This window comes from Vibrio diabolicus, from assembly GCF_011801455.1.
Taxonomy (GTDB): domain Bacteria; phylum Pseudomonadota; class Gammaproteobacteria; order Enterobacterales; family Vibrionaceae; genus Vibrio; species Vibrio diabolicus.
The window spans coordinates 1,038,081-1,095,751 of sequence record NZ_CP042451.1 but is presented as its reverse complement, the minus strand read 5'-3'; the positions used below and the strand labels follow the sequence as shown (position 1 = coordinate 1,095,751).

General features: G+C 44.5%; 51 protein-coding genes, 2 tRNA genes and 1 riboswitch (2 of these 54 cut by a window edge). Of the genes, 35 read left to right on the top strand and 18 right to left on the bottom strand.

The features are described from left to right. Positions 1-837: the 5' portion of a GTP 3',8-cyclase MoaA gene (gene moaA / locus FR741_RS05180; protein WP_085342816.1), read on the bottom strand. 153 nt of this gene lie to the left of the window's left edge; the window shows 837 of its 990 coding nt (coding positions 1-837); its start codon is at positions 835-837; its stop codon lies off the left edge, out of view. Continuing rightward, a riboswitch (molybdenum cofactor riboswitch) is annotated at positions 826-960 on the bottom strand. It overlaps the preceding gene by 12 nt. 175 nt (positions 961-1,135) lie before the next feature. Here moaA and FR741_RS05175 point away from each other — a divergent pair. Further along, entirely contained in the window at positions 1,136-2,032 is an 897-nt protein-coding gene (locus tag FR741_RS05175; protein WP_006742807.1) for a YvcK family protein, read from the top strand. Between the two features lie 111 nt (positions 2,033-2,143). On the opposite strand, the gene luxU is transcribed toward FR741_RS05175, so the two are convergent. The 3 genes from luxU to uvrB all read right to left on the bottom strand — a co-directional run bounded on the left by luxU (position 2,144) and on the right by uvrB (position 6,218). Next, the gene (luxU, locus tag FR741_RS05170; RefSeq protein WP_012841577.1) at positions 2,144-2,488 is read right to left on the bottom strand and encodes a quorum-sensing phosphorelay protein LuxU; all 345 of its coding nucleotides are present in this window, start codon (positions 2,486-2,488) and stop codon (positions 2,144-2,146) included. Next, positions 2,485-3,891 carry a quorum-sensing sigma-54 dependent transcriptional regulator LuxO gene (gene luxO, locus FR741_RS05165; RefSeq protein ID WP_167426368.1) on the bottom strand — a complete coding sequence of 469 codons (1,407 nt, stop codon included), beginning with the start codon at positions 3,889-3,891 and terminating at the stop codon, positions 2,485-2,487. The genes luxU and luxO overlap by 4 nt, the downstream gene beginning before the upstream one ends. Before the next feature lie 296 nt (positions 3,892-4,187). After that, entirely contained in the window at positions 4,188-6,218 is a 2,031-nt protein-coding gene (uvrB, locus tag FR741_RS05160; RefSeq protein ID WP_167426367.1) for an excinuclease ABC subunit UvrB, read from the bottom strand. Between the two features lie 559 nt (positions 6,219-6,777). On the opposite strand from uvrB, the gene FR741_RS05155 reads away from it, so the two are divergent. The 10 genes from FR741_RS05155 (at position 6,778) to FR741_RS05110 (ending at position 15,123) form a co-directional block, all read left to right on the top strand. Further along, a tRNA-Asn gene (locus tag FR741_RS05155) sits at positions 6,778-6,853 on the top strand. A 328-nt stretch (positions 6,854-7,181) separates the two neighbouring features. Then, complete coding sequence (gene rsxA / locus FR741_RS05150; protein ID WP_005380762.1) at positions 7,182-7,760, top strand: electron transport complex subunit RsxA; 579 nt, start codon at positions 7,182-7,184, stop codon at positions 7,758-7,760. 3 nt (positions 7,761-7,763) lie between these two features. Continuing rightward, complete coding sequence (rsxB, locus tag FR741_RS05145; RefSeq protein ID WP_005396655.1) at positions 7,764-8,360, top strand: electron transport complex subunit RsxB; 597 nt, start codon at positions 7,764-7,766, stop codon at positions 8,358-8,360. A gap of 8 nt (positions 8,361-8,368) precedes the next feature. Beyond that, positions 8,369-11,005: an electron transport complex subunit RsxC gene (rsxC, locus tag FR741_RS05140; RefSeq protein WP_167426366.1), complete on the top strand. Its 2,637-nt coding sequence runs from the start codon at positions 8,369-8,371 to the stop codon at positions 11,003-11,005. Continuing rightward, positions 11,005-12,051, top strand: a complete 1,047-nt coding sequence (rsxD, locus tag FR741_RS05135) for an electron transport complex subunit RsxD (RefSeq protein WP_012841573.1) — start codon at positions 11,005-11,007, stop codon at positions 12,049-12,051. Before rsxC ends, rsxD begins: the two co-directional genes overlap by 1 nt. Before the next feature lie 7 nt (positions 12,052-12,058). Then, the gene (gene rsxG / locus FR741_RS05130) at positions 12,059-12,691 is read left to right on the top strand and encodes an electron transport complex subunit RsxG (protein ID WP_006743364.1); all 633 of its coding nucleotides are present in this window, start codon (positions 12,059-12,061) and stop codon (positions 12,689-12,691) included. Then, entirely contained in the window at positions 12,691-13,383 is a 693-nt protein-coding gene (locus FR741_RS05125) for an electron transport complex subunit E (RefSeq protein ID WP_054867993.1), read from the top strand. Before rsxG ends, FR741_RS05125 begins: the two co-directional genes overlap by 1 nt. 64 nt (positions 13,384-13,447) lie before the next feature. Then, complete coding sequence (gene nth, locus FR741_RS05120; RefSeq protein WP_167426365.1) at positions 13,448-14,089, top strand: endonuclease III; 642 nt, start codon at positions 13,448-13,450, stop codon at positions 14,087-14,089. Positions 14,090-14,121: 32 nt separating this feature from the next. Continuing rightward, complete coding sequence (gene gloA / locus FR741_RS05115; RefSeq protein WP_005380739.1) at positions 14,122-14,538, top strand: lactoylglutathione lyase; 417 nt, start codon at positions 14,122-14,124, stop codon at positions 14,536-14,538. A gap of 150 nt (positions 14,539-14,688) precedes the next feature. After that, a complete protein-coding gene (locus FR741_RS05110; RefSeq protein WP_005384886.1) occupies positions 14,689-15,123 on the top strand; it encodes a DUF2753 domain-containing protein in 435 nt (144 codons plus the stop codon). Positions 15,124-15,243: 120 nt separating this feature from the next. Here the strand turns inward: FR741_RS05110 and motY are convergent, their stop codons facing one another. Next, entirely contained in the window at positions 15,244-16,125 is an 882-nt protein-coding gene (gene motY, locus FR741_RS05105) for a flagellar protein MotY (protein ID WP_053808838.1), read from the bottom strand. Between the two features lie 263 nt (positions 16,126-16,388). Here motY and rnt point away from each other — a divergent pair, with 263 nt between their 5' ends. Continuing rightward, the gene (rnt, locus tag FR741_RS05100) at positions 16,389-17,033 is read left to right on the top strand and encodes a ribonuclease T (RefSeq protein ID WP_005396536.1); all 645 of its coding nucleotides are present in this window, start codon (positions 16,389-16,391) and stop codon (positions 17,031-17,033) included. Between the two features lie 28 nt (positions 17,034-17,061). After that, entirely contained in the window at positions 17,062-18,387 is a 1,326-nt protein-coding gene (locus tag FR741_RS05095; protein WP_005396535.1) for a Na+/H+ antiporter family protein, read from the top strand. Positions 18,388-18,462: 75 nt separating this feature from the next. On the opposite strand, the gene FR741_RS05090 is transcribed toward FR741_RS05095, so the two are convergent. Both FR741_RS05090 and FR741_RS05085 read right to left on the bottom strand, forming a co-directional pair. Then, positions 18,463-19,092 carry a DsbA family protein gene (locus tag FR741_RS05090; RefSeq protein ID WP_167426364.1) on the bottom strand — a complete coding sequence of 210 codons (630 nt, stop codon included), beginning with the start codon at positions 19,090-19,092 and terminating at the stop codon, positions 18,463-18,465. A 74-nt stretch (positions 19,093-19,166) separates the two neighbouring features. Next, a complete protein-coding gene (locus tag FR741_RS05085; RefSeq protein WP_017635833.1) occupies positions 19,167-19,502 on the bottom strand; it encodes a Grx4 family monothiol glutaredoxin in 336 nt (111 codons plus the stop codon). A 284-nt stretch (positions 19,503-19,786) separates the two neighbouring features. On the opposite strand from FR741_RS05085, the gene sodB reads away from it, so the two are divergent. The 3 genes from sodB to FR741_RS05070 all read left to right on the top strand — a co-directional run bounded on the left by sodB (position 19,787) and on the right by FR741_RS05070 (position 21,905). Beyond that, positions 19,787-20,371, top strand: coding sequence for a superoxide dismutase [Fe] (gene sodB, locus FR741_RS05080; protein ID WP_167426363.1), 585 nt, complete (start codon positions 19,787-19,789; stop codon positions 20,369-20,371). A 155-nt stretch (positions 20,372-20,526) separates the two neighbouring features. Then, positions 20,527-21,030, top strand: coding sequence for a VC2046/SO_2500 family protein (locus FR741_RS05075; protein ID WP_167426362.1), 504 nt, complete (start codon positions 20,527-20,529; stop codon positions 21,028-21,030). A 191-nt stretch (positions 21,031-21,221) separates the two neighbouring features. Beyond that, positions 21,222-21,905, top strand: a complete 684-nt coding sequence (locus tag FR741_RS05070; RefSeq protein ID WP_012841565.1) for an SDR family oxidoreductase — start codon at positions 21,222-21,224, stop codon at positions 21,903-21,905. Between the two features lie 141 nt (positions 21,906-22,046). Here the strand turns inward: FR741_RS05070 and adhE are convergent, their stop codons facing one another. Further along, positions 22,047-24,749 (bottom strand): bifunctional acetaldehyde-CoA/alcohol dehydrogenase, encoded by a 2,703-nt coding sequence (gene adhE, locus FR741_RS05065; protein WP_012841564.1) that lies wholly within the window; start codon positions 24,747-24,749, stop codon positions 22,047-22,049. A gap of 650 nt (positions 24,750-25,399) precedes the next feature. On the opposite strand from adhE, the gene FR741_RS05060 reads away from it, so the two are divergent. Both FR741_RS05060 and FR741_RS05055 read left to right on the top strand, forming a co-directional pair. After that, positions 25,400-26,038, top strand: a complete 639-nt coding sequence (locus FR741_RS05060) for a YchE family NAAT transporter (protein ID WP_005396528.1) — start codon at positions 25,400-25,402, stop codon at positions 26,036-26,038. A 35-nt stretch (positions 26,039-26,073) separates the two neighbouring features. After that, positions 26,074-26,937, top strand: coding sequence for an ion transporter (locus tag FR741_RS05055; protein ID WP_005396527.1), 864 nt, complete (start codon positions 26,074-26,076; stop codon positions 26,935-26,937). 55 nt (positions 26,938-26,992) lie between these two features. Here FR741_RS05055 and asd read toward each other — a convergent pair whose 3' ends face one another. After that, complete coding sequence (gene asd, locus FR741_RS05050) at positions 26,993-28,108, bottom strand: aspartate-semialdehyde dehydrogenase (RefSeq protein ID WP_005396526.1); 1,116 nt, start codon at positions 28,106-28,108, stop codon at positions 26,993-26,995. A 430-nt stretch (positions 28,109-28,538) separates the two neighbouring features. Between asd and nhaC the strand changes: the two genes are divergently transcribed. Continuing rightward, entirely contained in the window at positions 28,539-29,972 is a 1,434-nt protein-coding gene (nhaC, locus tag FR741_RS05045) for a Na+/H+ antiporter NhaC (RefSeq protein WP_005396525.1), read from the top strand. 88 nt (positions 29,973-30,060) lie between these two features. On the opposite strand, the gene FR741_RS05040 is transcribed toward nhaC, so the two are convergent. The 3 genes from FR741_RS05040 to yejK all read right to left on the bottom strand — a co-directional run bounded on the left by FR741_RS05040 (position 30,061) and on the right by yejK (position 33,726). Next, positions 30,061-31,224, bottom strand: a complete 1,164-nt coding sequence (locus tag FR741_RS05040; protein WP_167426361.1) for a chemotaxis protein — start codon at positions 31,222-31,224, stop codon at positions 30,061-30,063. Between the two features lie 104 nt (positions 31,225-31,328). After that, complete coding sequence (locus FR741_RS05035) at positions 31,329-32,645, bottom strand: Hpt domain-containing protein (RefSeq protein ID WP_167426360.1); 1,317 nt, start codon at positions 32,643-32,645, stop codon at positions 31,329-31,331. An 82-nt stretch (positions 32,646-32,727) separates the two neighbouring features. Beyond that, positions 32,728-33,726 (bottom strand): nucleoid-associated protein YejK, encoded by a 999-nt coding sequence (gene yejK / locus FR741_RS05030; RefSeq protein ID WP_005396521.1) that lies wholly within the window; start codon positions 33,724-33,726, stop codon positions 32,728-32,730. A gap of 85 nt (positions 33,727-33,811) precedes the next feature. Here yejK and FR741_RS05025 point away from each other — a divergent pair, with 85 nt between their 5' ends. From FR741_RS05025 to FR741_RS05015, 3 genes are all read left to right on the top strand, one after another. Beyond that, complete coding sequence (locus FR741_RS05025; protein ID WP_005380722.1) at positions 33,812-34,039, top strand: YejL family protein; 228 nt, start codon at positions 33,812-33,814, stop codon at positions 34,037-34,039. A gap of 22 nt (positions 34,040-34,061) precedes the next feature. Then, positions 34,062-35,870 (top strand): DUF3413 domain-containing protein, encoded by a 1,809-nt coding sequence (locus FR741_RS05020; RefSeq protein WP_150919166.1) that lies wholly within the window; start codon positions 34,062-34,064, stop codon positions 35,868-35,870. 154 nt (positions 35,871-36,024) lie between these two features. Next, positions 36,025-36,115: transfer RNA gene (locus FR741_RS05015), tRNA-Ser, on the top strand. Positions 36,116-36,306: 191 nt separating this feature from the next. Here FR741_RS05015 and FR741_RS05010 read toward each other — a convergent pair. Next, on the bottom strand, positions 36,307-37,230 hold the full coding sequence (locus FR741_RS05010; protein WP_150919168.1) for a histone deacetylase family protein: 924 nt from the start codon (positions 37,228-37,230) through the stop codon (positions 36,307-36,309). Positions 37,231-37,500: 270 nt separating this feature from the next. On the opposite strand from FR741_RS05010, the gene FR741_RS05005 reads away from it, so the two are divergent. Beyond that, the gene (locus FR741_RS05005) at positions 37,501-38,190 is read left to right on the top strand and encodes an SDR family oxidoreductase (protein ID WP_046874517.1); all 690 of its coding nucleotides are present in this window, start codon (positions 37,501-37,503) and stop codon (positions 38,188-38,190) included. A gap of 184 nt (positions 38,191-38,374) precedes the next feature. Beyond that, the gene (locus FR741_RS05000; RefSeq protein WP_114323304.1) at positions 38,375-38,581 is read left to right on the top strand and encodes a hypothetical protein; all 207 of its coding nucleotides are present in this window, start codon (positions 38,375-38,377) and stop codon (positions 38,579-38,581) included. Positions 38,582-38,625: 44 nt separating this feature from the next. Here FR741_RS05000 and FR741_RS04995 read toward each other — a convergent pair whose 3' ends face one another. Together FR741_RS04995 and FR741_RS04990 are read right to left on the bottom strand one after the other, a co-directional pair. Beyond that, positions 38,626-40,593 (bottom strand): DNA topoisomerase III, encoded by a 1,968-nt coding sequence (locus FR741_RS04995; protein ID WP_167426359.1) that lies wholly within the window; start codon positions 40,591-40,593, stop codon positions 38,626-38,628. A 103-nt stretch (positions 40,594-40,696) separates the two neighbouring features. After that, on the bottom strand, positions 40,697-41,245 hold the full coding sequence (locus FR741_RS04990) for an NAD(P)H nitroreductase (protein ID WP_167426358.1): 549 nt from the start codon (positions 41,243-41,245) through the stop codon (positions 40,697-40,699). Between the two features lie 173 nt (positions 41,246-41,418). On the opposite strand from FR741_RS04990, the gene FR741_RS04985 reads away from it, so the two are divergent. After that, positions 41,419-42,735: an MFS transporter gene (locus tag FR741_RS04985; protein WP_167426357.1), complete on the top strand. Its 1,317-nt coding sequence runs from the start codon at positions 41,419-41,421 to the stop codon at positions 42,733-42,735. Positions 42,736-42,794: 59 nt separating this feature from the next. On the opposite strand, the gene FR741_RS04980 is transcribed toward FR741_RS04985, so the two are convergent. Next, positions 42,795-44,807: an NADPH-dependent 2,4-dienoyl-CoA reductase gene (locus tag FR741_RS04980; RefSeq protein WP_065645046.1), complete on the bottom strand. Its 2,013-nt coding sequence runs from the start codon at positions 44,805-44,807 to the stop codon at positions 42,795-42,797. 224 nt (positions 44,808-45,031) lie between these two features. Here FR741_RS04980 and sppA point away from each other — a divergent pair, with 224 nt between their 5' ends. Beyond that, on the top strand, positions 45,032-46,882 hold the full coding sequence (sppA, locus tag FR741_RS04975; RefSeq protein WP_012841560.1) for a signal peptide peptidase SppA: 1,851 nt from the start codon (positions 45,032-45,034) through the stop codon (positions 46,880-46,882). Positions 46,883-47,047: 165 nt separating this feature from the next. Then, on the top strand, positions 47,048-48,061 hold the full coding sequence (gene ansA, locus FR741_RS04970; protein WP_046874512.1) for an asparaginase: 1,014 nt from the start codon (positions 47,048-47,050) through the stop codon (positions 48,059-48,061). A gap of 99 nt (positions 48,062-48,160) precedes the next feature. Here the strand turns inward: ansA and FR741_RS04965 are convergent, their stop codons facing one another. Continuing rightward, positions 48,161-48,445, bottom strand: a complete 285-nt coding sequence (locus tag FR741_RS04965) for a YeaC family protein (protein ID WP_005380700.1) — start codon at positions 48,443-48,445, stop codon at positions 48,161-48,163. Between the two features lie 101 nt (positions 48,446-48,546). Between FR741_RS04965 and FR741_RS04960 the strand changes: the two genes are divergently transcribed. Continuing rightward, positions 48,547-49,368, top strand: coding sequence for a DUF2989 domain-containing protein (locus FR741_RS04960; protein ID WP_005396509.1), 822 nt, complete (start codon positions 48,547-48,549; stop codon positions 49,366-49,368). A gap of 115 nt (positions 49,369-49,483) precedes the next feature. Here the strand turns inward: FR741_RS04960 and msrB are convergent, their stop codons facing one another. Then, positions 49,484-49,894 carry a peptide-methionine (R)-S-oxide reductase MsrB gene (gene msrB, locus FR741_RS04955; protein ID WP_047010128.1) on the bottom strand — a complete coding sequence of 137 codons (411 nt, stop codon included), beginning with the start codon at positions 49,892-49,894 and terminating at the stop codon, positions 49,484-49,486. 337 nt (positions 49,895-50,231) lie between these two features. Between msrB and gap the strand changes: the two genes are divergently transcribed. From gap to FR741_RS04920, 7 genes are all read left to right on the top strand, one after another. Then, positions 50,232-51,227 (top strand): type I glyceraldehyde-3-phosphate dehydrogenase, encoded by a 996-nt coding sequence (gene gap, locus FR741_RS04950; protein ID WP_012841556.1) that lies wholly within the window; start codon positions 50,232-50,234, stop codon positions 51,225-51,227. Positions 51,228-51,385: 158 nt separating this feature from the next. Then, positions 51,386-52,270, top strand: coding sequence for a D-hexose-6-phosphate mutarotase (locus FR741_RS04945; RefSeq protein ID WP_167426356.1), 885 nt, complete (start codon positions 51,386-51,388; stop codon positions 52,268-52,270). Positions 52,271-52,469: 199 nt separating this feature from the next. Next, positions 52,470-54,506 carry a methyl-accepting chemotaxis protein gene (locus FR741_RS04940; RefSeq protein ID WP_167426355.1) on the top strand — a complete coding sequence of 679 codons (2,037 nt, stop codon included), beginning with the start codon at positions 52,470-52,472 and terminating at the stop codon, positions 54,504-54,506. A 96-nt stretch (positions 54,507-54,602) separates the two neighbouring features. Then, on the top strand, positions 54,603-55,430 hold the full coding sequence (rlmA, locus tag FR741_RS04935; protein WP_167426354.1) for a 23S rRNA (guanine(745)-N(1))-methyltransferase: 828 nt from the start codon (positions 54,603-54,605) through the stop codon (positions 55,428-55,430). Between the two features lie 97 nt (positions 55,431-55,527). After that, positions 55,528-56,475: a ChaN family lipoprotein gene (locus tag FR741_RS04930; protein WP_167426353.1), complete on the top strand. Its 948-nt coding sequence runs from the start codon at positions 55,528-55,530 to the stop codon at positions 56,473-56,475. Positions 56,476-56,725: 250 nt separating this feature from the next. Continuing rightward, entirely contained in the window at positions 56,726-57,085 is a 360-nt protein-coding gene (locus tag FR741_RS04925; protein ID WP_005397250.1) for a hypothetical protein, read from the top strand. Positions 57,086-57,482: 397 nt separating this feature from the next. Then, positions 57,483-57,671, top strand: the 5' end (the start) of a protein-coding gene (locus FR741_RS04920; protein ID WP_167426352.1) for an alkaline phosphatase. 1,389 nt of this gene lie beyond the right edge of the window; the window shows 189 of its 1,578 coding nt (coding positions 1-189); the start codon lies at positions 57,483-57,485; its stop codon lies beyond the right edge, outside the window.

Genomic DNA, 57,671 nt, shown 5'->3' with positions numbered 1-57,671 from the left:
GTGATCTCCAAACAAACACAGATGCAGCTTACCCATCGCAGAGACGCGTAGTCGGTTGCAGCTCTCACAAAAGTCTTTTTCATAAGGCATGATCAGGCCAATTTCACCCTTGTAATCTGGATGAACAAACACTTGCGCGGGGCCGTCATTATGAGAGCGCACTTTAAGCAGCCAACCGTTTGCAATCAACTGATTACGAATTGCTACGCCTGACACATGATGCTTATTGAATAAATCATCCATCTCACCCGTTTGCATCAATTCGATGAAGCGCAGTTGGATTGGACGATCTTTTATCCAGTTGAGAAACGCTGGCAGTTCTTGATGGTTAAGATCTTTCATCAACACCACATTAACTTTGACTTGCTCATAACCAACTTCAAACGCACGCTCGATACCATTCATCACCTCAGTGAACTTATTTTCACCCGTGATTTGATGGAACATACGCGGATCAAGGCTGTCCACGCTAACGTTGATGTGAGTTAAGCCCGCTTCACGCCAGTCTGCGACTTGCTTCGCCATGCGGTAACCATTGGTCGTCGTTGCAACTTTTTGGATACCAGGCGTCGTCGCCACTGAGTGGATAATGTCGGTAAAATCTTTGCGTAAACTTGGTTCACCGCCAGTAATGCGCACTTTTGACGTGCCACAATCAGCAAACGCTTTTACGACCCGTTTGATTTCAGGAAGAGATAAAAAAGACGAGTTTTTATTGCCCGAAGGCTTATAGCCATCAGGAAGGCAATAGGTACATTTGAAATTACATACGTCGGTCACAGACAGACGCAAGTAATAGAACTTACGATGAAATTTGTCTTCGAATTGTTGCGCCACGGAACACCTTTCCAAACACGGGAGGCATGGCCATTTCCAATCATGCCCTTGTGACAGTACGCCACTGGCTCAAAACGCTTATCCTCGGACTTAGCAATAGTGAGCTCGGAGTTATGGCAACCAGAGATATGAAACCTCTGATAGCTTTGCGGTGTAAAATACTTAATATTTGTACTGGAATCCAGACTTGAGTGATAAAAAACTCTCTAGAGACACAATTTACCGCTAAGTGAGTACCTTTCAAGCACTCCTTAAGATAAATTGTAGCCGTTTTTTACAAGATTATTAGAAGAACGTAATGAATATCTACACGGATAAAAAAGTGGTCGCTGTTGGCGGTGGTCATGGCTTAGGTCGAATGTTGGCCGCACTACGAGATTTTGGCGGCAATGCAACTGGCATTGTCGCCACAACAGACAATGGTGGCTCAACAGGAAGAATTCGTCACTGCCAAGGTGGAATCGCTTGGGGTGACACACGGAACTGCATTAATCAGCTGATCACAGAACCGTCGATCAGTTCAATGATGTTTGAATATCGCTTCAAAGGTACAGGTGAGCTTGATGGTCATAACCTCGGTAACTTGATGCTTACGGCGCTCGATAACTTATCGGTCAGACCGTTAGATGCCATCAATCTGATTCGAAACATGTTAAAAGTCGACGTTAACATTCTTCCTATGTCTGAACACCCTTCCGATCTTTCCGCGTTATCCGTGGATGGAAAGTGGGTCACGGGAGAAACAAATGTAGACGAGATGGACACCGATTTACGCCGTCTCGATCTATCACCAGAAGTTCCTGCAACTAAAGAAGCAGTAACTGCACTGGCAGAGGCAGACGCTATTATTCTTGGTCCTGGCAGCTTTTTAACCAGCATCATGCCTCCTTTGCTGTTGCCTGAGCTCGGCAAAGCCATTGCCGCCAATGAGAAAGCAAAAGTCATTTTCGTTGCCAACTTGAGTCCAGAGTACGGCCCAGCCGGACGAATGACCATGGCACAAAAATTAGAATGGTGTGAGCGTGCCTGCCAAGGTAGGAAGATAGACGTGGTTCTAGCAGAGGAAACCGAGCAAGAAGTCTTGAGCCAGTGGAATGTAGTGACCGAGTCGTTAGCTTCGTCGAACCGAGATTGGCGTCACGACCGAGATAAACTCAAGCTCGCTATTGAAAGCCAGCTAAGGCTTTCGATTTAAAAAACGCCCTCTAAAGCTAGGGGATAGCTTCAAGTTTACTCGCTGTCAACAATGAAAAAACCCTTCACGTACGTGAAGGGTTTTGTGTAAGAGCCTCATCAGAACAATGCATTACTGCTGCCAATCACGATAAGCGTCGCGTGTTTCGTGCAAAAGATCGAACATCGTTTTTAACTCGTCTGACTCTTCAGCTAACTCACCTGCTTTGGCTTTTTTATCTATCGACATCGCCAATTGACAAAGACGGTCTGCTCCAAAGCTCGCTGCACTGCTTTTTAACGCGTGACTGATTTCTTTTAGGTAACGCAATCGCTCTGTCCCTTGAAACTGAGATAAATTCTCGATGTAGGTATCCATCTCCCCTAAGAAAATATCGAGTAAAACAGGAACATTATCACTGCCAATCTCCATCGACAGTTCATCAATTTTTTGCTGATTTAATACATTCACACTCATACTTTTTGCCGCTCTTCCTTGCCATTCCAAGCCTGTAACTTGCGGTAAATCGTCGACGGACTGACATCAAGGTATCCCGCCGCTCGGGGGATATTGCCATCACACGCTTCAATCGCTTGCTCTATCGCCATTTTTTCTGTCATCCACAACGGCATAATCTCAGACGCAGTCATCACTTTCGGCTCAATGAATTTCGCCACAGAAGACGGACGGTCAAGCGGTTGATTCAGCGGTGGCGGTAACATATCCAACGTGATTTCTTTACCGTTGTTTAGAACAACGATATTGCGCAGCACGTTTTGTAACTGACGAACGTTGCCTGGCCACTCATAGCTATTAAATCGGTCGATTACATCAGGCGCAAAACGCACGAAGTTTTTTCCTTCCTCGTGCGACATACAGCCTAACAGTGAGTATGCAATTTCAATGACATCTTCACCTCGTTCACGTAAAGGCGGCAAATGCAAAGGAATGACATACAAACGATAGTACAAATCTTCACGGAATCGACCTTCTTGTACCTCTTTCCATGGGTCACGGTTAGTTGCACAAACAAAGCGAACATCCACGCTCTTCATTTTTGATGAGCCCACTTTTTGGAACGTGCCGGTTTGAATAAATCGTAGCAATTTGGTTTGCAAATCTAAATCCATCTCACACAATTCATCAAGGAAAAGTGTGCCACCATCCGCTAATTCCGCTGCACCCTGACGATCATTTGCTGCACCGGTAAAAGCACCTTTCACGTGACCAAACAGTTCACTCTCAATCAAATCTTTTGGAATTGCAGCACAGTTAATCGCAATAAAAGGCTTGTCACCACGCTTGCTTGCCGCATGGATTGCCTCGGCACATACCTCTTTACCCGTACCACTTTCACCAGTGATGAAGATACTCGCTTTACTGCTCGCTGCTGAATCAATCGTGCGGTAAACCTGTTGCATTGTTTGACTACTGCCAATAAAGCCTTGATAACTTTGATTTCCCGGGTTATCAGCCTCGTTTTTTAGCTTAGTCGCTTTACGAATCGCATTGTTAACCGTGACACGTAAGCGGTCAGCTTCACACGGTTTGATCAAAAAGTCTTGAGAACCATGACGCATTGCTTCTACCGCGGTATCGATAGAACCGTGAGCAGTCATAAAAATAATAGGTACGTCTGGATGACTCTTTTTTACAGAGTGTAAAACGTCCATCCCCGTCATATCTGGCAAACGAAGATCGAGCAGAATAAGATCTGGAATTCTATGGTTGAGACTTTCAATGGCATCCCTACCTGTACCGACAATATTGATATCTATACCAAGCGGTGTCAGGTATGAGCGGTACAGTGCCGCAACAGATGCGGTATCCTCAACCATTAAAAGGTAACGAGATTTAGGACCTTCAGATTTTTGTTGCATAACCTAGCTAATATTTTGTTGTGTTTTAAACAATAATCGCATTACGCTTTGCATTTTGCAAATAACATTAGCTAAATTATGGGTAAGAGAAAGGATTCAAAAATAATATCAATTATTTAAAAAATGGCATAAACCATGCTGATAGTTTAGTGACCCCTCGGGTCACCTAGCCAACTGACGTTGTTAGTGAACGAGATGTTCACAAAACAAGCCAATAGACCCGACTGCCTATTGGCTTCTTTTTTTTCTGCAAGCAATCTAAAACACTTGGCTAAGCTAGATCATTAAGCTTATTTTTAACTATTTGCGATGAACTGCGCTCTTAGTTTTTCAATCTCGTCACGCTTTTGCGCCGCCAATTCAAACTCTAAATCTTGCGCGTGCTGATACATTGCCGCCTCAAGTCGACTGATTTCTTTTTCCAACTGCTGAGGAGACATGACCTCGTATGTTTGCGAAGGCTCCGCCACTTTCGACAACGGTACCTGTTTAGTATTACGCTGACGTTTAGACTTGGTAATATCGCCCAATTCCATAATATCTTTGATATTTCGTTTGAGCGCTTGCGGCGAAATGCCCATTTCTTCGTTGTACGCTTTCTGCTTCTCGCGGCGGCGGTTGGTTTCATCCATCGCCTTTTTCATGGAGTTGGTGATTCGGTCAGCATACAAGATCGCCTTACCTTCAAGATTTCGCGCAGCACGACCAATGGTCTGAATCAGTGAACGCTCGGAGCGCAAGAAGCCCTCTTTATCTGCATCCAATATTGCAACCAGCGAAACTTCAGGCATGTCCAAGCCTTCTCGTAGCAAGTTAATTCCCACCAGCACGTCAAACTCGCCAAGACGAAGATCACGGATGATCTCCACACGTTCTACGGTATCAATATCTGAGTGTAAGTAACGTACCCTAACATCATGTTCGTGCAAGTACTCGGTGAGATCTTCGGCCATTCGTTTGGTCAATGTTGTCACTAGAACTCGCTCATCTTTAGCAGAACGGAGGCGAATTTCAGACAACAAGTCGTCTACTTGGGTCGCTACTGGGCGAACTTCCAATTCTGGGTCAAGCAAGCCTGTTGGACGAACAACTTGATCCGCTACATCGCCTGAAGATTTTTCTAGTTCATAACTTCCTGGCGTCGCAGAGACAAAAATCGTCTGCGGTGCTAACGCTTCAAACTCTTCAAACTTGAGGGGACGATTATCTAACGCAGAAGGTAAGCGAAAACCAAACTCTACCAGCGTTTCTTTACGAGAGCGGTCACCTTTATACATGGCACCAATCTGCGGCACCGTCACGTGGGATTCATCGATGATCAACAAACCGTCATGAGGCAAATAATCAAACAATGTCGGTGGCGGCTCGCCTTCCGATCGTCCGCTGAGATAGCGAGAATAGTTTTCGATACCTGAGCAAAAACCTAACTCATTCATCATCTCGATATCGAATTGAGTCCGCTGGCTAATACGCTGTTCTTCCAGTAGCTTGTTGTTGTCTAGAAGCTGTTTTTTGCGTACTTCTAATTCAACCTTAATATTTTCAATCGCTTCAAGAATACGATCTCTTGGTGTCACGTAGTGCGTCTTAGGATAAATGGTGTAGCGTGGTAAATCTCGCTGTTTCACCACACCAGTCAATGGATCAAAAACACTGATGCAGTCAATTTCATCATCAAACATTTCGACACGAACTGCGTCTTGGTCAGATTCCGCTGGAAAGATATCAATCACTTCGCCACGAACCCGGAACTGTCCTCGCTCAAATGCCACGTCATTTCTTGAATATTGTAGCTCTGCCAAACGTCGTAGCATGTTCCGTTGATCAATCACGTCACCACGACGTAAATGCAACATCATTTGCAAGTAAGATTCTGGGTCTCCCAAACCATAGATAGCAGAAACAGACGCAACGATAATCGCGTCTTTACGTTCCAATAGTGCTTTCGTTGCGGAAAGGCGCATTTGCTCTATGTGAGCGTTAACCGATGCGTCTTTTTCAATGAAAGTATCCGTCGTCGGGACATAAGCTTCAGGCTGGTAGTAATCGTAGTAGGAAACAAAGTACTCCACCGCATTATTAGGAAAGAATGATTTCATCTCGCCATATAATTGCGCTGCGAGAGTTTTGTTTGGAGCAAGTAATATTGCAGGTCGCTGGGCTTGAGCGATAACATTCGCTAGTGTGAACGTTTTACCCGATCCCGTTACCCCCAATAGTGTTTGATGTGCCAGTCCAGCATCGAGCCCCTCAAGCAGCTGCTTGATCGCTCCCGGCTGGTCACCCGATGGCTGATAATCGGAGACCAATTCATAGACTTTACTCATACCCTTCCTCAAATTTACTGCGCTTTGGCTGTATATATATACACCTTAGCCAATGAAATCTACGTCTATTGAAAATTTACCCACCATTGTTAATAAATTTTCTTGTTTGTCTAGAATGCTATAGCCATACAAAACCTACTCTGATATAGTACTTCGCCCTAGCTGAAGAGCCACACCCATTCTTCACATTGCAGTTTCCACAACTTTTCCCCAAAAATTAGCCTAAACACTCTTTATCCCCAAAAGCTAGATTTTTATCCACCTTGAATACATTTTGCTTAACATCAATAAATCTATGTTTTAATTGCATATTCTCTGTATAGCTCTGATTAAAAATTCACTAAATAAAAACCAGGTTGCATATAAAAGATCTTTACTCAGATCTCATCAACATAGTTATCCACAAAATTAGTGGATAACTAACCTCACCCCTTTACTGACAAGCAGTACAGAAAAGTAAAGCCCTTCCCCCAATATTTTTTGCTAAAAATGTATTTTTTTACTGTTGACAGTAGTTTGGCTGCTCGGTAAGATTCGTTCCGCTTTCAAGCAAAGCAATTCCTCCTTAGCTCAGTTGGTAGAGCGACGGACTGTTAATCCGCAGGTCGCTGGTTCGAGCCCAGCAGGAGGAGCCAAATTCCAGAAAAGTCGTGTCGCAAGACACGGCTTTTTTCGTTTTGAAATCAAAAACTTCTTTCACCATCAATATCTCAAGTGACGACTTAAAATTACTCGCTAAGTGTAATTCCCACCTTCTGAGCAAAAGATTCTTTGAGGAAAGACAGCACCAGCGTCTTTGTAAAATCCATTCAGCAAGCTGTTCAATTTCTTATTGATTCATCAAAATACCTCACATAGACGACTATTTTTCCATCGTGTATGTAAAACCACATCGTTCACTGGTTGTTATTGGTGTCACAAAACACGATAATATCAAGATCGGATTTTAAGAACGTAATAACTATGACCGAATATGTTTTGTTGTTGGTCGGCACTGTGCTGGTGAACAACTTTGTACTGGTGAAGTTTTTGGGCCTATGTCCTTTCATGGGTGTGTCCAAAAAACTGGAAACAGCAATAGGTATGGGCTTAGCGACAACTTTTGTGCTAACGCTCGCGTCAGTGTGTGCGTATTTAGTGGAAAGCTACATTCTTCGTCCACTGGGTATTGAGTACCTTCGAACCATGAGTTTTATTTTGGTGATAGCCGTTGTGGTGCAGTTCACCGAAATGGTTGTGCACAAAACAAGTCCAACACTTTATCGCTTGCTTGGTATTTTCTTACCGCTGATCACTACAAACTGCGCGGTATTAGGCGTCGCGCTTCTTAATATTAATGAGAACCATAACTTTATCGAATCGATTATCTACGGCTTCGGCGCCGCTGTTGGTTTCTCATTGGTGTTGATACTTTTTGCATCCATGCGTGAGCGCATAGCTGCCGCCGACGTACCAGTGCCTTTTAAAGGTGCATCGATTGCAATGATTACAGCGGGTTTAATGTCACTAGCCTTTATGGGCTTTACAGGTTTGGTGAAGTAAACAATGAGTACGATTTTAATTGCGATCATCGCGTTAGCGGTTCTTGCTGCGATTTTCGGCGCGATACTTGGTTTTGCTTCTATTCGCTTCAAAGTCGAGGCAGACCCAATTGTGGATCAAATCGACGCAATCTTACCTCAAACTCAATGCGGTCAATGTGGCTATCCTGGTTGCCGCCCTTATGCTGAAGCGATTGCAAATGGCGACCACATCAACAAATGTCCACCTGGCGGTCAGGCAACAATCGAAAAGCTCGCCGACTTAATGGGTGTTGAGCCAGAAGAATCTGCGCACGATCTCGACAGCAAAATTCCAACCGTTGCGTTTATCCATGAAGATATGTGCATTGGCTGTACTAAGTGTATTCAAGCGTGTCCAGTGGATGCAATTGTAGGCGGTACAAAAGCGGTCCATACCGTAATTAAAGACGAATGTACGGGGTGTGACTTATGTGTTGCACCATGTCCAACTGATTGTATTGAAATGATTCCTGTGGCAACCACCACGGAAAGCTGGAAGTGGCAACTTAACTCCATTCCAGTACTCAACATTACGGATGCTGCCGACGATGCAGCGAACGTGAAAGATTCAATTAAGTAAGGTTTCGCATGTTGTCTTTGATTGAACAAATTCGTACAGGCTCGCTTTGGGATTTCCCTGGTGGTGTGCATCCGGCAGAAAACAAAAAGCAGTCCAACAAAACTGAGCTCGTTCACGCGGCTATCCCATCAGAAATTGTATTACCGCTAAAACAACACATTGGTAAGGCTGGTAACTTATTGGTTGCCGAAGGTGACCACGTATTAAAAGGTCAGCCATTAACGCAATCCGAAACTGGTTTTACCGTTCCAGTGCATGCTCCTACATCGGGTACGATCACCGCAATTGAGCCTAGAACCGTTGCTCACCCTTCAGGTCTGAGTGAACTCTGTGCGGTCATTACACCTGATGGTAACGATACATGGTGTGACAGAAAACCCGTCGCGGATTACAAACAAGAAACACCTGACGCACTGATCGATATTATTCGTCTCGCAGGCATTTCAGGTATGGGTGGCGCAGGTTTCCCTACCGCAAAAAAAATCCAATCAGGTTTTGCTCGCACAGAGATTCTTATCGTCAACGCAGCTGAGTGTGAGCCATACATCACATCAGATGACAAGCTCATGCAAGAGCATGCCGAAGAGCTCATCCAAGGTATCGAGATTGTCGAACATATCCTGACACCAAAGCTCACGATTATTGGTATTGAAGATAACAAACCAGAGGCAATTAAAGCGTTAGAAGCTGCGGCTCTAAACAAAGATATCGTCATTCGCGTTATCCCGACTAAATACCCTTCTGGTGGTGAAAAACAGCTGATCAAAATTTTGACCAATAAAGAAGTACCAAGCGGCGCAATTCCAGCCGATATTGGTATTTTGGTTCAAAATGTCGGTTCTCTTTACTCAATCAAACGCGCAATCATCGATGGTGAACCGATGATAAAACGCGTGGTGACTCTCACCGGTAAAACATTCAAACAACCACGCAATGTTTGGGCATTATTAGGTACACCAGTACAGGCGTTATTGGATGAGTTTGGCTATAAAGCCGATAAGAAGTTACAACGTTTAATCATGGGTGGACCAATGATGGGCTTCACCCTTCCCCACTCTCAAGTGCCGATTACCAAGACAGCAAACTGTATCCTTGCCCCGACTCGTCGTGAGATCTCTCCACACCAACATGAGATGGAATGTATTCGCTGTAGCCAATGTGCTGAAGCTTGCCCTGCTTCACTGCTACCTCAGCAACTGCAATGGCATGCAAAAGCTGAAGAGTATGACAAACTCGAAGAACTAAACTTAAAGGATTGTATCGAGTGCGGTGCTTGTGCGTTTGTGTGTCCAAGTGAAATTCCTCTCGTACAGTACTACCGCCAAGCAAAAGCGGAAATTCGCACCAGAACACAAGAAGCGGAAGCTGCTGAGCGAGCGAAGCTGCGTTTTGAAGAGAAGAAAGCGCGCATGGAGCGCGAAAAAGCAGAACGTGAAAGTCGCTTTAAGAAAGCAGCCGATCAGCGCCGTAAAGACATGAAATCTTCTGGTGGTGATGATGCGATTGCAGCAGCGATCGCACGAGTGAAAGCTCAGAAGACAGAAACAACAGAAAAAGCAGAGCCAGCCGTGAAACCTGCCGTCGCAGCAGCCATTGCCAAAGCGAAGGCAAAACAGGCCGCAGCCGCTAAAGCAGGCTCTAGTGAACCTGATAACTCAGAAATGGCAAAACTGCGCGAAGAACGCAAACGTCTAGCCCGCGAACGTAAAGCACAAAAAGAGCAAGGCGAAACACCAGACAACAACGCTGATGATAAGAAATCGGCAGTTGCAGCAGCCATCGCCCGAGCTAAAGCGAAAAAAGCTCAACAAGAAGAACCAACCGAAACGTTAGAAGCTCAAGCACCTGCTGAGCAAACCGACGATCCGAAGAAAGCCGCGGTTGCTGCTGCCATTGCACGTGCCAAAGCACGTAAAGCGAAACAAGCAGACTCAACTGAAACTGAAGAAGCTGAAACGCCTACTGAGAAAACCGAAGATCCGAAGAAAGCCGCGGTTGCTGCTGCTATTGCTCGCGCTAAGGCTCGTAAAGCGAAACAAGCAGACTCAGCTGAAACGGTAGAAGCAGAAGCGCCTACTGAGCCAACCGACGATCCGAAAAAAGCCGCGGTTGCTGCTGCCATTGCGCGTGCCAAAGCGCGTAAAGCGAAACAAGCAGACTCAACTGAAACGGAAGAAACTGAAGCGCCTGCTGAGAAAGCTGAGGATCCGAAGAAAGCCGCGGTTGCTGCTGCCATTGCACGCGCCAAAGCGCGTAAAGCTAGGCAAGAAGAACCAGCCAAAACGGTAGAAGCTGAAACGCCTGCTGAACAAGCTGAAGATCCGAAAAAAGCGGCTGTCGCTGCGGCTATTGCGCGTGCCAAAGCGCGTAAAGCTAAGCAAGAAGAACCAGCCGAAACGGTAGAAGCTGAAACGCCTGCTGAACAAACTGAAGATCCGAAAAAAGCGGCTGTCGCTGCGGCCATTGCGCGTGCCAAAGCGCGTAAAGCTAAGCAAGAAGAACCAGCCGAAACGGTAGAAGCTGAAACGCCTGCTGAACAAACTGAAGATCCGAAAAAAGCGGCTGTCGCTGCTGCTATTGCGCGCGCGAAGGCTCGCAAAGCGCAGCAAAAAGCTAATAAAAATAATACTGAGGAGAACGAGTAGTGTCGTTTTTTATTGCCAGTTCACCGCATACCCACAGCCGTCGTAGCACACCTGACTTAATGAAATGGGTGGCACTTTGTGCTCTCCCAGGTTTAGCGGCTCAGACCTACTTCTTTGGGTGGGGAACGCTTATTCAACTGATTTTTGCCATCGCAGTCGCTGTATCACTTGAAGCCTTAGTTATGGTATTCCGTAAACGTTCGCCGATGCGAGCACTACGTGATAACAGTGCGATCGTTACCGCTTGGTTATTAGCCGTTGCTATCCCACCATGGTCTCCGTGGTGGATTATGGTGATCGGACTTATTTTCGCGATTGTAATCGCTAAACACCTATATGGTGGCCTTGGTCAAAACTTATTCAATCCTGCCATGGTCGCTTATGTGGTCTTGTTGATCTCATTCCCAGTGCAAATGACGAGTTGGAGTGCCCCGACGTCACTCATACCTGATCACGTAAATTTTGCAGATACACTCTCTTTAATTTTTACGGGCTATGATTACGACGGCTTATCGCTTCAGCAAGTTCGAACGGGGGTTGACGGTGTGACAATGGCGACGCCACTTGATGCATTTAAGACCGGCATTCATACAGGTGCAACCCCAAGCGAAGTACTGTCGCAGCCAATATTCGATGGATTAGCTGGCATTGGTTGGCAATGGGTAAATCTTGCCTACTTACTTGGTGGTTTAGTGATGATCAAAAAACGCATCATCCAATGGTATATCCCCGTAGGCTTCCTAGCGAGCCTGACGCTATTTAGCCTCGTGTTCAGCTTGCTGACCCCAGGGGAAACTGCGTCGCCAATCTTCCACTTGTTATCAGGTGCAACCATGCTTGGCGCATTCTTTATTGCAACCGATCCCGTGTCGGCGTCTACCACCGTTAAAGGACGTTTGATCTTTGGCGCGCTTATTGGTGCTTTGGTCTTTATCATTCGCAGTTGGGGCGGCTTCCCTGATGGTGTTGCATTCGCAGTGTTACTTGCAAATATGTGTGTGCCACTGATCGATTACTACACCAAACCTAGAACTTACGGTCACTGAGGTAAACATGTTAACCGCTATTAGAAAAAATGGTCTGACACTTGCGATCTTTGCCTGTGCAACAACCGGATTAGTCGCCTTTACTCAGTACCTAACAAAAGACCAAATCAAGATACAAGAACAACAACAATTGCTTTCTGTTTTGAATCAAGTCATTCCAGAAAATATGCATGACAACGCACTCACGCAAGCCTGCACTATGGTCACGTCACCAGAACTGGGGACATTGCGTGCGATGCCAGCCTACCTCGCCACAAAGAATGGTGAACCGACAGCAATCGCAATAGAATCCATCGCGCCAGATGGCTACAATGGTGAGATAAAAGTTATTACTGGGATTGACAATCAGGGCAATATTTTGGGGACACGCGTCTTAAGCCATCAAGAAACCCCTGGCCTGGGCGACAAAATTGATCTTCGTGTCACCGACTGGATCCTGAGCTTTACGGGCAAACAAGTCACGGAAAGTAACTGGAACTCATGGAAAGTTCGTAAAGATGGTGGTGATTTCGATCAATTTACTGGTGCAACGATCACGCCTAGAGCCGTCGTAAAAGTGGTGCGAAATACCGTTAACTACGTAAACCAATCTCGTGAAGACATTCTTAGCCAGCCTTTGGGCTGTGAAGGAGAGCAGTAATGAATGAGAATAAATTGCTGATGAAAAACGGTATGTGGAGTAATAACCCTGCTCTCGTACAGCTGCTGGGTCTGTGTCCACTACTAGCGGTTTCTTCCACAATAACCAATGCCTTAGGTCTTGGTATTGCAACCTTATTAGTGCTGGTCGGCTCCAACGTCACGGTTTCTCTTATTCGTAATTACGTACCAAAAGAGATCCGCATTCCTGTATTCGTGATGATTATTGCCTCACTTGTTACCTGCGTTCAGTTATTGATGAATGCCTATGCGTATGGTTTATACCTGTCTCTTGGTATCTTTATTCCTCTGATTGTAACGAACTGCATCATTATTGGTCGAGCTGAAGCATACGCTTCAAAAAATGATGTTGCGCCTGCAGCATTAGACGGTTTATGGATGGGTCTTGGTATGACAAGCGTTTTGGTCGTGCTAGGTGCCATGCGTGAGTTAATTGGTAATGGCACGCTATTCGACGGGGCAGATCTGCTATTAGGAGACTGGGCATCCGCTCTCCGCATTCAAGTTTTCCAATTTGACAACAGCTTTCTGCTAGCGCTTCTTCCACCCGGTGCATTTATCGGTGTTGGTCTGTTGATAGCGCTTAAAAATGTCATCGATAATTCAGTCCAGGCACGTCAACCAAAAGAAGAAAAACCAACCATAGAACGTGCTCGCGTCACCAACGCATAACAAAATAAGGCTCTGTCATAGGAGCCTTTTTCATAAACCGCAGAGACGGTATTGGAAGTCAGCAATGAACAAAATAAAAAGAATCGAAATTCTTGAGCGATTACGAGAAAACAATCCGAATCCTCAAACTGAGCTTAACTGGAGCTCCCCTTTTGAACTGCTAATCGCGGTATTACTATCAGCGCAAGCAACCGATGTAAGTGTCAATAAAGCCACCGACAAGCTTTTCCCTGTCGCTAATACACCGAAAAGTATTCTCGATTTGGGAGTTGATGGCTTAAAAGAATACATAAAGACCATCGGTTTATTTAACTCAAAAGCAGAAAACACTATCAAGACTTGTAAGATCTTGTTGGAAAAACACAATGGTGAAGTTCCTGAAGATCGTGCAGCGTTAGAAGCGCTACCAGGCGTAGGTCGCAAGACCGCAAACGTCGTGCTCAACACCGCTTTTGGTTGGCCAACCATTGCCGTCGATACGCACATTTATCGCGTGTCGAATCGTACTAAGTTTGCAATCGGCAAAACGGTTGATGATGTCGAGCAAAAGCTATTAAAAGTTGTGCCAAAAGAGTTCAAACTCGATGTGCACCACTGGCTCATTCTTCATGGCCGCTACACGTGCTTGGCGAGAAAGCCTCGCTGCGGTAGCTGCATTATTGAAGATTTGTGCGAATATAAAGAGAAAGTATATCCAGATAGCTAACGCTATTTGAAAATCAAAGCTAGGAGCAAAAAATGTCAAATGGTCGAATTCTCCACACTATGCTTCGCGTAGGTGATCTAGACAAATCCATCAAGTTTTACACTGAAGTTATGGGCATGCAGTTGCTTCGTACGAACGAGAATAAAGAGTACGAATACACACTGGCGTTTCTTGGCTACGGTGACGAATCCCAAGGTGCTGTGATCGAGCTAACTTACAACTGGGGTAAAACTGAATATGACCTAGGTACTGCTTTTGGTCATATCGCCATTGGTGTTGATGATATCTACACAACTTGCGACGCTATCAAAGCGGCGGGCGGTAATGTGACGCGTGAACCAGGTCCAGTAAAAGGCGGAAGCACGCACATTGCATTCGTAAAAGACCCAGATGGTTATATGATTGAGCTTATCCAAAACAAGCAAGCTTCAGCAGGTCTTGAAGGCTAAGCGGCACTTCTAATAATCACTTGTACTGCAAGTTGAACATCGATTACAGGCAGGTCTGCGATCTGCCTGTTCTTTTATAAACAAAACACTTTACTTGATAATAATTATCGTTTAGATTTATTCGCAACTTCGATATGCGGGATTACGATAATGATCAGTGAATGGGAAAAACACACACTTCTAGCCGATACGGCACTTCAACTAGATGACCCTGTTCGCAGCATTCTTCATTACCAGCAAGCCCTAAGCCTGAGTGAAGATATTAGCGAATGTGTGGAAATTGAAGCAGACGAGCGATTATTAATTTCTGTGATTTCTTGTCATAACTTAGCTCAGTTCTGGCGTTGGGCCGGAGACACTGACTATGAACTCAAATACCTTCAGCTGGCTTCAGAGAAAGTCTTAACACTCATCCCACAATGCCCAAATAAAGAATGTGCAAGCTTTATCGACTCAATAGGATGTTGCACTAAAGCATTAATAGACTTCATGAAACGTCACCCTAATCCGGCTATTGCCAAACAGGTTGAAAAAATCGATACCGCAACAAATTGCGAAGTCATTGCCAAATTCCGCTTAAACTAACATTCAAATTATACAGCCGGAATCACCGAAAGGTACTTAGCAAAATCCTATTAAAATATTATTAACAACGTCAGTAAATTAAAAACGCCGAAGCTTTCAGCTTCGGCGTTTTTATATTCGTTACACTTGGGTTCGCCCGAGTGATATTACGACTCGGCGGTTTTTGTCTTTTCCTATTGGCGAGCCATTATCTGCAATAGGACGACGCTTGCCGTACCCTTGCACTTGAATTCGATCTTCCGGTAGCCCTAGAGACTGAAAATAATCACGAAGTGACTCTGCACGTCGCTCAGATAAACTTTGGCTCGCACTTTTGCCATCGGTTGAATCGGTGTACGTCGCCACCAGCACGAGATCGATATCTTGATTATGTCGGATATAATCTGCAATTTGTGATAAACGCTTTTTGGAAGCCTTGGTTAACTGATCGCCTTGTCTTTCGTAGTGCAAAATCGTAAAGGCAATGTCTTCAAAACTGTATTTCAATAAATTGGAAATACAGTCGCTAAACGCGTTGTACTTATTTTGAAACAGCACGGATGACAATGCGACTTCAATTCTCTGATCTCGGCTCTGCCAATCCTGATAACTAAAGGTCGGATAACGCCCTTTTTCCAGCTCAGACAAAATGCCCCATGCTGTTTGCCCTCCGACATAACCATCAAACTGTTTAAAAAACTTTAGGTTTGTAATTCGATCGGCGTGTTCACCTGGCCGCCAAGGTGGCGGCATAGAGATGAGACTGACGTTACGTGTTTCTCCCATCGGACGACGCATTTTTAACTCAAAGTCTAAATTGATTTTTTTATTCGCACGAGATGAAAATACCGCATCTCCAAAACTTGGAATAGGGTGAACAAGTTGGCATTCTAACGGTGTGTTGACCACCATTTCCCATTGAGATTGCTGTGGAGTGGCAACATAACGTTTACCCATCACAGCAAAACTGCTTGTGCTAAACAACGAAAATATAACGCCACTAGTAATCAGCCATTTCTTCATCTAAGTACTGTCTCTTAAACGGCAGTCTGTTGCCGTCAATTTGAATCAATAAAACCACTTCACCCGGCATGCAAGAACCTCGCCAACGTGCGAAATATCGTAACATTACGATTAACGTTAATCATGGTAACTCAATCACACGAAATGCGATCGAGCGTATTGATGAGATGCAAAATAGAATTCCGTTTTTCTCCTAAATTGCGGTTTTTCTCGTCGGTATAATCTGCAATAATGCAGCCTTCGTCACACAAAAATAAGCCGACATGACAATAGAAAATGAAGCTCTGACCTTGAAAAAACGCTTTCGTGGTTATTTCCCTGTGGTAGTAGACGTTGAGACCGCAGGTTTCAATGCTCAAACTGATGCACTTTTAGAAATTTGCGCCGTTACGTTAAAAATGGACGAAGATGGCGTGTTGCATCCGGCCTCCACCATTCATTTTCATGTTGAGCCATTTGAGGGCGCTAACTTAGAAAAAGAAGCGCTAGAATTCAATGGTATTCGTGACCCATATAGCCCTCTTCGTGGTGCAGTTTCTGAGCAAGAAGCGTTAAAAGAGATTTATAAACTTATTCGCAAAGAACAAAAAGCCGCAGATTGCTCGCGCGCAATTATGGTTGCCCATAACGCAGCATTCGACTTAGGTTTTGTAAATGCAGCCAATGAGCGCTGTAAACTAAAAAGAGTCCCTTTTCATCCCTTTGCTACTTTTGACACGGCAACATTGAGTGGCCTTGCTTATGGTCAAACGGTTCTCGCGAAAGCATGCAAAACGGCCGGGATGGAATTCGATAATCGTGAAGCACACTCAGCGCTTTACGATACACAAAAAACAGCAGAATTATTCTGCGGTATTGTCAACAAATGGAAGGCCCTCGGCGGTTGGCCGCTTGCTGACGAAGAATAATAAGTAAACACAACATATTAGGAAAAGTATGAATCCTGTCGTTATATCAGTGTGCGTCATGCTCGTGTTAGCATTGATGCGCGTAAACGTGGTGGTTGCCCTCACGTTTAGTGCCATCGTTGGTGGCCTTGTCGCAGGCATGAGCCTTGGAGACACAGTTGCCGCGTTCGAAAGTGGTTTAGGTGGCGGTGCGACTATCGCTCTGAGCTACGCAATGTTAGGTACTTTCGCCGTTGCCATCTCTAAATCTGGCATCACGGACCTACTGGCAAAAAGTGTTATCAAGCGCTTAAACGGTAAAGAAAACTCGGCGTCAACTACCGGGTTAAAGTACGCGGTGTTAGTCGCGCTCGTTCTTGTCACTATGTCATCTCAGAACGTAATTCCGGTCCATATCGCCTTTATTCCAATTTTGATTCCACCTCTTTTGGGCGTATTTGCGAAACTTAAGCTCGATCGACGTTTGGTCGCGTGTGTTCTTACCTTTGGTTTGATCACACCTTACATGATCTTACCTGTTGGTTTCGGCGGCATTTTCTTAAACAACATTCTATTAAAGAACCTACATGACAACGGTTTGGAGAACGTGGTTGCAAGCCAAGTTCCAACTGCAATGTTACTGCCAGGTGCTGGTATGTTGTTTGGTCTATTGCTGGCGATCTTTGTTAGCTACCGTAAACCGCGCATCTACGAAGAAACGGAGTTGACTGTCGTTCACGAGACAGATCATGCTATCAATAAAAAGCACATTTTGGTGGCTGCTCTTGGTATTGTCGCCGCATTGGGTGTTCAGCTTTACACTGGCTCAATGATTATTGGTGCTCTAGCTGGCTTTATGGTGTTTACTTTTGGCGGTGTGATAGCTTGGAAAGAAACGCACGATGTCTTCACAAAAGGCGTGCATATGATGGCTATGATTGGTTTCATCATGATCGCTGCCGCAGGTTTTGCTGCGGTAATGAAGCAAACAGGTGGCGTTGAGACATTAGTACAGTCTCTCTCTACGAGCATTGGTGATAATAAGCCGCTTGCAGCACTACTGATGCTGATCGTTGGCCTGCTAGTAACAATGGGCATTGGTTCATCGTTTTCAACCATTCCAATCTTGGCGACAATCTACGTTCCACTCGCGTTGGCATTTGGTTTTTCGCCAATGGCAACCATCGCACTTGTTGGTACTGCTGCCGCTTTGGGTGATGCTGGTTCTCCAGCGTCCGACTCGACATTAGGCCCTACATCTGGTCTAAATGCCGACGGTCAGCATGAGCACATTTGGGAAACGGTTGTTCCAACCTTTATCCACTACAACATTCCACTGATCATCTTTGGTTGGATTGCTGCAATGGTGCTTTAGTACCTTTGTTTGATGGATATACTTAGTTACGAAAAAGCCGCTCATTGAGCGGCTTTTTGTTATTTGAAATCGCGATTATTGCGCTGACATATTGTCAATAATACGCTCACGTATCAGTTTCAAGGTAGGCTCTGTTGACAGATAATCCACGGCAATCGGGAAATAAGCGTCGTTAATTTGAAGAACCAAGCTAGGGTAAGAATCCACGCCTAGGCTCTTTGCAAGACTCAGTTGATCTTGGAACACACCTTCTAAGAAAGAGCCGTCCATATCGTTCTTGAACTGCTGAACATTCAAACCAATTTCTTTAGCTAGCTGCAAGTGAGTCGCTTCTTCATGAGGAGGCATCGCACGTAAGTAATACGCATGTTGAATCGCTTCTAGCATCTGCTCATAAGAATCTTGAAAGCCCGCTGCGATAACTGCGCGACAAGATTGGTAAGTGCTTCTTACTGGCGTACAAAGCTTCCAAAAATCGTAGTTAAACTTGGTGCCCAACTGACGCTCAATCTGCTTCCAAATACCTTCGAGTTTTTGTTGCATCTCTGGTGGCATCGGCAAACTAGTATCTGGCGCAAGACCACCCACCACATACTCAAACTGAATAACGCCTGGCAGTTGCTGTTTCAATTTATCAAGCGTCGGTTTGTAACCCCAACACCAACTGCACATTGGGTCATGCACGTAGTAAAGCTTTATGTTCATTCCACTAACCTAAAAAGAAAAAGGAGCCAGTACGGCTCCTTCGTATTCTATCGCTAAATGTGAGTATTTACGAATTACTCAGCTTGATCTTCAGCGCGCGCTGCAGCTTCTTTGATTAGAGGCTGAAGTTCACCTTTTTGGAACATTTCTAGAATGATATCGCAACCGCCGATAAGCTCGCCTTCAACCCATAGTTGAGGGAATGTTGGCCATTGTGCGTACTTTGGTAGCTCAGCACGGATATCTGGGTTTTGCAGAATGTCTACGTAAGCGAACTTCTCACCACATGCCATTAGAGCCTGTGACGCTTGAGAAGAGAAACCACAGCTTGGCAGTTTCGGTGATCCTTTCATGTACAGCAGGATTGAGTTTTCAGAGATCTGCTGTTTGATTTTGTCGATAGTTTCCATCGCTTCCTCATTCATGGGTTTGAACTTTGTTTATTTGCCACATTCTACTCAATAACGACAGAATAAAAACCATATAATTAATAAGGCTTAAATTCAGGTTGCTTGATGGCGAGCAATTCAGCACTTCACAGCCGCTAACCCCTTAAAATATTTTCATATCGGGGTTTTAATAAAGTAAAAACTTGCTAAAATACTTAGCAAGTCAGCCTTAAAGGCTACATAGCTATAAAAAACACTGGAAGCAATCGAAAGGTCATCCTTTCAAATCAATGGAGAATCGAGTAATGGCATTTGAACTACCAGCTCTTCCTTACGCGAAAGACGCACTAGAACCACACATCTCAGCAGAGACTCTAGACTACCACCACGGTAAGCACCACAACACTTACGTTGTTAAGCTAAATGGTCTTATCCCTGGCACTGAGTTCGAAAGCAAAACTCTAGAAGAGATCATCAAGACTTCTACTGGTGGCGTATTCAACAACGCAGCGCAAATCTGGAACCACACGTTCTACTGGCACTGTCTTGCTCCAAACGCGGGCGGCGAACCAACTGGCGCAGTTGCTGACGCAATCAACGCAGCATTCGGTTCTTTCGAAGAATTCAAAGCGAAGTTTACTGATTCAGCAATCAACAACTTCGGTTCTTCATGGACTTGGCTTGTTAAGAAAGCTGACGGCTCTCTAGAGATCGTTAACACTTCTAACGCTGCTACTCCTCTAACAGAAGAAGGTACAACACCACTTCTAACTGTTGACCTGTGGGAACACGCATACTACATCGATTACCGCAACGTACGTCCTGATTACATGAACGGCTTCTGGGCACTTGTAAACTGGGACTTCGTAGCTGAGAACCTAGCGAAGTAATTTTACTTCCCCCTAAGTTCAATTTAGTCTTATTTTAAAAGCTCGCTGAACCAGCGAGCTTTTTATTTTTCGCTTAAAAACTCCAATTTAATCTCTTCTTTTTCCTAAAGTTCTTCTCAGACACGCCGTTAAAATGGCATCGAGCGAGGAACATCATGCAAATTTATACTTTAGACAAAGCGGCAATTATTAACGAACTTCAGTTCGGCAATGGTATCAACCATGCTGTCCACGAAGGACGTCGTGCCGATTTTGCACTGATTTTGTCGATGTTTTCTAACGATGTACGCGACGTTGTACCTGTAGAGGAAATCAAAGAAGTAGCCACCAGCGAAGATATACTCCGTCAACAACTTGAATTGTCAACGCCTCAAGCTCTTCGTTCTGATAGCAGCAGCTATGAGCTAGCAGCACAGCAAGCAAAACAATTCCACGGTGCAGGTCTACCCTCAGCGAAACTGAGTCACTACTTGAAACCAGACGCCCTGACCTACTTGCCGGAAGATACGTTTAATCTTCCTGAAGACGTTTATCACAACCTATCCGGTCATGAGCGACGCAAATTGGGCGAGCGCAACAAAAACCTCATCCCAGATGCAGGGCTATACAATCAACTAGTGACGGCTCAACGTCAGTATCAAATTCAACTGCAAGTATAGAGATCATTGTTCAACCAACAGCTTGCAGTATCCACAGTCAGAAATGTGACGCCTTACAAATTACCGCACAATAGTCCTCATCCAAAAGCGTTAGTTTGAAGTCTTTCACACTGAGCCTTTCTAATTTCAACCATGCTAATAGCACAAACCACTGGTGTATTTTTTTCACACAGGGATACAGTGAAGGTGTTATGGATATTAAAGAATCAATTATTCTCGTCACGTCTGCAGGTTCTGTTATAGGAAGGACTTGTGCTAGTCACTTTGCTCACCTTGGAGCGACGTTGATTCTTTGTGATCAAAACTCTAGCGCTCTAAAATCGAGCTATGAGCAGATTAGTGCCTTCACAGATAAAGTCTATGCGATGAATGTGTGCAGTGATAACACAACGTCCATTAACTTACTGTTTGATCAGATAGAATCGCAGCTGCGTGCGACACCAGACGTGATAGTCAATTGCTGGACGAGCTCTCCCATGCCAGGGTTGATGGCTCCCGAACCTATGAGTACTTACATTGATCACTTGTCTTCTGCAGCACGTTTCCTCTACACCTATGGCCAGGTGGGAGCCGAACGATTTCGCGCTAGAAATAAGAAAGGGGTAATTGTTAACGTCATTTCCCATGACAGCCATGAAGATTTAACGGGAGTCGAAAGCATGGCTGCTTTGGTGTCAGGTTTTACTCACAGTTGGGCAAAAGAGCTCACTCCATTTAATATTCGGGTGGGTGGCGTCATTCCTTCGGTAAACCATACAAGAGAAGAACTTAACGAAAGACACTGGGCCGAGATCCAAGATGAATTGGTTCGCAATACCGCGTATATCGTATCAAATGAGTATTTTAGTGGCAGAGTGGTTGCTACAGAAGTATGAATGGACAACGTGTTTGTTCCGTAAACGGATCGCTATTACTCAACTCTTTCAACAAAAAAAGCCCCAGTCAAATGACTGGGGCTTTACTTTTTCCCGGTTAAGGTTTCGTGCTAGCGAAAACCTTACTCACACGACTCTTAATTACGCGTCAGCTTTTTCTTTCTTTGCTTTAGGCGCCGCTTTCGCTGCTTCTTGGTCTGCTTTCTTCTTGATAACTGTTGTACCTTCGAAAGTTTCACCTTCAACGAATGCTTTACCGTAGTAAGAAGCCATTAACACATCTTTAAGTTCGCTAATTAGTGGGTAGCGAGGGTTCGCACCAGTACATTGGTCATCGAACGCTTCAACTGCTAGCTCATCAAGTTTCGCGATAAAGTCTGCTTCAGCTACGCCTGCCGCTTGGATAGACATTGGGATGTCTAGGTTCACTTTTAGCTCATCCAACCATGCTAGTAGACGTTCAATTTTCTGAGCAGTACGGTCACCAGCTTGGCTTAGACCTAAGTGGTCAGCAACTTCAGCGTAACGACGACGTGCTTGTGGGCGGTCGTATTGAGAGAACGCTGTTTGTTTAGTTGGGTTATCGTTCGCGTTGTAACGTACAACGTTAGAGATAAGTAGTGCGTTTGCTAGGCCATGTGGAATGTGGAACTCAGCACCTAGTTTGTGCGCCATTGAGTGACAAACACCTAGGAATGCGTTAGCAAATGCCACACCAGCGATAGTTGCGGCGTTGTGTACTTTCTCACGAGCGATTGGGTCGTTAGCGCCGTTCGCGTAGCTTGAAGGTAAGTATTCTTTTAGCATCTTAAGTGCTTGTAGAGCCTGACCATCTGAGTATTCGTTCGCAAGAACAGATACGTAAGCTTCTAGAGCGTGAGTTACTGCATCGTAACCACCAAATGCTGTTAGAGACTTAGGCATGTTCATCACTAGGTTAGCATCAACGATAGCCATGTTTGGCGTGATTTCGTAGTCAGCTAGTGGGTATTTAGCACCAGTCTTGTCGTCAGTAACAACCGCAAATGGTGTAACTTCTGAACCAGTACCTGAAGTTGTAGTGATACATACAAGCTCAGCTTTTTGACCCATTTTAGGGAACTTGTAAATACGTTTACGGATGTCCATAAAGCGCATTGCTAGTTCTTCGAAGTGAGTTTCTGGGTGCTCGTACATTACCCACATGATCTTCGCAGCATCCATTGGTGAACCACCACCTAGCGCTAGGATAACGTCTGGTTGGTAGCTAGCCATTTGAGCCGCACCTTTCTCTACTACAGAAAGCGTTGGGTCAGCTTCAACATCGAAGAATGTTTGAACTTCCATGCCTTGAGCTTTAAGTAGGCTTACTACGTCATCTGCGTAACCATTGTTGAATAGGAAACGGTCAGTTACTAAGAATGCGCGCTTCTTACCTTCTAGGTCGCCTAGAGCAATTGGAAGGCTACCACGACGGAAGTAGATTGACTTAGGTAGTTTATGCCACAACATGTTTTCAGCTCGCTTCGCTACAGTTTTCTTGTTGATTAGGTGTTTAGGACCTACGTTCTCAGAGATAGAGTTACCACCCCATGAACCACAACCTAGAGTTAGAGAAGGCGCAACGTTGAAGTTGTACAAGTCGCCGATACCACCGTGAGTAGTCGGGATGTTGATTAGGATACGAGCTGTCTTCATCTTGTCACCGAAGTAACGGATACGGTCAGCGTTAGTATCTTGGTTAGTGTAAAGACCAGATGTGTGGCCGATACCACCAATCTCAACCATAGTTACCGCTTGAGCAACCGCGTCTTCGAAGTTGTCAGCACGGAATAGACCTAGAGTTGGAGATAGTTTCTCGTGAGCGAATGCGTCATCGTGAGACACTTTACCTAGACCTTCACCAACAAGGACTTTCGTGTCTGCTGGAACTTTAACGCCTGCCATTTCAGCGATTGCCGCTGCTGGCTGACCTACGATTTTCGCGTTTAGCGCGCCATCGATAAGAAGAACTTTACGAACTTTTTCTGCTTCTGCTTTGCTTAGTACGTAAGCTTTGTGAGAAGCAAAACGCTCTTTTACTTCGTCGTACACTTCATCAACGACGATTGCAGCCTGCTCAGAAGCACATACTACGCCGTTGTCGAAAGTCTTAGACATCAGGATAGAAGCCACTGCACGTTTGATGTCAGCAGTTTCGTCGATAACAACAGGAACGTTACCTGCACCTACACCGATTGCTGGTTTACCAGAAGAGTAAGCTGCTTTAACCATGCCTGGGCCACCAGTTGCAAGGATAAGAGCAATGTCATCGTGTTTCATAAGAGCGTTAGAAAGCTCAACAGAAGGTTGGTCGATCCAACCGATGATGTCTTTTGGTGCACCCGCTGCTACTGCTGCGTCTAGAACCAGTTTCGCTGCGTCGTTAGTCGAGTTTTTCGCACGTGGGTGTGGTGAGAAGATGATACCGTTACGAGTCTTCAGAGAGATTAGAGATTTGAAGATCGCTGTAGATGTAGGGTTAGTCGTTGGTACGATACCGCAGATGATACCTACAGGTTCAGCGATAGTCATAGTACCTAGGTTGTCATCCTCTTCTAGGATGCCACACGTTTGTTCGTCTTTGTATTTGTTGTAGATAAACTCAGAAGCGAAGTGGTTCTTGATTACTTTATCTTCAACAATACCCATACCAGATTCTTCAACCGCTTGTTGAGCTAGCGGGATACGGGCTTGGTTAGCTGCAAGCGATGCTGCACGGAAGATTTTGTCTACTTGCTCTTGAGAGTAAGTAGCGAACTCTTCTTGCGCTTTCTTAACGCGAGCAATCATTGCATCTAGTTCAGCCATATTAGTTACAGGCATAGGGAATCTCCTAAAATTAACAAATATTAAAAACTTTTTACTAAGGCTATTACTTATCGTTTTTACTGTTTATCAGTCACTTAGAAAACAAACGTCTTAGTAAATTGCTTTCAGGACTGAGTATAATATTTCAGAGTGTGAAAAAAATTGACTTGGATCAGTTCTCACGACCTAAATACCACCAAAGTGGTGCCTCATCACACTAAAACGACATAACTCACTGATAAACAAATAAATTAATCTTCACTTTTTATTGAACAAAAAAGAAGCAAATAGACAAATAAATAAAAGAAACTACAACAACCTGTAAAAAAGTTTCATTTTTAGCCAACAAAATTACATGTAGGCCCAATTCCTTGTGCTACTGAGAGTATATCGAACCGAATACATCTCTCTACAAACCACCTTAGTTTTTATCAAAAGTGTGCGAATGTTAACGTTTATGTAAAACAGCACGCTTTGACAGCAACTTTATACGCAACAATTCTTTTCCAGATTAGATACAGTTTATTAAAGAATTAGTTTTTCTCACTAAAACAGTAGGAAATGCGTTAGTTTTTTTCATTTCTTCCAACACAACTTTTGCCTTACATTACGCCCAAATTGCCCCTTCGCCTTTTCACTAATGTGAACTTTAATGAGTACGCAACATGCAAACTTTTGAACTTGCTATCTTCTTGCAGTTTTTTCTTGGTTTGGTCGCCGCAGTAAACCCTGTTGGTATCATGCCTGTGTTTGTGTCACTAACCGGACATATGACACCAGACGAAAAGCGCAATACGGCAACCACAGCGAACGTGGCTGTTGCGATCATCCTGATCATTTCGCTCTTTGCTGGTCAGTTACTATTAGATATGTTCAGCATTTCTCTGGATTCGTTTCGTGTTGCAGGTGGGCTACTGCTGCTTAGCATCGCGTTCTCGATGATGAGCGGTAAACTGGGGGAAGATAAACAAAACAAACAGGAAAAATCAGAATACGTGAGTCGCGAGCAGATCGGTGTTGTTCCTCTTGCGATGCCGCTAATGGCAGGACCAGGCGCAATCAGTTCGACTATTGTTTACGGAGCACGCTACCCAAGCATGTTTGATACGGTAGGCATCAGCATTACAATTGGCTTGTTCTGTCTATGCTCGTGGCTGTTGTTCCGCTCTGCCCCACTGATCGTGCGATTTTTGGGTCAAACTGGTATCAACGTGATTACCCGTATCATGGGTTTGATATTAGGCGCATTGGGTATTGAATTTATCGCCAATGGTTTACGCAACTTATTTCCAGGATTAGCCTGAGTTTCTATAAAATTGTATGATAGAGCGATTCAACAATGGATCGCTTTGTCATGACGACTGACTCTCTCAAACATACTCTTTATGTCACCATTTTTGGTACTCATACCAAAGCTGGTCGAACCTTCGATATTGCACTCATTATCGCGATTATCAGTTCTCTAATCGTACTGGTCTTAGACTCAATACCATCCGTGCGCGCCGAGTGGGCAAAAGAGCTGAAATACTTGGAGTACACTTTTACCGGTTTATTCACTATTGAGTATTTTCTCCGGCTTTATTGCTCTCCAAAACCAGCCGCCTATGCGAAGAGCTTTTATGGCGTCGTTGATTTACTCGCGATTTTACCTACTTACTTAGCACTGTTTTTCCCTTCTGCCTCCTTTATGGGCGTAATAAGAGCACTGCGAGTCATGCGAATATTCCGCATACTCAAGTTGGTCCGCTATCTTCAAGAGTCCAACATCCTCTTACGCTCTCTACTGATGGCGCGCAGAAAGATTTTTATCTTCTTTAGCTCTGTCGCCATTATGGTCACGATCTTTGGGTCACTGATTTTTGTCATTGAGGGGCCTGAAAACGGATTTACTAGCATTCCGAAAAGTATTTATTGGGCTATTGTGACCATCACAACGGTTGGATATGGTGACTTGGTACCTCAAACAGATCTCGGAAAAGGGCTTGCCTCACTCACTATGTTGTTGGGTTATTCAATTTTGGCGGTCCCTACTGGTATTTTCACAGCAGAGCTTCACCAAGAAATGCAATCGCACAAAGTATTAGTGAAGTGTCCGAACTGTTCTCACGCCGGGCACGACTCTGATGCGACTTACTGTAAACACTGTGGTAGTGAACTGGCCGATCCTGATAAACGCGTTGTTCGTGGAGAAGACGAAGCATAAAAAAGAGCTCCCTAGGGAGCTCTTTTATTTTGTCATCAAACAAAGATTGATGTGGTTATGCTTTCTCAGAAAGAATAATGCGTAACGTACGACGCAATGGTTCTGCTGCGCCCCATAGTAGTTGGTCACCAACAGTGAAAGCATTTAGGAAGTCATCACCCATTGCCATCTTACGTAGACGACCTACTGGTACGGACATAGTGCCTGTTACTTTTGCAGGTGTAAGTTCTTGCGCAGTAATGTCACGATCGTTAGGAATCACTTTAACCCAGTCGTTATGAGTGGCGATGATTTCTTCGATTTCATCCATTGGGACATTTTGCTTAAGCTTGATAGTGAGTGCTTGAGAGTGACAGCGCATCGCACCAATACGGACGCAAGTACCATCGATTGGCACAGGCGAGCTTTGTGAGCCCAAAATTTTGTTTGCCTCTGCGCCCGCTTTCCACTCTTCTTTACTCTGACCGTTATCACGTTTAACATCGATCCACGGAATAAGCGAGCCAGCTAGTGGTACACCGAATTTATCGGTAGGGAAAGAACCGCTGCGCATTGTGTCTGCAACTTTTTTATCAATATCTAGAATAGAGCTTGATGGGTTTGCAAGTTCGGAACTTACAGAGTCATTGATAACGCCCATTTGCGAGATCAGTTCACGCATGTTTTGCGCGCCAGCACCAGAAGCGGCTTGGTATGTCATTGCGCTTGTCCACTCAACAAGGCCTTTTTCGAATAAGCCACCTAGACCCATTAGCATTAAACTAACCGTACAGTTACCACCAACAAATGTGTTCGTGCCACCGTGGATGCCTTGTTGGATTTGCTTTAAGTTCACAGGATCAAGCGTGATGATGGAATCTTCCGCCATACGTAACGTAGATGCTGCGTCAATCCAGTAGCCTTTCCAACCGGCTTGTCGAAGTGCTGGGTAAACTTTTTCTGTGTAGCTACCACCTTGACATGTAATTACCGCATCAAGCTGTTTTAAGCTTTCAATATCATACGCGTCTTGCAGTAAGCCTGCGTCTTTTCCTAAGTTAGGAGCAGGAATACCAACTTGAGAAGTACTGTAGAATACTGGTTCGATTAGGTCGAAGTCTTTCTCTTCAACCATACGCTGCATAAGGACTGAACCAACCATACCGCGCCAACCAACTAAACCAACTCTCATCGTATTAACTCTCCATGTATTAAAAAACCTACCCCATAGTTAATTTTTCGCATCAAAATCTCAACCCCTATTTTGTAAATAAGCCTATTTTTTAACCTTTTCCTATGAAAATTCGTGTTAAACGAGATTTTTTAGTGTTTGGTTTGCGATTTCGGCCATTTTTCAAGTAGGGAAAGCCCTGTTACTCCAAATTGGTCTTACCACTCAGTGATAAAATAACACATGAAGCACAATAATTTCACATTACACAACATTTAAAACCAAAAAAGTTAAAACAAACTAACAGTTAATTTCACAAGCAAACGTTTTTGCCGACGAACATCAAGATAAAACACCAAATATTCGAAATATAATTTTTGTTAATGTATGTTATGCGCGATTACAACAAGGAGCGCCTTCCTCTATTGCTCCAAGATTGACAGAGGCACATATGAAGCAAGTTACACCACGCCTACCAAGCTTGATACAGGTATTTATCTCGCTCGGTTTATTTCTACTGCTGGCATTTTCGTTCACTGCCAAGCTAGACCTACCGATCCAGCTAGCGCTGTACATCGGTTGGTTCATTATCATGATATTAGGCATTAAGCTTGGTCATCAGTACAAAGATCTGGAAAAAGCTGCACTAAATGGCATTTCCAATGGACTTGGAGCCGTCTTAATTCTTCTTGCCGTTGGCGCGCTTGTTGGTACGTGGATCTCTGGTGGTATTGTTCCAACCATCATTTACTACGGCCTTAAAGCAATTCACCCTTCTATCTTTTTGCTCGCAACCATGATCATCTGTTCATTGACTGCGCTAGCGACTGGCACCTCTTGGGGCGCTGCTGGTACTGCTGGTATTGCGATGATGGGTATTGGCCAAGGCCTTGGCGTTCCTGCACCAATTACAGCTGGTGCGGTGCTTTCAGGTTGTTACTTTGGTGACAAAATGTCGCCTCTATCGGACTCCGTCATCCTTGCTTCATCTATGTCTAACGTTGAAGTAATGGAACATATTAAAGGCATGCTGCCGATCGCACTCATTAGCTACATTATTACAGGCATTATGTTTACTGCATTTGGTTTCCACTACGCAGGTCAAGTTGACATGAGCCAGGTAGACTCTGTAATTAAAGCGATGGAGCAGCAATTCTACATCACCCCTTACTCATTTGTTCCTGTGATCATCGTATTGTCACTTCTAGCAATGCGTATGCCTTCATTCCCAGTGATCAGTTTTGGTTCTCTGCTTGGTATTATTTGGGCAGTAATGATTCAAGATGTGGACTTCCTAACCGCGTTCAACACCGCTTGGGCTCCGTTTGCGATTTCTTCAGGCGTAGATTTCATTGACTCCATTCTTAACCGTGGCGGCATGTCTTCAATGCTTGGCTCGGTTGCTGTCATCGTATTCGGCCTTGGTTTTGGTGGTCTACTAGATAAAGTGGGTGTGTTAGAAACTATCGCTAAGCTGTTTGAAAAACGCGTTCAAAGTGCAGGTTCACTGGCAACAAGTACAATCGGTACAGCCTTTATGGGGAACGTATTTGGTTCAGCGATGTACGTTTCACTTATCCTGACACCAAAAATCTGTGCGAAGAACTACGATCGCCTAGGCTACAAACGTAAGAACTTGTCTCGTAACGCAGAGTTCGGCGGCACATTAACATCTGGTATGGTTCCATGGAGTGACAACGGTATCTACATGGCAAGTATTCTGGGTGTTGCGACACTGTCTTATGCACCGTTCATGTGGCTAAGTTTTGTATGTATCATTGTGACCATCATCAGTTCCTACATGGGTTGGTTTGTTGATAAATGCGAGCCAACGGCGGAAGCAGTTGAACAAGCAGAAGGCGAACTGAAGCAGCAAACCGCTTAAGTTCGCATAGATAGGAAGAATCTCTCTTCCGAGTGAGAGACAAAGAAAAAGAGCGCATGAGCGCTCTTTTTTGTATCTCAACCAAACGTTAACTTTGTTTGACTTGCGCTTTCACTGCTGCACGCTTACCAAACCAATAGCCCAAGCCAAGTGGTGCAAAGAATATAACGGCAATGAACAAGATGAAGTAGATAATGGTACTTTTAACGAGCTCAATCAGCTTAGTCATCGCTAAACTGACCACTTCCTGAGAGACTCGGTCCATATCTTGAGCAAATTTCTCACGCTCATGGGTAATGATCTGCGCGATTTCTTGGCGCTCTCTGGCTACCATCAACTCTAAAGCTTGGCGCTCCTCACCCAATTGAGATAAACGCGCTTGCGTTTTTTGGTCAATATCGTCAACCAAAGGTTGTAACTCTACCGCCATTTGCTCTGCCAAATAGCGCATGTACTCTGGATTGTTATCAATAAAGTCCTTCATCGAATCTGCCGTAACTTGTAAGCTATTTAGCGCAGCATTAACTTTTTCGATGCTGGCAGAGCTATTTAATGCTAATAACTGCGCCTTCCAAGTCATAATTTTTGGGGTCTGTTCTGATACAAGGCTTAGACGATCCGAGACATCACCTAATGCTTCTGGCATTGTACCTAGCGTAGTCACTGCCTCTTCCTCGCTAATTTGATTCGCATCTAACCACCCACGGTAAGCTGGCGTCCTGATCATACTTAAGTCCGCGAATGGATGTTGCTTAACGAACTCTGCAACAAACGCTTGTGTCTTGATGTACGCTTCTTGTTTCAACAGAGATTGAGCCAGTTTATCCACCTCTTTCGCTAAGTGAGCAGAAACTAACTTTGCCTCATCTGTCGCAAATAGTTCATTACCAGGGCCAGTCGTAAAGAATTGATCCATCTGTAGCGTAAAAGTCCAAGTATCAATCAGTGCTGCCATTGGCGAGACTTGGTATGCTGCGGCTTGAAGACCTTCTTCAGCATTTATCTTCCAAAGCAAAATATAAGATTGATGGACTTTATCATGCGGCTCATATTGATCGTGCAATGCATCAGCAGCTTGCTCTACCTGAGCAAAAAACTGTTGCGCATACTCACGAGTCAGGAGACGCATATTAAGCTCTTGTTTGGTAAGAGGGACGGTTTGACTCTCGATTTTCACTTCTAACAGGGAGCACCCTGAAAGCATCACAACCAACCCTATCAACATCATTGAAGACAATCGACGAACGGACATGAAAGTACCTTTAACAAATTGTATGGAACAGGAATAAAGCGAACTAAGTCATATAGTTCGGGCCTTTAATACCCCAACTCTGATGATTGTAAGTCAGAGCAATATCAATCTGTTAGCGCTTCTTGTATCTTTTCACTATTGAGAACGTGGTTAGCGAAAAGTATGGTTTGCTTTAGGACATCATCTAAACGTGTCAGTTTCTCTTCCGGCACTTGTTGCCCTTGTTTAATCAACAGCTCAATATCACTCGAAATGCAGTGCAATGGCATTGCCCCTAAACTTCCCGAGACCCCTTTAAGACTATGAGCCGCTCTTTGCGCTTGCTCTTTATCCTCTTCTAATAGCCGATGCATTTTTGAACCATCGCCAGAGTGATCCTGAATAAAGACTTCAAGTAACATTCGCACCGCGCTTTCATCTCCCGATAGCGAGTCCAGCATCTTATTGATATCTATATACGGCTTACGTTCCACTACTGCCACTTGTGATGTGTTCGGCTCATTATGACTCTGTTCGTTAACTTGGCCGTTTTGAGCGCTTTCGGACTGAGCAGAAAAAACAACGTAAGACCCACCAGCTTGCTCAGACTCTTTATCTTCTGCTCTTGATGGTATTAGCGGCTGAACGGTTCTTTGGGAGAAAAGCCCCCATGAAATAAGAGAAAGAAATAAACCACTGATTACTGACAACCAAGTAACAAAGGTCATCAACTTTTGTTCCAACTGGTCATTTATCGAAGTTAACTGGTTCGGGAAATCAGGATTAAGCAGTTGATTAACTAGATAGCTGCCTTGCGCCTTGGCAGATAGCGCGCTTGAAGTCTGGGCAAGTTGACGCTGAAAAGCACTTCGCTCTTGAGGAGAAAGCGTGTCCGACTCGATAAAGAGTCGGTCTAAATCACGATAAGTATCGCTATTCGTTGCTGAGTCACTAAAAATAGACTCCAAAACAAGTGCGCCTAAGCGATAGTACATTGATTGAATTTGCTCAGAGTTTTCAGCTCGGGCACGGCTCCTTCGCAACTGTTCAGCCAATGATACAAGCTCACTGTCACTCCCTACAAAGGCTCGAGCACTTTCTAAAAATCGATCGGTCGCATAAAGCAATTGAGTAATATCTGGTGTGATTTTTCCTTCAGAAAACTCACTTTCAAGCTGTAAGCGAACTGCATAGGCTAACTGAAGTTTTAGTGAAACTTGGTCGACGTGCTTAACACGATAAGGCAGATCAAAGTTAAAAAAATGTCTGACTTCTTCGACTTTGCTTCCTAGCTCATTCACTGTTGAAATGGTTTGAATCGTTTGTTTGGCTTGCAACCAAATCCCTAGCGCTAAAACACACCATAAAACGAACCAGAACCAAACAAACCGCCTCATTCCTTCTTTTAGCTTCAGCAACACTCGCCCCTCGCATATCTCCATTAATTACAAGCATATACTATGGATGTTTCTTATTCACATAAAAAAAGAGAGCCATTGGCTCTCTTAATTTGACGATATGGTTTTAGTTGCGACTCAACTGATCTTTTAGATTTGGTGGCGTACCTTTAATCGTTAAGGTATCCGTCTCTGGGTCATAAAAAATACGCTCGCCAAGCAATAGGCTATCAAAGCTAATATTCAAGCCACCACCAGCGCCAACAAATTTAGTCAGTTTGCGAACCGTCGCACGGTCACCAGGGAAAGACTCTTCAAGCTCGTACCCTTGCTCTTTGGTGAAATCCATAAAGCTTGTGCCATCTTGGCTTGGAGGAAGCTCTCCAGAAAGCTCTGAGATTTGAACCTCATCACCGGATTTAATTTGCTCATTGCAGTAATCGTAAACTTGTTTCTTGTACTCGTTCACTTCTTGCTTTTCTAGCTTCGAGTCAGCACAAAAATCATCCACTGCCTGCATCAACACTAAGTTTTGTTGTTTAGTATCTAAGCCGATGTCCGCTTGCAGGAAATCTAGGAAGAAATCCGCCACTTTACGGCCAACGCGTCCCTTGATGTATTGCAAGTAACGATTAGATTCCTTGTCAGTGTCGTAGCTCGACAAGTCAATGCGTGCCGCAATATCCATTTTGGTGATATCTAGGTAATCCGTCGCACTGATGTCCAAACCTTCGGTCACTTTTAAACTTTGGTTCATTGGTAAGATACCGATGAACAAGTAGTCCGTTGCTAAACTCTGATACTCAGCGAAAACCAAAATACCTTCATCCGCAAATGGGTACTTAATCAACTCTTCTTTCAAGCGATTTGCACTAATTTGTGAGAAGTCGTAAAAATCTCGCTCTCCTTTGCGCATTTCTTGAAGCCAAAATTGAAATTCGCTGTCTGACTGGAAAGAGCCAAAACCTTTACCAGCTTTAGAATGGAATACTCGGTGAAGCTCAGCGACTAAGTTTTCAGTAGATGCATCGTTCTCTAATGATGCTGGACGAAAGTTTACAACTAGCTCGTCCTGATCGTTTTTGCACAGTTGATGCAGAATAACGTTTGAAAGATGAAGGCTCATAGTGATTTTATCTTGCTACAAGGTTTTAGTTGATGGGCATTGTAGGTTATCATAAGCCGCTTTTACTATCATTATTAGAGTCTTTATGCCGATTACATCTAAATATACTGACGAGCAAGTAGAGAAAATTCTTGCTGAAGTAGCAACAGTTCTTGAAAAACACGCTGCTTCTCCTGAGTTGACGCTAATGATTGCCGGAAATATCGCAACCAATGTCTTAAATCAACGTGTTGCTGCTTCACAACGCAAAGCGATTGCTGAAAAATTTGCTCAGGCGCTGATGTCTTCTTTAGAAACACCAAAAACACACTAATAACGGACAATAGAACACATACATGGTAGACAGCGGAAACTCATACGGCGAACGTGTATCTCGACTGGTTGGTTGGGGTCACTGGTTTGCATTCTTCAATATCGTTGCATCGATGTTGATAGGCACACGCTACATTGTTCAGTCTCCTTGGCCCGAGACGTTACTTGGTCAGTTTTATCTGGCGGTTTCTTGGGTTGGTCACTTTGGCTTTCTAGTTTTCGCGCTTTACTTGCTCGTTCTATTCCCGTTAACGTTTATCCTGCCATCGCGGAAATTGTTCCGTTTGGTGGCAGTGATTTTCGCGACCGTTGGGCAAACCATATTATTGATTGATACCCAAGCGTATCAGTCTATCAATTTGCACTTAACTCCTGTCGTTTGGGAGTTACTATTCAGCGAAGATAAAAGTGCACTCAGCACTGATCTACAACATCTGTTTGTTGTAATGCCGTTGATCTTCCTTATTCAGCTCGCTCTATCCGAATGGGTATGGCGAAAACAGCGCAAACTTTCTCATAAGCACGTAGGACGTCCTCTAGCAGCTGTATTTTTCCTCAGCTTTATGACCAGCCATTTGGTTTATATTTGGGCAGATGCATACTTCTACAATCCAATTACCAGTCAGCGTTCAAACTTCCCATTGTCTTACCCGATGACGGCGAAGAGTTTTATGGAAAAACATGGTCTACTTGACCGTGAGGAATACCTAAAACGCTTAGCGGAAAATGAAGGCAACGTAGAGTTAGTCAATTACCCTCTGGAAAAGCTAGAGTTTAACCGTCGAGTCAATAAGCTCAACGTGTTGATGATCAGCGTAAACAACCTGCGTGCAGACGCGCTGAATCCAGAAGAGATGCCTAACCTCTATGAGTTTGCCGAAAACAATCAGAACTTCCGTAATCATTACAGTTCAAGTAATGATACTTACGGGGCTTTTGGTTTGTTCTACGGCTTACCAACCAGTTACGCCTCAAGCATCAAGGCGCAAGGCGCTTCGCCAGTGTTACTCGATGTACTGAAAGATCAGGGTTACAACTTCGGCCTATTCAGTGGCAGCGGGTTTGAAGATGATCTCTACTCAGAGATTATTTTCCGCGACTTAAAACTAGCGGAAGACCTCGATGGCACACAAGCTCATACCGATAAGCAATCTATCGCGAACTGGAATACATGGTTAACAGAGAAAGCGAGTCAACCATGGTTTAGTTACATCGAAGTGACCACCGTTGATAATTTTGAATCGATCCCTTCAAATAATGACGAAGAAATGTCCGCAAGTGAGCGATTCAAAAAAGCTTATGAATATGCGGTGAAATCAGCGGATAAAACCATCGCTAGCATTATTGGTGAGCTTGAAAAAAATGGACTATTGACAAACACCATCGTGATTATCACTTCTAATCACGGTAGTGAGTTTAATGAAACAAACACGAACAGCTGGGGCGCAAACAGCAACTACAGCCGTTATCAGTTACAAGTTCCTATGGTAATCCAATGGCCAGGAATGTTGGCTGGTGAATTTAATCACAGCACAAGCCACTTGGACCTTTCGGTCACGTTGTTGCAGGATATGCTCGGTGTATCTTCCAACCCATATGATTACAGTAGTGGTCGTAACCTATTTGACGAAAGTCGTCGCCGTTGGATCCTAGCGGGTGACACTCGTGAGCTTGCCTTAATTACTAGCTCGCAAACCACAGTGATCGATAAGTTTGGCAACTACAAGTTGTATGACAAAAATTACAAACGACTTCGAGATGATGCACCGAAGTTGCCAGTTTTGATGCAAGGTTTAACTGAGTTACAGCGTTTTTATTCTAAAAACGATTAATACCTAGCAATCCATATACTATTCAAACTCCCCTTTTTGGGGAGTTTTTGTTTATTTAAACAACACAAACCACAAATTTGCGCAGTAAACATCCAATCAGTTCAACTAGGGGTTTACAACATTTTCAAAGCCTTATATTATGCGCCTCAACAACGGAGAGATGGCTGAGTGGTTGAAAGCACCGGTCTTGAAAACCGGCATACGTTAATAGCGTATCTAGGGTTCAAATCCCTATCTCTCCGCCACATTTAGAAAAAGCCCGCTAAGAAATTAGCGGGCTTTTTCGTATATCCAGATTTGAAAAGATTTGTACAAATCCCTCCTTGAATACAAGCCAAGCAATCGCCACATTCAGAAAGAACCCATTAGAAAATTAGCGCCCTTTTCGTTCCAGTGTCCCGTTATGAATCAGGTTGATACTCACGTCTAGTTGTATTTACTTACCAACAAAAACTTCTTTAGCGGCATTAATGAGCTGCAAATGGATTGGGACAAGGTCTGAATGATTCGTTCGATATCCACCTCCGACGACAGCTGCGACAGGGATACCTCGCGATTTCATTGTTTGCATTAAAAATCTATCACGCTCTAAAATCCCTTGCGTCGACACATCAAAATATCCAAGCTCATCGTCTTGATGTATATCAACACCAGCATCGTAGATAACCAAATCAGGACGATGAAGATTAAGCGCCATATCGACCACTTCCTTAAACGCTATTAAAAAATCCTCATCACCTGTTCCTCGCACCAAAGGCACATCTAGATCAGACTGAGGCTTTCTAGCCGGAAAGTTTTTGTCACAGTGGAAAGAAAGCGTGATGATATCTGGCTCATCGTGACACAAAGTTGCTGTTCCATCCCCATGGTGAACATCACTATCAATGATCAATACTTTATCGACATGTTCGACTTCGAGCGCTTGCCTGGCCGCGATCACTAAGTCATTAAATAAACAAAAACCACTGCCAAACTCTTTGTGTGCGTGGTGATACCCGCCACTCAAATGAATGGCAACACCATACTCAAGTGCTTTATTTGCGGTCAAAGCCGTGCCCGCTGCTGAAGTTAGCGTTCTGGTAATGAGAGACTCACTCCAAGGAAAACCTATTCGGCGCATCTTCGCAGCTGACATGTTTCCATTCACAAGTAAGTCGACGTATTCCTGGTCATGAACACGTTTTACTTCCTCAACAGTTAATGCTTCTGGCTGGAAAAACTGCACGTGTTCTTTCCAGTTATCTTTCTCCATATGTACCAATACCGATTCATAGAGGTACTGGTACTTCATAATTGGGTAACGATGCCCCTCTGGCAACTCAAGTTGAGAATAAATCGGGTGGTAGATAAATGGCAGCATGAGAAATTCTTAATATCAATGGTAACGAAATAGTATCAACTTCAAGGGTTGAATAAAATGCAATTTAATTGATAATGATTTTCAATATCAATTAAATTTAATATACATATGAATTCTACTTTCTTTGCTATTCTCGGCGCACTGTTTGGCTCTCTTTGTGCTCTGTCCCTATTTTCATCTTTCGTTGTTGGTGCGTGGTGGCTGGTTGATTTTATTGCGCTTAGCTAACACAATGACTTTCAGCTGAAATCAAAAAACATAGGTGTTTGTATGAGTCAAACCGTCTTTATTACCGGAGCAAATCGCGGCATTGGCCTTAGCTTAACTGAGCTGTACCTAAAGCAAGGCCATCAAGTACACGCTACTAGCCGTTCCTTGGAGAACAGTTCAGAACTACAAACTCTAGCCTCACAATTCAGCAATCTGGTTTTGCACGAACTGGATGTCACTCACTACGAACAAGTCGCTAAGCTTGCCGATAAACTCCCTGCCATCGACTTACTCATCAATAATGCAGGATATTACGGCCCCAAGGGATATGGCTTTGGAAACACTGACGTAGAAGAATGGCGTAAAGTCTTCGAAGTAAACACCATTGCACCGTTAAAACTGGTTGAGCACTGTTACCCTCGCTTACAACAAGGCAAGATGAAAAAGATTGCTTGTATCTCATCAAAAGTGGGGAGCATGACCGAAAATACGTCCGGTGGCGGTTATATTTATCGTTCATCGAAAGCGGCGCTAAACTCGGTTGTGAAAAGCTTGAGCAATGATTTAACACCTGAAGGATTTACCGTTTTAGCGCTTCATCCTGGTTGGGTAAAAACTGCAATGGGCGGACCAAATGCATTGATAGATACGCAAACCTCCGCACAGGGCCTAGCGAACGTGATAGAGCTGAGTACACCGCAACTTTCAGGTCGATTTATTAACTACGATGGTACTGAGCTACCTTGGTAGCGGCGTTAAGAAACAACCATCAATAAAATCAAATAACATCTAAGCTAGGCTTCATAATCGTGACTTGGTTGGCAAACATAATGTTCACCGGTGATCCACCAGCATAATTCGCGCAATCTAACTTGAATTTATCTATATCCAATCCAGACTTATGAAAAAGTAGAACAATTAAGGAGAAGGCACGATGGCAGCAGATAGGGATTTGGTTAATTTTAGCGAAGAGCACGAGCTAAACTACTGCTTGAGAAGTGCTGGTAAACGCCAAACTCAAGCGAATCGAGATACATTAGTTGACTTGGGCAAGCAGGTGAAAGAGGTACTGGACAAACGCGTGTTAACTCAAGGAGAAGTAAGAGGCGCGATCCAAAACCACGGTGACCTGTTCGAGTAATCTATTTTCAAGCATGCGCGGTGTTTAATTACGCCGCGCTTGTCCTATGCCAGCTTACCTTTGGTTGCACGAGATTTAGCCGCGCCACCACTCTTTGAATAACTACGCTTTTTACGTTTAAACGCTGGACGTTCCACCTTGGGTAGATGACGCAATGAATCAGGGATCGGCCCTGCTTTTACTTGTGCCATCAAACCATCAATGCGTTGCTCTAGTGCTTGCATAAACGGCTGATATGCCTGATTTCTCTCTGCCATACCTTGTAACTGGTGCTCCCAATGAGCCGTCATATCTGGGTACGTTGAATCCTGTGGCAAGGCATGAATGAGACCTCTTCCCGCAGGAGAGCTGAGAATTGATTTACCTTGACGCGTGAGCAGTTGGCGTTTGAACAGCGTGTCCAAAATACCAGCGCGAGTCGCTTCCGTACCTAGCCCATCAGTATCACGAAGGATTTTTTTCAGTTCTTTATTCGCAACGTAACGCGCGATCCCGGTCATCGCTTGCAACAGCGATGCTTCGGTAAAGTGCTTTGGTGGCTCGGTTTTTCGGTCTTTTATTTCCCCTTCACGACAAGTTAACACGGCGCCTTCTGGTAACGGTGGCACTGCATCAATACCTTCATCTTCCTTGTCGGTTTTGCCCATTAGCGCTTTCCAACCCGGCGCAACTAACTGACGACCTTTCGCGATAAACGTACCACCAGCGATATCGAAAACCAATTTCGCTTCTGCGTAAACCGCCACCGGATAAAACTGCATCAGATACTGGCGCGCAATCAATTGATACACTTTCATCTCATTGCCCGAAAGCGCATTCACATTAGCTTGTTTTGGTGTAGGGATAATCGCATGGTGCGCATCCACCTTTTTATCGTTCCAGGCTTTGGACTTTAATGTTAAGTCTGCTCCCTGAACGGCACCTTGCAGCTCTTTTGCGTTATTCGCAATAGCAGTTGTCACTGTCCCAGCTTGCGAGTAATGTTCCATCGGTAAATAGCGACAATCTGAACGTGGATAAGTGATCAGCTTGTGCTTTTCATACAATGCCTGACAAGTATCTAGTACTTGTTGCGCACTCATACCATAGCGCTTCGCTGCATCGATCTGTAAAGCAGATAATGAATAAGGTAATGGTGCTGATTGCTTGGTTTGCTTTTGTTCCGACTCCGTCACTTTCGCGGGTTGATTTGCAATACGGTTTGCAACGTTTTCCACTAACTTACGGTTTAACACTCGCCCTTCTTCATCCTGCCAAGGCTTGCATGCCTCACTTGGCTTCCAACGAGCACGAATATCAAAAGTACCATTGGCATCTTGATATGGGATCAGAGCATGTAGGGTAAAATAGTCCTTCGGGACAAAGTTTTCGATTTCCTCATCACGACGCACCACTAAGCCAAGAACTGGCGTTTGCACTCGCCCTACCGAGAGAACACCTTGATACCCTGCTTTTTGACCAAGCAAGGTATAAGCACGAGACATGTTCATGCCATACAACCAATCAGCTCGAGAGCGAGCCAATGCAGAAACTGAAAGTGGGATAAACTCGCGATTACTGCGCATAGAACTGAGTGCGCGTTTCACCGCAGGTAAGTTCAAGTCGGAAATCAGCAAACGCTGTGTGGATTCCTTCTTGGTTTTAGATAACTTGCAATAGTCGAGAACTTCATCAACTAACAGCTGACCCTCTCGGTCTGGGTCTCCTGCATGAATGACTTCGTTAGCTTCTTTGAGCAATTTACGAATCACTGTTAATTGCTTACTTGCGCTTTTCCTCGGTCTGAGCTGCCATTGCTGCGGAACAATTGGTAAATCTGCCATATTCCACTTTTTATAACGCTCATCGTAAGCGTCAGGTTCGACTTGTTCGAGCAAATGGCCGATACACCAAGTAACGATATCCCCGTTCCCACAGCGGATGAATCCTTGATCTTTCTTTTGAGGGTTTGGCAGTGCAGCGGCAATCGCACGGCCTAAGCTTGGTTTTTCAGCAATAAACAGACGAGACATAACGTTTTGGAAATAAATATAATTAGGGCCACATTAACGAATGTAGCCCTAATAAATCAAGAAAAACTGTATAAATAAACAGTCAATTTACCTAGATGCTCAGTTATAGAAACTCAACAAACTGAGAAAGGTCGCGCTCAGGAACTTTCATCGGTGTGCAACCAGGCGTACCTAGGTACAAGAAACCAACAATCTCATCGTCGCCTTCTAAACCAAACGCTTGATGAACTTCTGGATGGAACATCCACTTACCTGAGCGCCAAAATCCTTGAAAGCCTTGCGCTACCGCTGCCATCTGCATGGATTGTACGGCACATCCCGCAGATAAGTGTTGCTCTAGTGCAGGTACTTTCTCATGTTCCGTTACTTTAGCAATCACCGTGATCACCATTGGCGCACGAAATGGCGCATTTTTCACCTTTTCGACCACCACTTCATCACTCTTTTCAGCTTCTGCCGCTTTTACCAAGATATCTGACAGTTTTTTCAAACCATCGCCCTGTGCGATAACGAAACGCCAAGGGGTTAATCCCGCATGGTCAGGCGCACGAAGGCCTGCACGAATGATGTTCTCAAGTGCTTTACCTTCTGGTGCAGGCGCAGATAACTTCGCGATAGATCGGCGATTGAGCAAAAGATCGAGAGCGTCCATGAAAGAATCCTTATCGAATATCGTTGTTATTTTGTTTACGCCACTTTAGCACAATCTGTTCCTACGAATAACAACCGGTTTTCTGTGGGCTTGATAACGTGCTTCACTTAACATCAAACTGGATTTAATGTTAATTTATTCGCGAAATGAATAAGTTGAACATAGGCAGGTTGATGAACAAGGATAAACAAAACAGCATTTACGAAAAGATCGTTAATGACGAAGATGCCCGTGCCTGTAAGGCGATTCCTGAATCAGCTTGTCATCAAGTTCCCGGCAACTTTCTTAAAATCATTCTTGCTCAGTTTTTAACGAAGGTCGGCGATGCGTTAATCAATCCCAAAGTCACGTTGCCGTGGATACTACAAAGCCTCGGGGCACCGGTTTACTTAATTGGTTGGCTCGTTCCTATTCGTGAATCAGGTTCCCTTATCCCACAACTTAGCATCGCGCACTACATCCGACGCATTCCAGTAAGAAAATGGGTCTGGGTAATTGGCAGCATCTTGCAGGCTCTTTCCATATTTGCAATCGGAGTGGTCGCATTAACTCTAACAGGAGCAGCTGCGGGTTATGGTGTAATTGCATGTCTTGTGATCTTCAGCCTCTCACGCGGTTTAAATTCCGTCGCATCAAAAGATGTGTTGGGAAAAACCATCCCCAAAAACCAACGAGGTCAAGTCAACGGCTGGTCTTCAAGCGCTGCTGGCCTTGTTACGTTGCTTTTCGCTAGCCTTCTGGCACTAGCCTGGCTATGGGACGTAGAGCCGACAGAGCGCTTTTACAGTCTGAGTTTAGGCTTAGCGGGCGCCATATGGCTTATTGCGGCATTAGTTTATGCACGAATTAATGAGTATGCAGGTGAGGTAGACGGTGGTCGAAATGGCGTCCTTGAGGCATTTAAACAACTCGCGTTACTTAAAACAGACGTGACCTTTCGTCGATTCGTTATCACGCGGACACTATTTTTATGTTCTGCGCTGAGTGCACCGTACTACGTAGTGCTGGCACAGCAATCTCTCGGTGGACAGCTCTGGGTGCTAGCTCTCTTTATGTTTGCGAGTGGCTTGGCCTCCTTTGTGTCAGGTCCTTTCTGGGGAAGAATGTCCGATCGCTCTAGCCGCAGTGTGATGGTCATCGGCGCAACGATGAGCGCGCTACTTGGCGTTGTTTTATTTGTTTACGATACGTGGGTCACCGCTAGCCAAAGCTTCCTATTCGTGATTCCTCTGCTCTACTTTTGTGTGTGCATTGCCCACGACGGAATACGAGTCGGACGAAAAACCTACTTAGTTGATATCGCAGAAGGTGACAAACGGACAAGCTATGTAGCCGTGAGTAACACGGTGGTTGGGATAATGCTGCTTCTAATGAGTTCTCTTGGTGTCATGTCGAACTTTTTGAGCCTTTCAGCTGTGGTGTTAGTGTTCTCTTTTATTACTCTTTCTGGCGTGGTAATGGCCAAACAACTGCCAGAAATCAGTGACTAGTTCTATACAAAAAAGCTGCGCTCAAAGCGCAGCTTTCATAGTAAACACACCTTGAAAGACTAGAGTTTTACCGCCAATTTAACGCCTTGACGAATCGCACGCACAGCATCAAGTTCACCCGCATGGTCAGCTCCGCCAATGATATGAATCTTCTCTCCGAGTTCAGACCATTTATCTTCAAATGGACGAACAGACTCTTGCCCCGCACAAATGACGACTTTGTCCGCGTTCAATAATTGTTCTTTTCCATCTACATGAATGTGCAAACCTTGATCATCAATTTTATCGTAAGACACGCCACCGACTAAATGTACGCCCCGTTTTTCAAGGGTACGTTTATGGATCCAACCTGTTGTTTTACCCGGACCTTTACCTACACGACCTTTACGACGCTGAAGCACCCAGACTTCTTTATCGCTGACCGCATCAGGGTAAGGGTATAAACCACCCGGTTGGGACATCTCTTTGTCGATTCCCCATTCATGCAACCAGTCATCCAACGTTTGTCCAACCGGCTCAGTGAGCATGGTCGCGACATCTACGCCAATACCACCTGCACCAACGATAGCCACTTTCTCACCGACTGGCGTTTTGTCTCGAATGAGTGTTTGATAGTCGACGACTTTTTCTGGGTTATCAATTCCATCAATATTGACTTTACGTGGCTCAACACCCGATGCCATCACTATCTCATCGTATTCTGTTAGTAGGTCATAGTTCGCTTCCGTCGATAAGTGCAGATTCACGCCTGTTTCATCAATACGATTAGCGAAATATCGTATCGTCTCTCGAAACTCTTCCTTACCAGGGATCTGCATAGCAAGACGAAACTGACCGCCGATGCGGTCGTTCTTTTCGAACAAATCAACCTTATGGCCACGTTCAGCCAGTGTAGTCGCACAAGCTAAGCCCGCCGGACCTGCTCCGACAACGGCAATGTTTTTCTTCTTAAAGGCTGGTTCAACAACAATTTCGGTTTCATAGCACGCAAGTGGGTTCACTAAGCAACTGGCGCGCTTACCTTTAAACACGTTATCTAGACACGCCTGATTACAACCAATACACGTATTAATGAGCTGCGCTTTTTCCTGCTCAGCTTTAGCAACAAAGTAAGGATCGGCCAAGAATGGGCGCGCCATCGAAACCATATCGGCATGCCCAGAAGATAGAATACGTTCTGCTTCGTCTGGCGTATTTATTCGGTTACAAGTGATGATAGGAACCGAAACGTGAGGCTTAACTTTTTCCGTAACCCACGTAAACGCACCGCGTGGTACTTGAGTCGCAATGGTAGGAATTCGAGCCTCGTGCCAACCGATACCCGTATTGATAATCGTGACGCCAGCCTCTTCAAGCGCTTTCGCCAATTCGATAACGTCTTCAAATGTGCTGCCCTGCTCGACAAGATCCAGCATAGAGAGACGGAAAATGATGATGAACTTGTCGCCCACCGCCTTACGAACCGCTTTGACAATTTCTAGCGGAAAACGCATACGTTTTTTGTAACTGCCACCCCATTCGTCGTAACGCATGTTCGTGCGCTTACATAAGAATTGGTTTATCAGGTAACCTTCCGAGCCCATTAACTCGACGCCATCATAACCAGCAAGCTGGGCTAACTCAGCGCTGTTCGCAAAGGCATCAATGGTTTTCTTAATCTGGCGGTCGCTCATTTCACTCGGAGCAAACTTTGCAATTGGCGCTTTAATGCCAGACGCACTTTGCGAGAATGGATGCATGGCATAACGCCCAGCATGAAGAATTTGTAGGGCAATTTTGCCACCGTGCTTGTGCACCGCTTCTGTCACAACTTTGTGGGCCTTGGCATGCTTTGGCTTGCTGAACTCAGCACTCAATGGGTGCAAACGACCGCGTAAGTTCGGAGAAAAACCTCCGGTTACAATCAGTCCAACACCGCCTTTCACGCGTTCTTCATAGAAAGCCGCGAGCTTCTGTAATCCTTCTTTGTGCTCTTCTAAGCCCGTGTGCATTGATCCCATCAGGACTCGGTTTCGTAATTGTGTAAAACCGAGATCCAGTGGCTTTAATAGGTTTGGGTACATGGCAGACATCACTTAACATCCATTGTTATTATCATGGTCTGACCAGATTAAGCCCGCTCAACCAAAAAATCAAACAAGCGTTTACATTTTTGTAACACCGATCAATCTCGCGTGAAAATATGCCAATTGTTGAGTGGTCGTGATAAGCTAAAAAAATGTTATCTTTTGAGATCTTAGAGATAAGAACCCATACTTTGTTAGACTCGGCGTAACTATCTCGTTATGGAGACAAGATGAAAAAACTCTTCAAATTTATTGGTTTGATATTTAAAGGGATATGGAAGAGCATCACCTTTATCAGACTCGCACTGGCAAACCTGATCTTCTTGCTGATGATTGCCGTTTTCTACTTTGCTTTTACTTATACCGGAGACGGTCAACCCGTCGTCGAAAAAGAGTCGGCATTGGTGATGAATCTTTCAGGTCCGATTGTCGAACAAAGACGCTATGTAAATCCAATGGACTCTTTTGCTGGTTCCCTTTTGGGCAATGAGTTACCGAAAGAAAACGTCCTTTTCGATATCGTTGATACTATTCGCTACGCGAAAGACGATCCTAAAGTGTCTGGATTAGTGCTAGCACTGCGAGACATGCCAGAAACAAATCTCACGAAATTACGTTACATCGCGAAAGCGTTGAACGAATTTAAAGCGTCAGGTAAACCAGTTTACGCTGTAGGTGATTTCTACAACCAAAGCCAATATTACTTGGCAAGTTACGCTGATAAAGTTTACCTGGCACCGGATGGCGGCGTATTGATTAAAGGTTACAGTGCCTATTCAATGTACTACAAAACGTTATTGGAAAAGCTTGATGTTTCTACTCATGTTTTTCGCGTAGGTACTTATAAATCCGCTATCGAACCGTTTATTCGTGATGACATGTCCGATGCGGCGAAAGAGTCTGCAACACGTTGGGTTACTCAATTGTGGAGTGCTTTTGTTGATGACGTAACGACAAACCGAAATATTGATGCGAAAGTGCTTAACCCAACCATGGATGAGCTGATTGACGAAATGAAGTCAGTGGACGGTGATCTTGCTCAGCTCGCGGTTAAACTGGGCTTGGTTGATGAACTCGCGACACGCCAAGACATTCGCACTCTATTTGCAAAGCAGTTTGGTAGTGACGGCAAAGACAGCTACAACGCGATTGGTTACTACGACTACCTTGCAACGATTCGCCCTGATTACACACTACCTCAGCACGATATCGCCGTTGTTCTAGCCAGTGGCGCGATTATGGATGGTCAACAACCTCGTGGTACTGTCGGAGGTGACACCGTCGCAAGCTTGTTGCGTCAAGCACGCAATGATGAAAAGGTGAAAGCGGTCGTGTTGCGAGTAGATAGCCCTGGGGGTAGTGCCTTTGCCTCTGAAGTGATTCGCAACGAAGTAGAAGCACTGAAACAAGCAGGCAAGCCAGTTGTTGTATCCATGTCGAGTTTAGCCGCTTCTGGTGGTTATTGGATTTCAATGAGCGCAGACAAGATCGTTGCTCAGCCAACAACACTGACGGGTTCCATTGGTATTTTTAGTGTCATCACCACGTTTGAAAAAGGCTTTAGCAAGTTAGGCATTAATACTGATGGCGTTGGCACATCGCCGTTCTCTGGTGACGGTATTACCACTGGCCTTTCTGACGGCGCGTCTCAAGTATTCCAATTAGGTATCGAGCACGGTTATAAGCGCTTTATTTCTTTGGTTGGCGAGAATCGCGATATGTCTCTAGAGGAAGTCGACAACGTCGCTCAAGGTCGAGTTTGGACAGGACAAGACGCCCTATCCTTTGGTCTTGTTGACCAAATGGGTGACTTTGATGATGCCGTAGAACTAGCGGCGAAACTGGCGAATGTGACCGATTACGGCATTTACTGGGTAGAAGAACCGCTTTCTCCCACTGAACTATTTTTACAAGAGTTCATGAAACAGGTGAAAGTCTCTCTAGGTATTGATGCAACCAGCTTGCTACCAAAAAGTCTTCAACCCGTAGCTCAACAGTTTGAACAAGACGCAAGCTTGCTACAAAGCTTTAACGATCCTAAAGGTCAATACGCATTTTGTTTGAACTGCCAAGTGCAGTAGCTTTTTCATTAATATTACAAAGGGTACCTCTACTTGAGGTGCCCTTTTTATTACGCTCAACATCTCCTCAGATGACTTTCTGATGCTGTGCGCATAGCCTCGCATCTCAAGGTTATTTAGGTATATAATCTCCGCCTCTGTTCCCCTACATGAAAGAAAAAAACGATGACTAGAAAACACATCTACATCGCTTACACCGGTGGCACCATCGGAATGCAAAAATCGGATCACGGCTATGTGCCTGTTGCTGGCTTTATGGAAAAGCAACTAGCAAGCATGCCAGAGTTTCACCGTCCTGAAATGCCGGATTACACTATCCACGAATACGATCCTCTGATTGACTCATCAGATATGACGCCTGCCGACTGGCAGCAGATTGCGGATGATATTCGTGACAACTATGACAAATACGATGGTTTCGTCATCCTACATGGTACTGACACCATGGCATACACAGCATCTGCATTGTCTTTCATGCTTGAAAACCTTGGCAAGCCAGTGATTGTTACGGGTTCACAGATCCCTCTTGCGGAGCTGCGTTCTGACGGTCAAGCAAACCTACTGAATGCTCTGCATATTGCCGCAAACTACCCGATCAACGAAGTTACTTTGTTCTTCAATAATCAGTTGATGCGTGGTAACCGCAGCACAAAATCTCATGCGGACGGTTTTAATGCTTTTACTTCACCAAACCTTCCTCCACTACTGGAAGCTGGGATCAATATTCAAGTAAGCAACAGCGTAACCGTTGGTGCACAACCAGAAGGTGAGTTTAAGGTTCACAACATCACGCCACAACCAATCGGTGTGATCACCATGTATCCTGGTATATCACATGAAGTTATTCGTAATACGCTTCGTCAGCCTGTAAATGCGATGATTCTTCTGACTTTTGGTGTCGGCAACGCGCCTCAAAACCCTGAGCTACTGGGCCACCTAAAAGAAGCCTCTGAGCGCGGCGTTATTGTCGTGAACCTAACTCAATGTTTGGCAGGCAAAGTGAATATGGGCGGCTACGCCACGGGTTGTGCACTGGCAGACTCTGGAGTTATCAGCGGCTTTGACATGACGCCAGAAGCGGCACTAGCAAAACTGCATTACCTTCTAAGCCAAAACCTTTCTTACGAAGAAGTGAAAGAGAGAATGCAGCAAGTACTGCGTGGTGAGATGAGCCTATAAATTCAAGCTTACTACGATCTAAAAAGCCCAATAGAGATTGGGCTTTTTTCTTTTAAAGTCAAAGTAGTAAACGACACTCTGTAAAATCAAAGGTTACACTTAATCAATGTTCGGATTGACACGAACAATGTCGCTCTCTTCTCCGCTAAATTGTTTTTTAAGTTCTTGCTTCGATTTAAAGCTGATTTCACCACCTGCCGCAACCGTCATATGCTGCGCATCAGTATTATGTTTTGATTGATACAACATCACAGCTTGCATACACGAATCTCGCTGCTCTTTAGAAAGTGTTGTACCCTCTGGCCATCTTCCCGTTTCTACTGCATAGACTAAGCGATCATAAACTTCTGGAGTCATCGCTTGTAATAGTTGTTCTGCGTCCATAATGTACCTTCTTATTACATTCTATTTACAGAACATAACGGGTTAAGAAACTGAGTCAAGAATACGAAAATGAATTGGTGTAACGGATCACAAGCAAAACCATGAAAAGAACACACTGGTTACTTCTCAGCCTCACAAGTCTCGCACTAACGGGCTGTTTCGAAGGTAACGTGACAACCGAAGAGTTGTGCCAAAAAACACCAGAGCTGCGCTGCGAACAGCTCAATATGGATGACGGGCAATGTCGAGTTCCCAGAACAAACTTAGTATGGCATCGGTTTGAGCAACTGAAATATCCATCAGAAGCCAATCAAATTATCGAATACGGTCTGGTCGCTGAATATAGGAAATGCTTAGAACTCGCCTCTCAGATCACACCTATTGATCAAAGTGCTCTCAAGAGACAGCGTTTTAACGCTTTGGTACACAGTATTGATGAGCTAGAACGCATCGTAAACGAGTTAAAAGGCTCAGAAGACCCCGCTACTTTGTATTTTTTGTGGTCTCAAACGGGTGACATCCAAGCTCGTCGCGCATTTTTACAAATGGAAGGCTCACCCAAGTTAAATACTGCTGAGATGCAATATGCATTAGCTACTTTCTATACTAATCGAGATGCCAAGAAAACGTTGATACTGCTGAATAAAGCGTTGTCTTTATCGGATGAAGACAACCTTAATCCGATCATTCTCAAATCAATGGCAAGCATTCATCAGGGGCTTGGAGAAAAAAAGCGCGCGTATCTGTGGGCAATGGTTGCGAAAAGATTCGACGTTCCGCTTGCTGATGAAAAGCAGCTCAAGCGTATGTTTAATTTTAGTCATGCTGAGCAATATCAGCAGCTAGATGAATTAGCTGAATCGGTGGCAAAAGCCATAGAGAGAGGGAACTACTCTCCAGCAATGATACCCAAAGAGATATAAACGAAAAAACTCCCGCAATTGGCGGGAGTTTTTCGTTGGGTCAAACTACACTCTGTTTTCTACTTACAACAAATCGTATTGAAAGGATAAAACACTATCGAGCACAATTTTGTCGTTATTGTTCTGATTTGTTGAAAATTAACGACACCGAATTAACACAAAAACGCTCACCCGTGGTCTGTGGGCCATCTTCAAAAACGTGTCCTAGATGGCTATCACATGCGGCACAACGAATCTCTGTACGTACCATTCCGTGACTCAGATCTTCTAAATAGCGCACCGCTTGATCATTGATGGGCGCATCAAAACTTGGCCAACCACAGCCAGAGTCATACTTGTTATCAGAGACAAAGAGAGGGGCATTGCAACAGGTACAAGCATAAACACCCGTCTCTTTATTATGCAGTAGTTTACCGCTGAAAGGCGGTTCTGTACCTTGCTCTCGGCAGACACGAAACTCTTCTTCAGAAAGTTGCTCACGCCACTGCTCATCTGACTTCGCCACTTTTTTCCCGTTTTGTTCCACGACTTTCTGCTCCTTCTTTACTGTTTTTGGTATTGACTTTTTTAGCAAAAAACTTGCTTCTCTTAACAGTTGTAGCACATACTTTCTCACCAGGACACCATGCGTAATTAATTTGATAAGAGCACTTATCTCACCAGTTATATTACGCCAACTGGACTACAGAAGAATCAGTTAAAAGTTTAAAAAACGAACATTTGCGAAGAATTGTTAAAAAAAGCGTCGCTTTTTTTTGACTTTAAACAAGTTAAGTCCGATTATCACTTGCAGATGTTTACTGGATTCTGTAATTTTACTACCAGTTATCTTTAATCAGAAATTAAGTTGTGGAGCAACTATAATGACTATCAAAGTAGGTATTAACGGTTTTGGCCGTATCGGTCGTTTCGTATTCCGTGCAGCGCAAGAGCGTGCTGACATCGAAGTTGTAGGTATCAACGACCTTATCGACGTAGATTACATGGCATACATGCTTAAGTACGACTCAACTCACGGCCGTTTCAACGGTACTGTTGAAGTTGAAGGCGGTAACCTAATCGTTAACGGTAAAACTGTACGTGTTACTGCAGAGCGCAACCCAGCGGACCTTAAGTGGGACGAAATCGGTGTTGACGTTGTTGCAGAAGCAACTGGTCTTTTCCTAACTGACGAGACTGCACGTAAGCACATCGAAGCTGGCGCGAAGAAAGTTGTTCTAACTGGTCCTTCAAAAGACGCTACTCCAATGTTCGTAATGGGCGTTAACCACGCGACTTACGCTGGTCAAGACATCGTTTCTAACGCTTCTTGTACTACTAACTGTCTAGCGCCTATCGCTAAAGTTCTTAACGACAAGTTCGGTATCGAATCTGGTCTTATGACTACAGTTCACGCTACTACAGCAACTCAAAAAACTGTAGACGGTCCTTCTGCTAAAGACTGGCGCGGTGGTCGTGGTGCTTCTCAAAACATCATCCCATCTTCAACTGGTGCTGCTAAAGCTGTAGGCGTTGTTCTTCCAGAACTAAACGGCAAACTAACTGGTATGGCTTTCCGCGTACCAACAGCTAACGTTTCTGTAGTTGACCTAACAGTTAACCTAAAAGAAGGCGCATCTTACGAAGCTATCTGTGCAGCAATGAAAGAAGCTTCTGAAGGCGAGCTAAAAGGTGTTCTAGGTTACACTGAAGATGCAGTAGTATCTCAAGACTTCATCGGTGAAGTTCAAACTTCTGTATTCGATGCTAAAGCTGGTATCGCTCTAACTGATAACTTCGTTAAAGTTGTATCTTGGTACGACAACGAAATCGGTTACTCAAACAAAGTTCTAGACCTAATCGCTCACATCTCTAAGTAATTAGATAGTTAGCAATTAGCGAATAACTTCGTTAAAGAAAAGGCGGCTCTAGAGTCGCCTTTTTTGTATCTGGAATTTGAGAGAATACCTCGGCGCTGTTGCATTGTATTTGCGACGGATGTCGAAACCCTATTTTCCCCAATGATAGGAAACAGCACATGGATTTAAAAACTCTCCCAGCTCTAACCGTGTTATCTGATAACGTTACTGTCGTTGAAATTGATCAGGTCAAAGTAGTACGTGTTATTCATGAGAAAGCGACAGCAGGCATCTCCTTACATGGTGGTCACGTTGTTTCGTTCACTCCTGCTGGTCATGAAGATTTGATTTGGATGAGCGAGAAGGCGATTTTCGACGGGAAAAAAGCCCTGCGAGGCGGCCTTCCTGTTTGCTGGCCATGGTTTGGGCGTATTGCAGCACCGGCTCATGGTTTCGCACGTACTGCTGAATGGGAGCTGGTTGAACATCGCGAGAACGATAACGGCGTGATTGTTGAACTTGCTCTGTTCCCGACAGAAGAAATCCACGATATTTGGCCACATATGTTTGACGCTCGTTTGGTGGTTGAAGTTGGCGATGAGCTAAAAGTGACACTCAAAATCATGAACATTGATGACGAAGCTTGGACCTTCTCTGGCGCGTTACATACTTACCTAAACGTTGGAGACATTAAGCAAGCACAAACGACAGGCATGGGTGCCGAGTACATTGATAGCTTGAAAGCTGATGCGGTATGCCAAGGTGGTGATGTTCTGCAACTCACTGACACCATTGATCGCGTTTACACGCAACCAGAAGCGAAAATTTTGGTAAAAGATCCGGAACTGAATCGTACATTAAGCGTGGAAAACCATGGTCATAACTCCGCGGTACTTTGGAACCCTTGGGCAGAAGGTGCACAAGGTATGGCTGATATGGCTGACGATGGTTACCAAACCATGCTGTGTGTTGAATCTACTGTTCACGCTCCAAGTATCGAGCAAGGTAAAACGCTCCAGCCAGGTGAGACTCATGAACTTGTCACTGTAATTTCAGTGCAGTAGTTATAACCAGATCAAAGGTCGGGAATACCCGACCTTTTTTGTAATAAAAGCCCCACCTAGATGGTCCTCTCTCAACTAACTTATTGGTTATCAGTCACTTTTGACTATTTCATTAATAAATATCAAAAAATTCGATCATATAAACCGATAGCATGCCGATACAAAACTCATAAATAATAAAAATATCAGGAACTGATCTATGTTAGAGAGATACCGAAATCAAAGTGTCGGAATCCAGTTAAAGCTGGTTATCACTTTGTGTCTATTCATTGCTTTCAGCAGTATTGCTGCGCTTGTTTACCGTAACGCTTCCGATGTTCTATTGGAAAGCACCCTTAAAGAGCACCAATCTAAAGTAGAGTCGATGGCTAAAACCATTGCTGGCCAATTCGATGCTTATCTGCATACCGCTAAAGTGCTCGAGTCCACTTTTCGTAATGGTTACCTTGCCGGTGTTTATGTCGAAAACTATACCGTTGATTTCATGGGTCATGAAATACCAAACATAACTCAATACAGTGAAAGCTTAATTAACGACACAAAGCTGGTCGATAGCTTCACACGTGATACCGGTGCTATCGCGACTTTATTCGCGCCTTTGGGAGATGACTTTATCCGTGTATCTACCTCACTAAAAGATCCTCAAGGTCAACGAGCAGTGGGAACCACACTAGGTCTCGACCACCCAGGTTATCAGCAACTAAAAGCTGGTCAGCCATATTACGCTCAAATAAAGTTGTACGGCGAACGCTACATTACCTATTACTCTCCAATTAAAGATGCAACAGGAAAAGTTGCAGGGTTATCGTTTATTGGTTTACCCGTAGATCAAGCAACACAAACGCTATTCGATGCGCTAGAGGAGATTAAATGGGGCGATACTGGCTATACCATCATTGTCGACAACGACGACAACAATCTTGGTAAGTACCTACTCCATCCGACTAAAAGTGCAACCGACCCTTCAATCACAGAAGTTCGTGACTACGAGGGTAATAAGCCTTTCCATAAAATTTTTGAACAAAAGAGCGGATTAATTCTCTACCCTTACCAATTCGGCTCAACAGTCGGCGAAAAGTACTTAGTGTTTACCGAAGTACCAGGCTGGAACTGGAAACTACTGGGTGGTACGTTCATCAAAGAAGTGACCAAAGGCAGTGATACACTACTCAAACTTATCGCCATCATTTCTTCGGTAGCAGCAATCATTACTTTTGTTGTACTGACACTTTTCTTGAATCGCAGCTTAAAACCTCTGACCGTTCTAAACTCCTATATGACTCGCTTGGCGGGCGGCGAGGTCAGCTTGAACGTCCCATCGTCTCGTAAGGCATCAAAAAATGAAATTACGAACCTGAATACGGGTGTCGCCAGTATGGCAAGTCAACTCAATGAACTTGTTGGTAAGATCCGTTCCACAAGCGACTTAGTAGAGAGCAACTCCAACAGCGTTGCCAATGATGCCCATAGCAATTTAACCCAAGCTGACCGCCAACAAGAAGAAGTAGAACAAGTGGTAACAGCAATCGAAGAGATGGCCTCTTCCGCTCAATCGGTGGCGCAGCAAGTAGAAAGCATTGCGGAAAACGTACGCTCCGCGAATACCGATAGTCAATCTGGTCTCTCGATTGTAGAAGGCGTATGTATCGATGTTGCTCAACTCAACGATCAGTTAGATCAATCAGCAGCGGCTATCGAGCAAGTCAATCGCGATAGTGAGAGTATTCAAACCGTCACGAAAATGATTGATGAGATTGCAGAGCAAACCAACCTACTTGCGTTGAATGCAGCCATTGAAGCCGCACGAGCAGGTGAGCAAGGTCGTGGCTTCGCAGTTGTAGCAGATGAAGTGCGTACACTTGCGCACCGTACACAAAGCTCAGTTCAGGATGTAGTTGAAATTATTGAGAAGCTAAAAGGCTCTACTCACAATGCAGTTAATATGATGACCGACAGCCAACGCAGTGCCAATCAGGTCTTAGACAAAGCACAAGACGCGGGTACAGCATTAGAAGCCATCGCAGTACAAGTCCAGTCGATAGCGTCTCAAGCCGACGCCATTGCTGCGACCTCAGAAGAGCAAGCGCAAGTATCCCAAGAAATTGCTGCAAATGCCCATTCTATCAGTGAACTAAACCGAGAAAGCCGCGGCACCAGCGCGAAAACCTCGCAAAGTGCCATTGAACTGCAACAACAAGCTCGGAACTTGAAAGAGCAAGTCGACTTCTTCCACTAATACTTAATAAGAGCCGATTCCATCGGCTCTTTTTGTTTCACTTGAGACCACGCTTTTTGATAGAATTTGCCGCCCTACTTTCTGTTCGAGATCGTCATGAACTATCAATGCCCTTTATGCCACCAAGCTCTAGCGTTAAATGAAAAAACGTTTAAGTGCGAAAACAATCATCAGTTTGACTTAGCAAAAGAAGGCTACGTTAACTTGATGCCAGCGCACCACAAACGTTCTAAAGATCCTGGTGACAATAAAGAGATGATGCAAGCTCGTCGTCGATTCCTTGAGGGGAATTACTACAACCCAATGCGCCAAGAGGTTGCGCAGCTGTGTGCGAAATACACAGAGGGAACCGATCATCAATTATTAGATATTGGTTGCGGCGAGGGTTACTACACTGATCAAGTGCAGAAGACGATACAAACGCAAACGGACAATGCGACGATATATGGATTGGACATTTCAAAAGTTGCGATTCGTTATGCGGCGAAGCGCTACACACAGTGTCACTTTAGCGTCGCTTCTAGCCATCGGCTCCCTTTCGCGAATGAATCCTTAGATGCTATTTTGCGCATTTATGCCCCTTGCAAGGCAGAAGAGCTTCAGCGCGTTGTAAAAGAGAACGGTGTGGTCATCACGGTGACACCTGCAAGCCGTCACTTATACCAACTACGTGAACGCATTTATCAAGATGTTCGTCTTCACAGTGAAGAGCCAGAACACATTGAAGGATATGAATTAGAGCACCAACAACATCTTAACTATGTTATGAATTTGAAGGACGGGGCCGCATTCGATTTATTGCAAATGACGCCATTCGCATGGAAAGCAACCGATGCACTTCGTGAAGAGTTGAAGTCCGCTACACTCTATCAGTGTGAGGCTGATTTTATGCTGCGCGTATATCGCAAAAAGTCCACTCAGTAATAATAGTGGTAGTCAATAAACGCAAATAGTTATCATTTATATTGATTCATTGCTCAGCCTCCATTAATATCATCCGGACATTTTTGGAGGCTTTTCAATGCGCTTTTCTATTTTAAGCTTGCTCTTTGCTGGCTTACTTACTGGTTGTTCTTCTGTTCCATCAACCAACTCTCACCCTACCTCTGCGGAAGTCACTACTTTTTACGACTACCAACTTTACACCCCTTCTGGCGAGCACATCGCTCTAAGCAAACTACCAAAAGAGCTGCGACAAGCAGATGTTATTCTTATTGGTGAATGGCACACACATGCCGGCGTTCATCGCTTTCAAACCGATATGCTCAAACAACTTTCATCTTATGACCGCCCACTCGCGTTATCAATGGAACAATTTACCCGCGACAAACAACCTGTTGTTGACGCTTACCTGCGTGGGGAAATCGGTGAACAGTACTTGATGAAACAAGCCAATGCTTGGCCCAATTATGAGAGCGACTATCGCCCTCTCGTTGAGTTTGCTAAGCAGAAAGATCTCCCGGTGATTGCAGCGAATGCACCAAAGGGCATTGTCCGATGTATTGGTCGTCAGGGGATAGACTACGTTAACAAGCTCGATGATGAGCAGCGAACGTTTATTGCAGAATCCATCAACACGGCCAGTAGTCCATACAAAGAGAAGTTTATGGCATCCATGCATCATGGGAAGCCAGAACAAACCGAGAAACAGTTTGCAGCTCAAGTAACTTGGGATGAAACCATGGCAGAGTCTATTGTTAACTACCTAAACACCAAACCAGGTGCTCAGGTTGTTCATGTCGCGGGTAAGTTTCATACCGAGCAAGGGTTAGGTACAGCTGCATCCATCTTAAGCCGCAACCCGAGCTTAAAAGTTGTTGTAATTAGCCCAACAGATAATGTGCTTGCTGATAATACTGATTATCAGTTAGAGGTTCTTGCACCACCAGTACGGTATGTACAAGATGCTCACCGCATGGCGGCATATCAACACCTCACTAAGCGCAATAGCGACCTTCAATGTAAGTAGCTGGTCTTCAATTTAAGTTACTGCCTTTTAGTTGCGCTGTAGCATCACACTGCTCCGAGTTCATAGAGTGACAACGGTCTGCTTCCTGCTGGTCTATTTTTTGCTAATGATCACGAATAGAAACCAGAAGCGGCAAAAGCAGACCTGTTTTTATCCAAATAGCTTCAGAAATAGACTTTGCCGCCGATAGTAATATAACTGCTTTTTACCGCACTCAGTGACCGAGTGTCGATGTTCCAAGGAGTATTCGATGAATCCAGTAGGAAGCACTTCTGTTAATAACTATGCCAAACAATCTGTCGCCTCTAAGCAAACAAGTATTGCACAAGAGGAAGGCAACGCTTCGCCGCTAAAAGTCGAACACAATAAGGTGACACTGTCTACGGAGGGCAAAGCGCTCCTCGCCGCTCTGCAGCAAATCGAACACGACAGTAAGAGAGTAGAAGCAGAAGATAAATCTGTTGGTGAAAAAGTGGAGTCCTTCACACATGGTGCACTTGGCATGGATCACCCTGACAAAATCGAGGAAGAAGAAGACGGCTCATACTCTGCGGGTCAATACCTTTCTGCGGCCCTCACTGTCGGTGGCATCATATTAGCGTTGGTCTAATAATCGTTACGACAATAAATCCTATTTGAATAAATCACTAACTGCAGCCCATAATTTGATACGTCAAAGAACGATATGTCGTAAACGTAGGTTATATACTCCTCAATTCGACCGCTCTTATGACCTTAGAACGCATACTCGTTTATTGCTCCCTAAACTAGGTTTCTTGTGAAGGCACTGAATGGATAACTTTAGTCCATGCTTTCAACTCCTAAGCGTAATCCAAGCCCACGTTTGTGGGCTTTCTTCTTTCTAAATTCACAAACGTTAGAGGCTGATTCACTTTTTCTACAAACCCAAGCAAAGACGACAATTTAGTTAAACTTTTATTACCGACACAAAATCGTCATAAATCATTGTTTTAATGCCAGCGCTTTCAATAAACAAGGAAAATATAATGAAGCGCTTAGTATCTCCAATCGTTACCGCAGTGGCAGCATCAACCCTCTCTTTTAATGCACTCTCGGCCGAAATCAAAAACGTTATTTTGATGATCGGCGATGGCATGGGGCCTCAACAAGTTGGTCTACTAGAGACCTACGCCAAACACGCACCTAACTCGATTTACAAAGGCGAAACTACCGCT

Coding starts and splice junctions, on each gene's coding strand:
- uvrB (WP_167426367.1), bottom strand. CDS start 6,218: ATGAGTAAAGTCTATGAATTGGTCTCCGATTATCAGCCATCGGGTGAC.
- nhaC (WP_005396525.1), top strand. CDS start 28,539: ATGAAGCAAGTTACACCACGCCTACCAAGCTTGATACAGGTATTTATC.
- FR741_RS05035 (WP_167426360.1), bottom strand. CDS start 32,645: ATGGAGATATGCGAGGGGCGAGTGTTGCTGAAGCTAAAAGAAGGAATG.
- FR741_RS05020 (WP_150919166.1), top strand. CDS start 34,062: ATGGTAGACAGCGGAAACTCATACGGCGAACGTGTATCTCGACTGGTT.
- gloA (WP_005380739.1), top strand. CDS start 14,122: ATGTCAAATGGTCGAATTCTCCACACTATGCTTCGCGTAGGTGATCTA.
- nth (WP_167426365.1), top strand. CDS start 13,448: ATGAACAAAATAAAAAGAATCGAAATTCTTGAGCGATTACGAGAAAAC.
- sodB (WP_167426363.1), top strand. CDS start 19,787: ATGGCATTTGAACTACCAGCTCTTCCTTACGCGAAAGACGCACTAGAA.
- FR741_RS05040 (WP_167426361.1), bottom strand. CDS start 31,224: ATGTCCGTTCGTCGATTGTCTTCAATGATGTTGATAGGGTTGGTTGTG.
- gap (WP_012841556.1), top strand. CDS start 50,232: ATGACTATCAAAGTAGGTATTAACGGTTTTGGCCGTATCGGTCGTTTC.
- FR741_RS05025 (WP_005380722.1), top strand. CDS start 33,812: ATGCCGATTACATCTAAATATACTGACGAGCAAGTAGAGAAAATTCTT.
- rlmA (WP_167426354.1), top strand. CDS start 54,603: ATGAACTATCAATGCCCTTTATGCCACCAAGCTCTAGCGTTAAATGAA.
- FR741_RS04940 (WP_167426355.1), top strand. CDS start 52,470: ATGTTAGAGAGATACCGAAATCAAAGTGTCGGAATCCAGTTAAAGCTG.
- FR741_RS05005 (WP_046874517.1), top strand. CDS start 37,501: ATGAGTCAAACCGTCTTTATTACCGGAGCAAATCGCGGCATTGGCCTT.
- FR741_RS04965 (WP_005380700.1), bottom strand. CDS start 48,445: ATGGACGCAGAACAACTATTACAAGCGATGACTCCAGAAGTTTATGAT.
- FR741_RS04980 (WP_065645046.1), bottom strand. CDS start 44,807: ATGTCTGCCATGTACCCAAACCTATTAAAGCCACTGGATCTCGGTTTT.
- FR741_RS05175 (WP_006742807.1), top strand. CDS start 1,136: ATGAATATCTACACGGATAAAAAAGTGGTCGCTGTTGGCGGTGGTCAT.
- FR741_RS05070 (WP_012841565.1), top strand. CDS start 21,222: ATGGATATTAAAGAATCAATTATTCTCGTCACGTCTGCAGGTTCTGTT.
- sppA (WP_012841560.1), top strand. CDS start 45,032: ATGAAAAAACTCTTCAAATTTATTGGTTTGATATTTAAAGGGATATGG.
- asd (WP_005396526.1), bottom strand. CDS start 28,108: ATGAGAGTTGGTTTAGTTGGTTGGCGCGGTATGGTTGGTTCAGTCCTT.
- FR741_RS05090 (WP_167426364.1), bottom strand. CDS start 19,092: ATGAACATAAAGCTTTACTACGTGCATGACCCAATGTGCAGTTGGTGT.
- motY (WP_053808838.1), bottom strand. CDS start 16,125: ATGAAGAAATGGCTGATTACTAGTGGCGTTATATTTTCGTTGTTTAGC.
- FR741_RS04945 (WP_167426356.1), top strand. CDS start 51,386: ATGGATTTAAAAACTCTCCCAGCTCTAACCGTGTTATCTGATAACGTT.
- FR741_RS04960 (WP_005396509.1), top strand. CDS start 48,547: ATGAAAAGAACACACTGGTTACTTCTCAGCCTCACAAGTCTCGCACTA.
- rnt (WP_005396536.1), top strand. CDS start 16,389: ATGACAATAGAAAATGAAGCTCTGACCTTGAAAAAACGCTTTCGTGGT.
- FR741_RS04990 (WP_167426358.1), bottom strand. CDS start 41,245: ATGGACGCTCTCGATCTTTTGCTCAATCGCCGATCTATCGCGAAGTTA.
- FR741_RS04985 (WP_167426357.1), top strand. CDS start 41,419: ATGAACAAGGATAAACAAAACAGCATTTACGAAAAGATCGTTAATGAC.
- ansA (WP_046874512.1), top strand. CDS start 47,048: ATGACTAGAAAACACATCTACATCGCTTACACCGGTGGCACCATCGGA.
- yejK (WP_005396521.1), bottom strand. CDS start 33,726: ATGAGCCTTCATCTTTCAAACGTTATTCTGCATCAACTGTGCAAAAAC.
- rsxA (WP_005380762.1), top strand. CDS start 7,182: ATGACCGAATATGTTTTGTTGTTGGTCGGCACTGTGCTGGTGAACAAC.
- FR741_RS05110 (WP_005384886.1), top strand. CDS start 14,689: ATGATCAGTGAATGGGAAAAACACACACTTCTAGCCGATACGGCACTT.
- FR741_RS05000 (WP_114323304.1), top strand. CDS start 38,375: ATGGCAGCAGATAGGGATTTGGTTAATTTTAGCGAAGAGCACGAGCTA.
- luxO (WP_167426368.1), bottom strand. CDS start 3,891: ATGCAACAAAAATCTGAAGGTCCTAAATCTCGTTACCTTTTAATGGTT.
- FR741_RS05075 (WP_167426362.1), top strand. CDS start 20,527: ATGCAAATTTATACTTTAGACAAAGCGGCAATTATTAACGAACTTCAG.
- FR741_RS04995 (WP_167426359.1), bottom strand. CDS start 40,593: ATGTCTCGTCTGTTTATTGCTGAAAAACCAAGCTTAGGCCGTGCGATT.
- FR741_RS04925 (WP_005397250.1), top strand. CDS start 56,726: ATGAATCCAGTAGGAAGCACTTCTGTTAATAACTATGCCAAACAATCT.
- rsxB (WP_005396655.1), top strand. CDS start 7,764: ATGAGTACGATTTTAATTGCGATCATCGCGTTAGCGGTTCTTGCTGCG.
- rsxG (WP_006743364.1), top strand. CDS start 12,059: ATGTTAACCGCTATTAGAAAAAATGGTCTGACACTTGCGATCTTTGCC.
- FR741_RS05095 (WP_005396535.1), top strand. CDS start 17,062: ATGAATCCTGTCGTTATATCAGTGTGCGTCATGCTCGTGTTAGCATTG.
- rsxC (WP_167426366.1), top strand. CDS start 8,369: ATGTTGTCTTTGATTGAACAAATTCGTACAGGCTCGCTTTGGGATTTC.
- FR741_RS05055 (WP_005396527.1), top strand. CDS start 26,074: ATGGATCGCTTTGTCATGACGACTGACTCTCTCAAACATACTCTTTAT.
- FR741_RS05010 (WP_150919168.1), bottom strand. CDS start 37,230: ATGCTGCCATTTATCTACCACCCGATTTATTCTCAACTTGAGTTGCCA.
- adhE (WP_012841564.1), bottom strand. CDS start 24,749: ATGCCTGTAACTAATATGGCTGAACTAGATGCAATGATTGCTCGCGTT.
- FR741_RS04930 (WP_167426353.1), top strand. CDS start 55,528: ATGCGCTTTTCTATTTTAAGCTTGCTCTTTGCTGGCTTACTTACTGGT.
- FR741_RS05060 (WP_005396528.1), top strand. CDS start 25,400: ATGCAAACTTTTGAACTTGCTATCTTCTTGCAGTTTTTTCTTGGTTTG.
- luxU (WP_012841577.1), bottom strand. CDS start 2,488: ATGAGTGTGAATGTATTAAATCAGCAAAAAATTGATGAACTGTCGATG.
- FR741_RS05085 (WP_017635833.1), bottom strand. CDS start 19,502: ATGGAAACTATCGACAAAATCAAACAGCAGATCTCTGAAAACTCAATC.
- FR741_RS05125 (WP_054867993.1), top strand. CDS start 12,691: ATGAATGAGAATAAATTGCTGATGAAAAACGGTATGTGGAGTAATAAC.